Consider the following 51,329-nt stretch of genomic DNA (forward strand, 5'->3'; position numbering starts at 1 on the left):
AATTTGCTCGAATCCCAAAAATTTGACGATCCCCAGATACACGGATGGATGGAAGCGAATTCCACCTTTATAAGGACCAATTGCACTGTTAAACTGCACGCGGAAGCCTCGATTGACCTGTACATTCCCTGCATCATCCACCCAAGGTATACGGAAGGTAATGACACGCTCCGGCTCCACCAGCCGTTCCAAAAGCCCCTGTTGCATATACTTGGGATGCTTAGCCAGCACCGGAACCAGCGAATCCAGTATTTCCTTGACGGCCTGATGGAATTCATTTTCATGAGGATTACGCGCAATTACCTTCTCAAAAACGGACTGCACATATTTGGCTGCTGCCTCTTGACTCTGCTCTGAACGGATAATGGTCACTTTTTAAATACACCCCTTTATATATTAGCCCCTCTGTTAGATGATGGAACGACTTGATCCTGCACCCGCGAGAGTGGATCTTTATGTATTCATAAAATTTAGTTAACTATACATGATTTTTTATATAAATACATCTGATTTGCTTATAAAAAATTTTTGTCTCCTTCATTAAATAACTCTATGAACCTGTCATTGCCTGTTATATTCCTACAGCGTAATCCCTTGATTTACGGGCTTTTTTCACGATTTCCAAGAGCTTCACATCTCACTCAACATGGGATAATTATGTGAACAAATTGAAACTAAATCTCAAATAAAAGCTAAGAAGCCATGCCATTTATCATTTCCACTAATCTTATTTACACACACCATATCTGGAAAATATGGAAATAACAAAAAGAGGCTGGCGCTCAGGGCGTAGCCTCTTTTCTCGTCCTGTAAAGGTGTAACTCACTCACCATTACCGAAATATTCTGTTACACATAAAAGGCTTCAAGCTCACGCACAATTTCTGCCTCGTCGTGCTCTACCACCTGTTGGTGCTGCGGCTTGGAGAACAATTGTTCAATTTGTGCCGGGAACTCCTGCTTGATGTCCACCAGACGGATCGCTTCATCGAATTTGGCCGGATGCGCTGTCGCAAAGGTCACACATACTTCGTCCGCGCCATTATACGCCTCATACGCGGCAATACCGCAAGCCGTATGCGGGTCCAGCAAATAATCGTATTCGGCTTTATACTTTTTGATCAGTTCCAGACACTGCTCATTTGAAGCACCGAGCGCTTCAAAATCCTGCTGGACCCGTTTCAAATCCTCTGCACTGATCACAATCCGTCCCTCGGTTTTGAGACTATTCATGTATTCAGATACCTTCGTCGCATCCTCTCCGAGGAAGTAGTACAGGTATCTTTCGAAGTTGCTCGCCACCTGAATGTCCATGGAAGGACTATACGTGCTTTTGAAGTCGCCTGGCTTGTATTCACCTGTTTTCACAAAGCGCTCCAAAATATTATTTTCATTGGTTGCAATGATCAGCTTATGGATCGGCAGACCCATTTTCTTCGCAAGAAAGCCGGAAAAGATATTGCCAAAGTTGCCGGATGGCACGCTGACATTGATCTTTTTCGCACCCGCAGACTCCTGCGCCCGGAAATAAGCATAGAAGTAATATACCGTCTGCGCCAAAATACGCACAAAGTTAATCGAGTTAATCGCCCGCAGATGATGTTTGGCTTTGAAGTCCAAATCTGCAAACAGGTCCTTAATGACTTTTTGACAATCGTCAAAGTTCCCTTTTACGGAAAGATTCAGTACATTTTTATCATCAACGGTCGTCATTTGCAGCTCTTGTACCTTACTCACTTTTTGATGCGGATGCAAAATACAAATTTTAATGCCTTCCTTGCCGCGCACGCCCTGAATAGCTGCCGCCCCGGTATCGCCCGAGGTTGCACCCAAAATGTGAATGATCTCATTCTGCTTTTTGGATACATAGGAATAAAATTCACCCATAAATTGCAGCGCCACATCCTTGAACGCGAACGTAGGCCCGTGGAACAGCTCCAAAATAGACAGGGAATCATTGATTTTCTTCACTGGCGTAACTTCCGGGTGACGGAAGCTCGCGTAACTGCGCTCCACCAGTTGCTCCAAATCTTCGCGAGGAATCTCATCATTGATATACAGCGCAAAAACTTCCAGCAGCAGTTCTCTGTAGCTCAATGTAGCCCATTGCTCCAGCGTAGCTACCGACACGGTCGGAATCTGCTCAGGTACCATCAGACCTCCATCGTCAGCTAACCCCATGAGCACGGTATCAATAAATCCCTTGGCTTCTACTCGACCTCTAGTGCTTATATATCTCATATACATCCCCCAATAAAAATTCAATTCGAACCTTTTTTCGAATATATTATTGTCTATAATACCCTGTCGCGGTGCTGTAACCAAGCCTTTTTTTCATATTTCAAAGACTTTCTCCTACTTTACCATACCTCGATGCATCAGGCATCTGTCATCGCTAAGCAATTAAAACGTCAGGAACAGCCCGTGAGTCTGAAAAAAGAAGGCCGCTCCAGTCATTAGGAACCTGAAATCGAGAGTGCAGCCAGCTTAAGCGAAGGCGATGTGCAGCTTCCTGTAAAACGCAAATCGTTGCCAACTTCCTCTACCTGCTGCAACACATCAAAGAAGTTGCCCGATACGGTGATCTGATTGACTGCTCTGACCACTTGCCCCTGCTCAATCCAGTATCCCAGACAAGCCAGCGAAAAGTTACCGGACGCCGTATTCGTACCCGCATGCAGCCCTTGCAACTCGACGATCATCAACCCGCGATCCGTCTTGCGAATCATGTCCTCCAACGTAGACGTGCCTGGTTCCACATACAGATTATGATACGACACACCAATTTTACCGTTATAGCTGCCCTTGGAAGCATTAGAGGTACTTTCCACCCCAGCCTTGCGGGCTGTCTTGCGGTTATGGAAATACGTCCGTAGTTCTCCGTCCTTGATGATCTCATTACGATGCGTTGCGCTGCCTTCGGCATCAAACGTACTGCCTGCGGGAACGTTCTCCATCAGCGGATCATCAATCAGCGTAATATGCTCACTTGCCACCTTTTGCCCCAGTTTCCCAGCCAATCGCGAAAAGCCTTTATCCACCGACTCCGCTGAAAATACCGACGTATACGCAGCTAGCAATTGCGCTGCTGCATCATGACGGAAAATGACCGGATAGTTATCCGATTGGATCGTGTGCGCACCCAGCTTGGAAACAGCCTCTTTTACCGCCTTATGCGCCACATCCGCAATATCGATTTCTTCCACACTTCGCAGGGAATAATCATGCCAGCCCCCGGTAACGGTCTCGTCATGGTCTACTGCAATCACATACACATAAGCGGTCGCCAGACTTTTGCGACGATGGCAGTGCAGCCCTTTGGTATTCACAATCAGGACTTCATTTTCACGAATGCTGACCGAGCAATGCCGAGCCATCACAATCCTTGAATCTGCGGCAAGCGCTGTACGTTCCATTTCTAGCGCCGCCTCGATCAGAATCTCAGGAGCCGTGTCAGCCAACGCTGCGGCATAGGCAGGCTGCTCAGGGTAACTCTCAGAGCCTGCGAACAGCTCATCCTGCTCCTCGCTTTCCAATATGTCCGCGTTGCTGCGTGCCTCTTCCAATAAAAAGTCGATCACGTCGGGTTCCAGCTTCTCTGTAGAGGCATAGCCCATTTTCCCGTTAATGACACCTCGGAAGGAAAGTCCACCGTTCTCCACGATGGTATATTGGTCAATTTCTCCCTTCAGTACCTTTACCGAGGTAGAACGTCCATTTACATAGTAGATTTCCATATCCGCGTAGCCAATTTCCCGACCTTTTGTGAACAACGCTTCCTGAAATTGCTGAATATTCATCGCCTATTCCCCCTTCCGTCCGCCGACAGTCATCTCGGACACGCGAATTGTCGGCTGTCCGCAGTTGACCGGAAGACTTCCGCTGACTGAGCCGCACATCCCCTGACCATGATCCAGATTGTTGCCGACCATATCAATATTTTGTAGGGTTTCAATCCCTTTGCCTATTAGCGTTGCGCCTTTGACCGGCTCGGCAATTTTGCCGTTGCGAATCATGTACGCCTCTTCAACCGCAAAATTAAACTCGCTGGTCGAGGTGTTCACCGAACCGCCACCTAGCGATTTGGCATAGATCCCGTACTCCGTATTGGCAATGATCTCTTCACGCGTAGAATCCCCGTTCGCAATAAACGTATTGTTCATACGGGATGCAGGCGCGAATTTATAGGATTGTCTTCGTCCCGACCCTGTCGCAGATACACCCATCTGGCGCGAGCCCATGCGGTCGATCAGATATCCTTTTAGAATACCGTTCTCGATCAGTACGTTGCGCTGTGTCGGCGCCCCTTCATCATCGATATTGAGCGAGCCCCACGCGTTCTGAATCGTTCCATCATCTATAGCCGTGACAAGCGGTGAAGCCACCTGCTGCCCGATCTTATTGGTAAACACTGAGGTTCCATGAGCCACCGCCGTAGATTCCAACCCGTGTCCACATGCTTCGTGAAAAAGAACGCCGCCGAAGCCATTCTCAATCACGACAGGCAGTCTGCCGCTAGGCGCATATCCCGCTTTGACCATCGTGGTGGCAATACGAGCGGCGTGTCTGGCATTTTCTTCGATATTCAGATTCTCTAGGAATTCAGTCCCTGCATACGCTCCCGGCCCACGGAACCCGGATTGTCTATGCTCTCCATCAGTCGCAATCGCGCTTATTCTCATGCGTGTATACGTACGGGTATCCTCCACCAGCAGCCCGTTGCTATTGGCGATCATCACGTTTTGGATTGAGTTACTAATCCCAATGGAAGTCTGCGTGATGGAAGGATCATATTGGCTTGCTGCCTCATGCGCTCGTCTCATCATGTCGATCTTGGCGCGTTTCTGTGAAGCGTCAGGAATGATCGCAATCGGATGTTGGTTAGGGATAGCATGGGGATGGAGTGTAATGGTGTGTGTACCTGGCGCTCCACCTCCGCGAATGGCCTTGGCGGCCGATTTGGCCAGTCGGATCAGGCTCTGGTCGCTCATATCACTGGTGTAGGCATACACCGAAAAGTGCTCCTTCATGATTCGAATACCAATCCCAAAATCCCGGCCTGACAGCGCCGTATCCACGACTCCCCCGGTCATGCCCAGTTGTCCATTGGTACGGTCCTCGACGAACACCTCTGCAAAATCCCCGCCCGTCTCCAGCGCGGCTTGCAGCATATCCTGAATCTGTGTTGGATGTATCATCACGTTCCTCCTCGTTTTTGCCATGTTTCGTATTGTACGTTTAAGCGATCAAGATAATATGCGGGTTCATGTTGATTTCCCATAACTTTACTATACATGATGTTGGGAGTGGGTGTAACTATTTGGGTGGCGAGTGATTTGGAAGGGAGTGAAGAGTTATGCACAGGGATGGAGGGATTGAAATGAGAAAACCCGATCAGACCGTGATGGGTCATATCGGGTTTGGCTTTTTAAAAAGGTTGTACGTGCAACTAAGGACGCTACGTGGACGGATCATTCTTCCGATCGCTGTTGCCCCCAGATTTTTTTGATTATATTTTAACAGTAAAAATCCGGGTTCAAAGGCGAACGCTCCGCTTCTTCAGAACGATTCTGTCCCCTTCGCTGCTATGCTTGGGTTTGCTTCATTTTGTTTGCCAAAATACTTTTTTTCAAACGGACCTTAAACAGTTCTCTTCGTAAATCTAGTTCCATGATATGAAGATGGTCTGCTGCTTCTTTGACCGTCTCCATGTGCAGTACGCTTGCCTTTTGAGAAATAATAGCTAGCGCATCCCAAATGAGCTTTGTGCATGTTTTAAGTCTCTCTATGTGTTCATCTTCTTGCTGTACCAAACTTTCGTATTCTTCAGCTGTATTTTTAGACGGGTTTGTAAGCTCCTCTCCCTTTTGTTGTTTCGGTTGAGTATCCAAAGTGATCATCTCCTTTTTACTCAAAGTGTAGCAAAGGATGATAACGGATGTGGTACGTGGATACGTAGCACTGAAATGATCACACTTGGGTCAGTATCTTTGACTTATTTCTTCTGGGTTTTCAGCTGGTTTAGTCCCCCAATTTCACGTTAAAATTCCTGCCCCAGACTTCACAATCACTAATGTCAGTGAAGAAATCAGCGGAAGGCGATCCTACTTCAAGAAAAAACTAGGCAGAAGCCTTGTATCACAAGAATTTTTAGAGTTTTCATTCATGATTGTACATTACTCATAAAACGTCTTAAGCTCTAATTAGAGATTTTATATCCTAGATTTATAAGATGCTTAAGATATAAATGAGGTAATACAAACTTGGCATTGACTTGTATCCAATTATCTAAACTACCTGTATAACTTTGAGGTATTCTTTTAACTAACGCAAGAGCCACTGTCCTAGTAATTCCTTTTGAAATGAGCTCTAATCCTCTAGGGTTATCCGTCCCCATTTCTATCATATTACATAGATTGAGGATATATTTATGTGTTTCTATATCCTCTTCACTCATAAAATGTTTTAGAATATCTGACCACAGCTTAAAGTACTTTACCATCAGGAATCTAACATTTTTGTTAATACTCTTAGTTACTCTCCTTACAGCTGAATCCACTCTATTTACCACATCTTCTTCAGTAACTCCTTCAAGTTCTCTTTCAATCAATACTTTATACGATGAACCCCTGATCCAAGGAACTGTATCTCTAACTATTTGCCTAATAGTATAAGTCGAGTAATTGCTATTATTATTAGCTTCAGAAACTATATCAAAAATATTATTCAATGCTTCAGCGACATGTTCAAATTGTCCATAAAAGTTTCTTTCTTCAAAAGCCACTTCTCTTTGTTCTTGTGCACTTGTGATATCCTTTGTATTAAAAGGTAAGGCAGTAATTAACCATTTATTTAATCCATTTTGTGCAATATCTCTAAAAAACTTATCTTGTAAAAGAGGGTCAACTAAGGGATTTAGAGCAAGTAATTCTTTAGGTATAATTATTGATGCTTCATTTTGTTTCAGTTGTGAAATGATAACCTTTGAATCAGCTTCATCTACTTTCCTGGTAGTTAAGTATTCTTGTAGTTCATTTTTATCTTGAATAAGTTTGTGTCGAAGTATGCTAATGGTGTATGCGATTCCTTCATTAGCTTTTATATATTTGGGATCCATCATTAATGCAATTTTTAAGTCATCTAAATTTTCAGTCAAAGCTTTACCAGTTGCTGAAATTATTTCTTTAGAAAAATCATTAGTAAGTTTTTCTTTGGCCCATGGTTCTTCATCTAATTCAATACAATAAATTGAACCATATAAATGCTCGGACATTCTTCCTGCTCTACCTATTAGATTACCAAAATCAAAATCACTTAGGTCACTATTCGCTGTCTTTGGTTTAATAAGGAATATCTTTTTTGCAGGTAAATTAACTCCTTCTAGTAAAGTAGATGTACATACCAAATTTAGTATATCACTACTATTTGAATAAATATCCTCTATCTCAGTCCTAGCTATGTCAGGAAGACCAGAGTGATGGAAAGCGACACCATTCTTAAGACACCTAATCAACGAATATTTTTCATGCACTTCCTCTGAAAGATAAGCTATTAATTCATTAATACGTTCATCTAATATTTCCTTAACGACATTTTTTCCGTTTTCCGAAATTTTTATCGCCCAATTTTCGGCAGTATCTGTACGATGTGAGTAAATTATATTCTTGCTGTCATTTCCGAATATGTTAACTATGTGTGCTAGTGCTTCACCTGGGTTATTTTTAATCTTAGAGAATAAACTAGACATAGTTTTAACATTCAAGTCAATTATTCGTCCAGAAGGACTTACTATACTTGCTTTCAATGCCTTTTTATTTTGTTTAGATGCACTGATAACTGTCTTAAGCTGGAATACAGGTGACAAAGTGGTCATCTGTGGAGTAACACTTTCTACTTTTAGTTCTAATAATAAGTTTTCAGATCGTTCCAAATAAGGGCCTGCGGTTACTAGCTTTGCATTTGGCCATCGAGTGTATAATTCTTTTAGGATATATTCAAGTAAAATCCCTCTTGAGCCTTTTTCAACATTTTGGATTTCATCAATAAAAATCACATCAATTTCTGTACTTGATGCAGAATTTGAACTTAGCTCAAGTAGTTTTAAACATCTCTCTGGTGTAACTACTATTATTTCTTTTTTTGAAATCTCGTTATCATCATTCCCAAATCCAGTTCTAACAACTATTCCTTCATCCTTAAGATTTCTTTTGAAACTTGCGCTAACTTGATATATTAGAGCTCTAGAAGGTACTATATATACTGCTCTAAATGATTTTGATATGTGGCTTTTATTAATTATATAATTTTGAATAATATAAGATTTCCCTGAAGAAGTTGGTGCAGATATTGAAATGTTATTTTTTTCATTATGCAGGGCCTCCCACAATCTTTTTTGGAATCTCGTAGTAACAAATCCATGGTCAGCGATGTTTATTATTGAATTGTATCTTTGCAATCCCACCTCAAAATCTAAAAGTGTACTAAATGAATTCGAGAAGTTATCTTCATCAAATAATCCTGCCAAATGCTTGCCTAAAGGTATATTACCTGTTCTTGATTGTGTCAAATAGCAATTTCGTAGAAAGAGATCATCATTATTTTGCAGATAACAAAGTGTTGAGAAATTAAGAGCTTTTTGTTGATGTGATTCTTCAGAACTTAAAGAAAGTATTGAACACAACCAATTGGCTTTTCTAAGCTTTTCTTGGGGAATCTCAATTAGTGACTCCGGAATATTATTATCCAAAAAAAATTGATTTTGAATAAGAATATCAAGAGTTTCGTCCAAAGTAAGATGATTAAAAGCAGAATTAAAGGTATTACTGTTCATCCTTAATCCCTCCCACTTTTTTCTTTAGTCTTTGCAGTTGGGTTTTGAGGGATATAGGCAACTCCGTGAATAGCCTGGTACATAGTATGTCTAAGTTGCTTGACACTTGTTGTAGGTAAGAAGAAAAATTCAAGAAATACTGTCTTTACTTTTGAATGATTCAGAATTTTCGATTGGATATTCCGCATTAATTCTGGAATTCTTTTTCTCATTCTGTCACTTAAGCGAGACTCCCCATCTAAATTACCAGAGCAAGCAACTTCAATATCACCGATATAGCTATCTTCATAAATAATAAGTATGGGATGGACTAAGTTATTGTTTTTATACGTTTCTGTTTTTGGAGTAAAGCTATCGTATAAATAATCCAGTTGTTCTGGTGTTAAGTCCTGTCTAAGTATCTGGCTTGCAATAATCAATTCGTGTTGGAATTGAGAAGTGGTTTCTAAATTGGAATGAAATCTTTCAATTGAACCAAGTGCGTGTGTTATTGCAGTTGTAGCTTCAATTTCAATCTTTGATTCACCAATAAAAAGAGAATTAATACCGTTGTATTCCCCAAAAAATATCCCATCACCACCTTTTACTTGATCACGTGTGTTTGTTAATAGAGTCATTTTATGCGCAACCATGGGAGCTTGTAAAACCGATTCAGTCAACATATATAGCAATAACTCTCCATACTTTCCGTCATTTTCAGGATTCGTATCACCAAAATAACTCATTGCACGTCTATAGACATCTATTCCATCAGTCTCAAAGCGTCTGATCTCTTCAGGCGGAAATACAAATTGTTTAATATGATCAATAATACCATCAATAAAGCCCATAATTTGGTATTGAGTTCCGCTAAATTTCAAGCTATAACTTCTCACATTAATTTTTGCATCTGTGTGTAGCTCATGACTGTTAAGATATGATTTAATCCAATTATCAGAGATTCTGGTACACTCAGCCCAATTTAGGTTCATCAAATCACCTCTAGTTTTTGTTATAAATTCGACCAGTAATACATTGTGTTCCCAATAGGACTGAAATTTTTAATAGTCTGAAAACTTCTCCTATAGTCACAGAGACAAGTAAGATACCGAAAAAATATTTCCAGTGCAAACCTATATATTAAAGCAAATAGCAAGGCCACCTATAATAAATAGCCTCTCAATACATAAGCAACTTGTCTGCTTTTCTGCATAATATTTTCTTGCCAACTGTTTTTACCTCAATGGAATGCTTCAACTTATATAAAAGGACTATATACCCAAGCCCAAGGAAATGCCTCAGCCCATTATTCTACTAAATCCTGTATAAATCTTCTTTATTTCTTACACTATAGCATATTCATGGGGATATATGGAACCAAAAAAAGCCCTTGAATAATACCAAGGACCTAATTTGAAGCATATGGAATTCTTTTGAAATTTTAATTTAATCCCGACTAATGAGGCTTACTTAAAAAGTTCTATACCACCACCGTAGACGCCATTCGTAAATGGACGGGTCGTGAGGGATGTTCCTCCAGCTTTCTGTCTAGAAGAGTGTGGACGATCCAGGTAAGCTGGTTAGCATCGCGAAGTCTCTATACTTCGCAGCTCTCACGAGTATTCATGCCCGAAGAGGCTCCATATCAATCGCTCTTACAACCTAAATAAAAACATCTTTAACCACGCAGTATAGTGAAGAGCTGTAATTCTTTGAGTCAAGATAATTTCCTTCTCTCAATAAGCAAAAGAGCAATATACACGACTAATACGCCAGCGAAAAGATAATCATAGTACATTTTGTATGTATTTAAGTCGAATTTATAGTATCCAGAGATAAGGCTCCCCGTAGTATAGCCCATAAATAATAAAGAAAATGCATAATTTAAGGGTCTACTAATAATGTGCTTCCACCGTTCATCTTTTCCTTCTCTAAGCAAAAAAATAAAATTTATTAGTACCCCTACCAAAATAATAACACTTATTAAAATACTCATTGTATTATTCCTCCTCGTTTTCTTCATAGGCTGCAAAATGAAATACTTCAGTAATTTCTTTTTTAAATACATATGCTATAGCAAATGCAAGCTCAAGCGAAGGAACAAACTTATTGTTCTCAATTGCGGCAATCGTTTGTCTAGTTACACCTAGTTCTTTGGCTAGGTCTGTTTGGGTCCACCTCCGTTCAGCACGAAGTAAATAAACTTGGTTGCTGATATCGCCAAATGCAAACATGAATTCTCCCCCTTTCAATATTTATAGTATTATATGAATAACAAATTGTAAAGTATACATAACATTTAGAACAGTTAATAAAACAAATTGTAATTAAAATCATACAAAAAACCTCCTATCAAAGGAGGTTCCAAAATTTATCTTCATTATTAATCGGAAGAAGCATTCTCCCTATAGTTCAATTCCTCCAACTTCTTGTATGTCTTATGTATTTAATCCCGCATTCAATCCTAATGCTATTTTTAGAATGTAGGAACATATTCAAATTACCCTCAATCCCTCGTGCATTACTGCCTTCTTATCTCGATATATTACTACCACGCACTCCACGTGTGTCGAGATGATGGAAAGAATATAGTTAGATCGGAAAATAGCATGTCTATCCAAAAGAATAGAATCATTGATTAATCGGGGCTGTTCTCTAAACATATGCGGTCGATGACTACAATCCGAGGCAATCAGATAACGTGAGTCTCTGACAAGCGAGCATAAATCCTTTAGCTGCCCTTCTGTAGCGAAATCATCATGTTCACCAGCAAAGTTGAATACCAACTTCTACAAGAAAGGTTATTTTCATTTACACATAGTTCTTGATGCTACCGTCTAAACTTATTGAGAAGGAAATTCCTAATCAAAACTATTATAACTTCTGGTAGAAACACAATAAACATAAATAGGGGTATGATGAGTGGTAAATTTGCAATGAAAACTTCTGCCCCCTGCCCCCCCTCAATCCAAAACCAAATTGGTACTGATATAATCCATAACAATGCATTAGAAATGATTAAATATCGAAGGTTTTTCCAAAGAAAACAAAACAATACTGCAATGACTGATGGTATCCCCCATGAAACTATCTTAGCACCATTACTTAATACCACAAATGCCGTAATAGGATAGAGTATTACTATTAATATCTGAACCAATCTATTATTATAAAAATTCAATTTTTCATCTCCCTCCTCTTATTTCAACAAACTCTCTTTTAGGATAATCATACATTATTTTTCCATTTACTTCCAGCATTATTTGTGTATAATTAAGTATTGTATTTAAATTTATGGTAAATGGCGGTGTATTATGAAAAAATTAAAGATTTTTTACCTGCTCTACTAATACTTCTCTTCTTTACTTCTTTTCTTGGTGTAACTTCTGTAAGTGCCTCTGAAGTTAATCCTTCTGTAAGTGCTTCTGAGGCCACATATGGCTTTGCGCCATCAGCGTTAGATCCAGATTCAACCTATCCAGGAACCAATATTAGAGTCAGGGTAGGAGATGTGCTTTATTCATCAAAAGCATTAGGCGGAAGTGCAATGCTTGTCGGACATGTTGGAATTATTGGACCTGATTATATGGTTTATCATGTAAATGCCGTAAATGATGATCAAGGAGAAGGTGGAAAAAGGGATACCATTTCTTATTACCAAACGAGGCATAAGGCTGGTGAATCAATCGCTGTCTATAGAGCGACTCATGGCCGTAACGCAGCTTATTGCCCACAAAACAATTACTCTTCGGTAACAAGTTACCATATACCTTGGGCAAATTGGGATAACTATCAACTTAAAACTATGAACTCTAATTACTGCTCTAAATTTATTTGGCAAGCATTCTATTTTGGAAACTATAACACAGACTTTATTATGGGTTATTATGAACCAAATAAAGAAGCTATTGTAACTCCAGGTCAAGTGATTAATAGTAATGATCTTACGTATGTGGGTTCGTTCAATAGTCGTAACTAAAACATAAATATGCATATTCAAAGCAAACGAAAAAACGTATTTAGTCGAGTAAACTAAATACGTTTTTTTGTTTACACAGCTATTCGACCAGGTAAGTAATGAAAGTATTGATAATAACAGCCACTGTACACAACTTAACCCCCTCTCATTTCTCCTACTTCCAAAAATACACATAGTAAATACACCAACCAATGGGTCATTCTGTAAACTAAATCTCACTTTTAACCGATAAATACATATGCTGGGCTGTTATTTAAATATCACATCTCGTAACTTTATACCCAACAAACTCAGTGATACATATGGGTCTTGACTCAAAGTTGTATTCATCCATTTCTTCTATTAATCAGACTCGAATTAAAAATGCTGCACTTTACTTTTGTAATCAGCCATCAAATCTAGAAAGGAGTCATGAACTCACTTGAGCATATTATCAGATGGGATCGGGTATGAAAGCCTACGCTTTTATGGCCCCTTTCAGCCGCAACACATCGATCAACTTCAAATAACACGTACCATTAATGATCATACTTTTTTACATATCAGTGGTATGCTCTCCGAAGAACAGGGAGCTGCATGCATCGGACAAAATATGGAGCAAGAGCCGATTGTGATTCGTCAGCTGGATGATCAGGGACAAACGCTGAGAAGGCTGTTCCATGGAGTTGTAACGAGTATGTCCATACAATGTGTGCGAGGCGTATATACATTTGAACTTAAGGCGGCTTCCCATTCATACCAGATGGATATCAAGGTAAAAAGACGCTCCTATCAAGATATTCACCGTACCTATGATGATCTGGTCACTGCGCTGGTTCGAAAATATCAGTACGGAGATGCCATTGATACGGTAAGCAACCATGCCAAACTGGAGACATTTGTTTTACAATATGAGGAGACCGATTGGGCGTTTTTAAAACGTCTCGCCTCCCGCTTTGGTTCCGTACTCGTGCCAGAGGTAACCGCAGCCTCGCCCAAGGTTTTCTTTGGAATGCCAGAAGGCAAGCAGCATAAGGTGGAGCGGGAAGTATTTTATCGAGTACGTAAAACGTTTCATGAGCTGGATGCGGAAAAACCAGGCGAACGTGCTGGCTCGTATATCACCTATATGATCGAAAGTCTGCAATTTTATGCGCTGGGCGACCTCATCACGTTACCCATTGGACAAGGCAAAGAACTGGTCGTGGTTCGAGCAGTGACTACGCTAGCGGATGGCCTACTACGCACCCGTTATGATCTCCAAGCCGAACAGGATATCCGCTATGCCCGTTATGAAAACGATCAGGCTACTGGAATTTCGCTGACAGGAACGGTGCTGAAGGTACAACAGGATTTTGTACAGCTTCAACTAGACATTGACCCGAAGCAAGATCCTGCTAAAGCGTGCTGGTTTCCGGTGTCCACCCGTTATGTCGCCGAAGAACATAGTGGCTGGTACGATATGCCCGAGATCGGGGAACAGGTGGAATTGTATCTGCCTACCCACCGCGAACAAGATGCCTATGTCACGGATTCACTGCGACAACACCGCCACTCAAATGGTCAGCCGAATGTGAAGGTATGGCAACATGTGCAAGGTAGCGGCGTAGAAATGTCTGAGCATGAGCTGACCCTATCCACCTCCGGTGAATTTTCCATTACACTGCATGAAGGTAACGGCATTACGATCGACAGTCCGGGGAATGTGCAGATTCAGGGTGGTCACGTCAAGCTCGATGCTGGGCAGGAGCTTTCGCTCGATGCTGGAACGGCGCTATACTTAAAAGGTGGAGCCAGCAGCATGGTGCTGGATGGTGAGACGGATACCAAAGCTCCAGTGATTTATCAGGAAGGAACGGTAAAAGCACCTGTTTTCGTGGCTGATCTCCCTCCGGTGCCTGAGCCGCCACTCATGAGCATAAAAGCATATGAAGCAGCTCAATCAGCAGCCAGGGATTCATCTAGCAGCCAAGCCTCTACCCCTAAAGCAAAAGTCACCAGTCCAGCAAAGCTTCAACAGGCGAATGCCTTGATGGGTACGGTGTCCAAACTATTAGGCTCCATTCCAGTGATGGGAAAAGTGGCTGGCGTTGTTGCAGGAGCGCTAAGTGGACCTGCAGGAGGTGTGATTCTGAGAGCAACCGCAGCGATCCCTGTTCGGAGCAAAGGAACCCCTACCGTTGGAGGCAGTAGCAAGGGGAGCGAAGTTCACCCAATAAAATACTTGGCTGGTTTGGCCATGCAAGGGTTGATTAGTATACACGAGCATGAGAAAGCTAAACAAGCCTATTATAACAAGTGGATTCTAGGGAAAGTGTATACGAGTGCACGTCATATAGCTCATTCCGGCGGCACATTGGAACTAGTACAGAACCTGCTTAAAGAATCGAATGCCATGGTTCATGCGTATCAGCAGGTTCCGGAAGAAGTAAGAAAACGCTGGAAAGCCAACTACGACAGCCGCATGGCACAACAGCAGCCTAAACAACAAGTTGAGAAGCCTAAGTCTTGGTGGGATCGTTACCTGGGTTATACGGGTAGCAGCTTGATGATAAAAAGTCAAATAGCCATGGAGCAGGCACATGCATCTGAAAAAGCAGCAAACAGCCTAGTTGAATTATACAAAGGCATAGAGCAGGCTAATAACGTAAGGTATCAAAATGCAGGAAACTCCATTGGTGAATTTTTAGATTATTGGTCATTTGGTATACCTAAAGGATTGTATCAAGCCTACATGGAGCGCGCACGTAATCAAGGTAACTCTGGTAGTGACGCTATCAATTTTGCTACATTTGGAATAACAGAGGCTATACGTGGAGCTGTGACACCTGAAGATCCTTTGTCACCAGACCATTTGTCCAATATCATTAGTGTAGCAGGGTTCCTTGAGGGAGTCGGTTCATTTCTCAAGCCGAAAACTATACTAAATTCACCAGGCAAAGAACCTGTTCATCCAGGTCCTAAAATCATAAATGAAAAAACAAAGTCACCCCACCCTTCAAATTCAAAACCTAATAAAGCTGAGAAGCCAGGCGAGGCTGCTCAGGGAACGGTAAACAGATTTCCAACCAGTCGAATCGATTCTGTAATGGATCAACATGTTATTGATGAGGTTGCGAAGGCCAGAGGTCGATTGTCCAACAAATACAAAGAAACAGGTAATTTCGCTTATGCAGAAGTGAAGGTATCAGGAGTTGAGAAGCAAGACTTTTATGCCCATAGTAAAATTCATAGCTCTGCTAAAAAGATACCTGGAACTGAAGAGTTCTCTTTCAAACCCGACAATCCAAAATTCAAGGCAACCGAAGCTCCAGATGCAGAAGGAAATATATATATGAGAGATGGGGATACAGAATATAAAATTTTAAATGATGTAGCAGATCAATTAGGTGATAATCACAATGCATCAGGAAATATCAAACTCTTCACTGAAAAAGATACATGTGGAAGCTGTAACGAAATCATCCAACAATTTGACAAAGAATATCCTAACGTTAGAATTGAGGTTATCCATAATGGTGGTGTGACTATTAACCCTAAATAATTGAATAAGGTGGTTAAAAAATGGCTTGGAGTTATGATGAGTTAATTGATAGTATCCTTGAGAATTACCAAGATTATAAAAATGAAGAAATGATGAGTAGTAAAGAAGCAATTGCAAGAACATTCTATGATTTTGAAGGATTGATGAATAGAAGTGAAACAGACAAAGCTTTAATTAATGTCGTTTACGGGGAAATATTATTAACTCTTCCAAGAGTTTTGTATACCGTTAAAAACAATTTAAGCAAAAGATTGTCTGAACTAGATTTTAATTTAATTGAGCAAGAACAAAAATTAACCTCCGAGCAATACAGAGACTTATTTAATCGTAAGAATTTTGTATTACAAGAGTTGGAAAATAAGATATTAGACTATTATCCAAGAGTATGTTGGTATTACGATGAATTGACAAATGAAGTTAATGTTTTCTTTAAACAAGTTAACGAAGAAAATGTCTTGGCGGATGAAGTTATTTCTAGTGTATTTCAGCGATTTGAACGTGATTGTAAAAATACATTAAGTGAAAAAATAATCGTGTACACAACACTAGCTGAAAACTTATTAAACCAAGGATTATCAAAGATTGATGGGCTACAACTAATTAAACAAGAATTACAGCAGTTTAACATAACAGATATTTTTGAAGAACAATTGTTAGAAAAAGAAAAATTGGAACTAGATAAGCGAATTAAAAACGTATTAAGCCAAGTTTCCTCATAGTAGTAATAGAAGGTTTAAAACTTCATTGATAAGTTACTACTACAATTTCCCCATAACTAAACGAAAATTTCCCAAAGCTTATTCCAACTTGAATCTTTGAGTAGGGATGAGCTTTTTTTACACAAAAACAATGACTTGTTATCTCTCCTCATCAGAGTTTAACATAAACACACTAAACTACGGTGGGCAAATATGTTATGTCAAATTGGCCAGATTGGTTTAAGGAAGCACTACGCCAGCGAACACCAGAATTCATGTTCATCAAAAGATGAGCGTCTATTCACCAAAATGAATCAATTCAAACCTATTGATCGTATTAGCCTAAGATTGTTTAGGTTTACATTTTAAAAGCAAGATCGTTGAAGGAACGAATGATATAATTCTCGATCTCTGTACAATCTTCGAAGATGAAGTTGCTGAACCGTCAGCTAATGATTATCTTATTGAAACTATATTTTATATTGCAAAACGTAATGATTTAGAAGAGGGTTTATACAAATTGGCTTTGGGTACTCCCAAGATGTTGCTCCATGTAGAATTTTAGGCAAAGGAAGGCTGTTAGAAAACGGCGGCGACGGCTATGTATTACTTAAAGCAAAAATCGGTTTATTGGGATATTATATCGATCATTACAGCATGGAAGTAGTAAGCAGCAAATAAGAACTGCTGGTCATCCCACCTGTTGAAGCCAAAAGAATGGCTGAGTTATACTATAGATAACCCTGTAATTCGTACTCTCAACGATGGGATCATGGCTGTTCCGATCTCGAACGAACAACGTTCGAATGCAGCTGCAGAAGGATGTTATTCAAAAAGATGAACGGCTTCGTTTTGAAGACGTCCATCTTGAATTTCATATAGAGATTTCTTCAAAATAAGTTGGGTCATGTATTATAATTTTTTTACCTGAAACGGTAATAATATGATCTTTCTTTAACTGGTTTAACACACCGCTAACCGTTTCGCGAGACGTTCCGGATATTTTAGAAATTCCGATTGTTGTCAGTGGACACGAAATGACAATCTCCTCACCGTTTTGTTCCCCTAAATCCTGCCTTAAATAATTAAGTGACTGAATTACCCGATCTTGTGCATTGGGGATTGTAATATATTGTATACGATGCTCATGAAGTTTTAAGATTAAAGAAAACTGCTGAACAACAGATAATAATTGTTTGGGATTGGCTTTCAACATATCTTCAAAAATCACTGTAGGAATATAATACACATCTACATCTGTCAGTGCTTCTGCCGAGTAATGGTATCTTTGATCTGTAAACATACCGCCATAAGGGAAAATTGAATATTGTTTTACATAGTCCTCATATAGTAAATTTCCACTTTGATTGACCCGCTCTAACTTTACAAAGCCATCTAACATAAGGTAAATTCGCTCCCTTAAGTCCCCTTCTAAAAATAAAAATTGACCCTTCTTATAAGTTCGCCAATAGACAAACTCTCTTAAGGTTTTTAATTTTTTTTCTGATAAATCAGCAAATAAGTTAAACTGCTTCAAATTTTCCATCACATTCCTTTTATCCATAAATACACCTCTCTTGTTTCATAATAGAATATAATAGAAATTTTATCATTTATCCTATGTACTGAGCAATTTAGCTCTCCATAAACTATAAATGATCAATGAAACAAGCAGGCCGAATTCGGGAGCAAAAGTCAGCCCAAACTCGACCATATTGTTTAAAGAGCAGTATTTTTTAATGTTATTTATACATGCACAGATCCCTCTTGTTTAGAAATAACCGTCCCTGTTTTTCCTTCTAATGCTTCATATACCTTCTCTAAAGAAGTAATAATGGCTTTTCGTTCTGAATTTGTATTAACAAAATGAATCGCAGCTTCAATTTTGGGCAGCATACTTCCCGCTGCAAAATGTTGTTCCTTTATATATCCTTCTAATTCATCACTGGTTACAAGCTCTAACCTTTTTTGATTGGGCTTATTAAAATTCACATACACAAAATCAACTGCAGTTAAAATGACAAGCGTATCGGCACCTACTAATTCAGCTAATTTCTGAGCGGCGAAGTCTTTATCAATAACCGCTTCAGTCCCTGTCAATCCTTCATGAGAATGAATGATCGGAATTCCGCCACCTCCAACAGCAATGACGATATTTCCATCATTCACCAAAGAATCAATCACTTTATATTCAAGAATGCTTACAGGTGTTGGTGACGGTACAACTCGTCTCCACCCTCTTCCTGCATCTTCTTTAAATACCACTTTTGTTTCCTTCATGACCTTTCTTGCTTCGTCCTCTGTATAAAAAGGCCCGATTGGTTTGGTGGGATTATTAAATGCCTCATCTTTTTCATCGACGACCACTCTTGTTACGATTGTTACCACATCTTTATTTATATCCCGTTTTCTCAGTACTTTTGCAATCGCATTTCCCATCCAATAGCCAATCATTCCTTGACTCATCGCACCACAAGTATCCAACGGCATGGCGGGGGTTTTTTCTGATTCCGCCGCTTTTTGCTGTAATAAAATATTTCCTACTTGCGGACCATTCCCATGGACAATTACGATATCCACATCATTTTCTATTATTTTTACAAGTTGTTCCACTGTTTTTTCTAATGCTTCTTGTTGTGCCTGTGCTGTAGCGTCCATGGATTGTATCGCGTTTCCGCCTAGTGCCACTACAATTTTTCTGCGTGCCATACTTCAACCCTCCAATTGTTTTTATTCCCAAAAAACTTAAATCGCAAAATTCCCCGTAACTAATTCATAGATTGTGAATACTGCCAAAGCAGCAATAACAACAGATAATATCAGTTCCACCTGAGTAAATACTTGCTTTGGATTATTTTGCTTTTGCAGCTTATAATAGATAAAAATGCCCGGTGCATATAAGGTCATTGCTAATAACAAGTAATTTAACCCAGCCGCATAAACTAACCAAATCCCATAAATACTTGCAACGGTCCCAATGACTATATTGATAGTTCGGCCTTTTTCGTTTGATCGCAAGCTATACTTCAATTGATAAAATGCTGAAAACACATAAGGAACTAAAATAGCGGAGGATGCTAGAGAAAACGCAAAATTATACGCTTTATCCGAAATAATGAAGGTTAATAAAAAAAGTTGAATTAAACCATTTGTAATCCATAATGAATTTACAGGAGCTTTATTTTTATTCTCTTTCGCAAACCACTTTGGAAATGTACCATCTTTACCGGCTAAATATGGAATTTCAGATGCAAGTAAAGTCCACCCGAGCCAAGCGCCTGAGGCGGAAACAACCAAACCCAGGTTAATAAATGCAGCTCCCCATTTTCCAACAACACTTTCAAATAAATAGGCCATAGCTGGATTTTTTAAATTAGCAATATCCGCTTGCTGCATAAGCCCGAGAGATAATAATGTAATCAATACGTAAACAATAAGTGTTCCTATCAATCCAATGACTGTCGCTTTCCCGACATCACTTTTATTTTTTGCACGGCCAGATAGAACAACAGCCCCTTCAACACCAGTAAACACCCAGACAGTTACAAGCATTGTGCTTTTAACTTGACTGCCTACCGCCCCCCAATTAAAAGTACCGCCTTGTCCCCAAAATCCGTCTACGAATACATTGATTTGAAAAGCAAAGATTCCCACAATAATAAATACAAACACTGGTACTAATTTTGCGATTGTAGTTACTAGATTTATAAGCGCTGCCGATTGTACGCCTCGTAAAATTAGCAGATGAACACACCAGAGCAAGATGCTCGCACCAATAATGGATGCTATATTTTGCCCCCCATCAAAAATTGAAAAAAAATAGCCTAATGAACTAAACAGTAAAGTTGCGTAAGCTACATTCCCAAGCCATGCGGCTACCCAATATCCCCACGCGCTATTAAACCCCATAAAATTTCCAAATCCAGCTTTCGCGTAACTAAAAATACCACCATCCAAATCCGGCCTTTTTTTAGTTAAATTCTGAAAGGATAATCCAAGTGCAATCATTCCGATTCCTGTGATAATCCACCCAATAATAATAGCTCCGGCGCCAGCTTCTTTGGACATATCACTTGCCAAGTTAAACGCTCCACCGCCTATCATCGAACCGACAACAAGAGCTGTTAAAGTAAATAATCCTAATTTCTTTTCTTCACCCACTACATTCACCTCTCTCTATTTGATAGAGTTAAGGAAAAGAGAGAGAAAGAAGGAAGATTAATTCCTTCTTTACTCCATATTTCCTAAAGTAGCTGCTAAAATCGCTTTAATTGTATGCATTCTATTTTCAGCTTGATCGAATACTTTTGAATGCTTGCTGCGGAATACCTCATCGGTTACTTCCATTTCTCTCAATCCATATTTATCGTAAATTTCTTTTCCGTACGTTGTTTCTAGATCATGAAATGCAGGTAAACAATGTAAAAAAATAACATCATTATTCCCCGTTTCTTTAATCATTTGCATATTTACTTGATAAGGTGAAAGCAGTTCAATACGTTCAGCAAATTTATCTTCTTCCCCCATAGATACCCAAACATCTGTGTAGATTACATCTGCGCCCGCAACAGCTTCTTCAATGCTACTGGTTACCATTACCTGGTCACTAAATTTTTTGGCCAAATAAATGACTTCTTGTGCTGGCCATAAGGATTGTGGCGCACAAATCCGAACATCCATGCCAGCGATTGAGCCACCCACTAATAAGCTATTAGCAACATTGTTTCGGCCATCGCCAACATAAACGAGCTTCACATTTCGCAAGTGTCCTATATGTTCCTGGATGGTTAATAAATCAGCAAGCGTTTGGGTTGGATGCCACATATCCGTTAGACCGTTCCACACCGGTACACCCGAATGCTCAGCTAAAGATTCCACTGTTTTATGAGCAAAGCCGCGGAACTCAATTCCGTCAAACATGCGGCCCAACACTTTCGCAGTGTCTTCTACGGATTCTTTTTTACCGAGCTGAATATCACCTTTACCCAAATACTCGGGGTGCGCGCCTAAATCTGTACAAGCTACTGTAAATGCGCACCGTGTACGAGTAGAAGTTTTTTCAAATAAAAGAGCTATATTTTTTCCTTCCAAATAACGATGGGGAATGCCGTTTTTCTTTTTCTCTTTTAAATCTGCTGCTAAATTGAGGAAATATAACAATTCCTCTTCTGTAAAATCGATCTCCGCAAGAAAACTTCTGCCTTTTAAGCTTGAATTAGTTTTTCCCATATTTATCCCTGCTTTCTCCGTAATTTAAATATCTTTTCGAACGATTGGCATACTCATACAACGTGGACCCCCACGGCCACGGGATAATTCCGAGCTCAATATTTCAATGACCTCGATACCGTGTTCACGCAATAAAGCATTTGATACATAGTTACGGTCATACGTAACAACGACTCCTGGCGCAATGGCTAATGTATTGGATCCGTCATTCCATTGTTCACGAGCAGAGGCTATTGCATCTCCTCCGCCACAAGGAATAAGAACCAAATCCTTTAAGCCCAAAATCTCTTTTAGAGATTCCATTAAAGAGGTGTGATGGGTAATATTAAGCGTTTCTTCATCCGGGCCTTTCTCTAAAACATAAATATTCATATTTCCTTGCGGTCCTTGGATCGCTGGATGAATTGTAAATTTATCATAATCAACCATCGTAAATACGGTATCTAAATGCATAAATGCCCGGCATTTTGGAATCTCAATGGCTAGTACTCGCTTGAACTTTTCTTGACGGCTAAATAGATTTAGGGCTAAACGTTCAATAGCTTTAGCTGAAGTACGGGCAGATACACCAATGGCAATGGTTTCTTCATTTAAAATGAGCTCATCACCACCTTCGATTGGAAATTCATAATTGCGATCCAGCCAAACCGGTACATTATGACTGGTAAATCTTGGGTGATGTTTGATAACGTACTCCATAAACAAGGATTCACGTCTTCGTGCAGTTTCTCTCATTTTATTAATCGTTAACCCATCACCAATAACAGCTGCAGGATCGCGGGTAAAATATAAATTTGGCATTGGAACCAAATAAAATGGAGAATGATCTTGCATAAATTCATATAATTGCATACTCTTACCCGTTTCAATTTCGTTTTTTCGTACACCACTCATTATTTTTTGAACTAAATCTTCATTTGAGAAGGAAAGTAAATATTCTTTTAAAATTTGACGTGAAACATTTCCTTCAGCCCTTCCTTCTGCTAACATTTGGTCAACAAATTCTTCTCTCAGTTTTTTATCCACTAATGCCTCGGCCGCGAGTTTTTCTAAATAAAGAACTTCAATTCCCCGATTGCGTAATGTTTGGGCAAAATAATCATGTTCTTTTTGAATCACCGGCAAAAAGGGAATATCGTCAAATAATAACGGCTGTAAATAATCCGGCGTTAAGTTTTCCAATTCTTGTCCCGGACGTTTTAATAAAACCGTTTGTAATTCCCCAATTTCCGAAGCCACATGCAATGGATGCTTCATTTGTCGTACCTCCTTTTTAATCTTTGATGTTTACAAGTTCATCATAAATAGTCCATGCTTTCCGTCTTGTGCAAACGCCAACATTTTTGTTGAGAAATATTTCACGTTTTTATTTTTAAAATAATAAAAAAAATGTATTTTTATAATAGATTTTGTCAGTTTTATCTACGGAACCTATTTCATATTACGCATATATGATGAATATCTGGGCTTTAACTGCTGATCTAAAAAAAACATTATCAACTTGCAGCCTATGTAGAATGCGAGCCGTATCAACAAGAAAAAGAGCGAAGGAACGCCCGCAAGGTAGCTGTGATGCTTGAGCCAACAAGATACATCACATCTACGGCATGCTCAGATTCGGGCACCCTACGCTCTTTAATTACTAAATTCAAGTAACCTTGTATTCTCTCTTGACAATCTACTAGCTATTTTTATCTAAAAATTAAATTAAGTCTTTCTTCTAAAATCTTTCGATCCGATAGGGTTTGGGAAATGACAAGGCAGGTATCATTCCCGCATACACACCCTACCATTTCTTTCCATTTTGAACTATCTAATAAAACACCGATAACATTTGCATTGCCAGGTAACGTTTTTATAATCGTTAATTGATCGATATAATCAATCTTTACAACAACTTCTTTTAACTTCTTCTTTAACTTCAAATCAGTTTGCAAAGGCATTTCTGAGGAAACATTATATATCATAAATCCTTTCGGAGAAGCTATTTTTATTAATTTCAGCTCACGGATATCCCGTGAAATCGTAGCTTGCGTCACTATTACATCTTGTTCTGCCAACAATTCTACTAACTTCTCTTGTGTTTCTATTTCATATTCGCTCACCAATTGCTTAATTAACCGATGTCTTTTTTCTTTTTTCATAGAAAGGCACTCCTTTTTATATTATAGCTTTATCACATTTTGCTCTAATTTTCTATTATTTGCTATAAAGAGGAATACAGACTGTATACTCTATCTTTTAGAATACCGTTTACAGTCGTGTTATTGATGAATGCAAGAGTCATTTATTGAGAGATGCGCAGAATTTATTTTCATTGATAACGCTGAAACGAACGAAGAGGAACTTCTCATTGCTGGAAGCTCCTCTTCTTGTATGAAAAGTTTAATGGTAGATTTTGAAAAAATGTTGTCGTGATCATTATCACGGTCTAACCTGTAAATTTAAGTTAAAATACAAACAATTTAAATTATGTTTTACCTAAAACCAAAAATACCGTGATGGATCACAAAGAAAAAAACAGGGAAGTGTACAAAGATGAAAAGAACTGATTTACCTCTTGTCTATTCATGTTCTGGATGTTCCTCCGCAGCACAAACCGCTAACATGATCGCTATAACAATGGATCGAGAAAAAGTCGCTGAAATGTCCTGCATTGCTGGTGTTGGTGGTGATGTCAAACCACTTGTCAGAACAGCAAAATCAGGACGTGATATCATTGCAATTGACGGCTGTCCCTTGTCCTGTTGCAAGAGTTGCCTAGCAAGACATGAAGTTCAACCCAAACACCATTTCCTGCTGTCTGACTTTGACGTACCCAAAATAATAGGAGAAGATCCTAACCCCGATCATTATAGGAATGCTTACACACAAATCTTGGAGCTAATTGGACAATAATTCTTAATCAAAATAAAGGTGTGAATTGAACTGGCTCTCATTATGTAACAATATTGTAAATTAGTTTTTACTGGTGGCTCCTAACACATTTTTAAGGGCCACCAGTGTTATTTTTATAGACAAACACTTCAAGGAGGGACTTTATGGAACATTCCTTTTCATCCATATTGACGTATAGCATACAAACAATTGCGATTTTACTAATTATCTTCAAATTGTTGAAGAAAAACGAAAAAAAGATAGGTTGGGGAACACTTTCATTGGTTTTAGCCCTTCTTGGTATGGCTGTTTCTTTTGAATTTGGTAATTACATATTTGGGGACCAGTTGCTTTCCTTGTTAGGATTACCCGCATGGTCTAATGTTAACAATACTGGGTTTCACTACACTCTTTTTCTATCCAGTATTTTTTTTACTCCCAGTTTAATCATTGGATATAAAAATCCTAGTGAATTTGGAGCTCTTATTGGAAAACGGGTTTCTAGTATATATCTATTTTTGATGATAATTTCGCTTTTATTTTTTATTACAAGCTAATTTCTCGAAGTGAAAAATAGCCCATTCGCAAGCCTCTTCAGTACATTTTCTTTATAATTGTTATATGGAGGTAGCTCGTTTATGGGGCGGCAAGTATGTTGCTCTTTTGCGGTTTCAGTAAGACTCCAATCATATAAGTCTGGTGAGTAATCCATAATATTCTTACTATTTAAAGCCTTATCATTTGATCACCACATTATTTTGAAATTTTTGATTTCGCTTTACTGAAAAGTATTTACCAAGGATGATTTTACTACGCCCCTTCCTCTCCTACCACTTTTATCTATCACCGTATAAAACTATTATTCAAAACTACTAATTGACAATGATTAGGAGAAAATTAATATGAAAAAATACCCTTACTTTACTTGTTCCATAACAATAGAATCTGAGGAAGATATCTTTGGTGTTGCAAAGATTGAGGAGCTAACACCAAAAAAGTTATTGCATTTATTCTCCACTAAAGCTTTTGGCCCATTCAGCAACCCTACGACTACTTTCTTCTTCTGACAAATCCTCGATCCTGGTCATAATAGACCACCTTACTCCACAAGGATCCAATATACTTCCGAATCGATCACCTGAAACAAAGTTTGCAATCGGTTCCCTTACTTTTGCTCCTCTTGCTACCGCATTTTCAAATACCTGATCAACATTCATTACGTAAATTCCTAAAGAATAACACGCATTGCCTTCATCTGGCGGCAAGACCAATTGATATGTCGGATTCGCTGCTCCTAGCTGCAAAAAACCATTTCCAAAATCTAATTCCGCATGAACAATTATTTTATTGCCATTCTCATCAGGATATTCAGTAATATCCTTAACCCTTGCATTGAAAACACTTTTATAGAACTCTATTGCTTCAGAAGGATTCTTCACTGTAATAAAAGGGGTAATAGATGTAAAGCCGTTGGGCATTCCCTTCTTTGTATATTTACCTGACACTCCCATATATTCTCTGCTTTCAGTCATTTTTACTCCTCCTTTAAATGATCGTAAAAGTTCAATCTTATGCTCATACCTTCATTGGATTGAATTCATCAACTCATAGAAATATTTGGATTCACGAGTCTTGTGAAGACTATACCAGGCTTCTAATGTTTTAGAAGAAAACACACCCAGAGCTTTCAAGACGTGTACGGAAAATTCCAACGGAGCTACTCCAGATGCAGTGATCAGTTTTCCATCCGTTACAGCAGACTCCACTTTGTAATACTTTTCGCCCGTGTAGGTGGGACAGATCATTTTAAGGTATTCCAGATCATTGCTTGTATGCCAACGTGAATTCAGCAATCCTTCCTGGGCAAGTCCCATGGTAGCACCACAAATCGCTGCAACCCATATACCTTCCTCTAAGCACCTCTCAGCGATTTTTAAGATGGGTTGGTGAATTGTTTCTGTCCATGTATCTCCACCGGGTAAAATCAATGCATCTGTGCTTTCAATGCTGCACTCATCCAGTGTGATGTCAGGCAGGATTTTCAATCCGCCCATGGTAGTTACAGGGGTCTTTTCCATTCCCACGGTAACTATTTTTGATGGGGACAGCCCCTTTTTATAATATCTCCCCGAGTTTAGCTCGGCAGTTAAGTAACCGATCTCCCAGTCTGCCATGGTGTCAAACACATAAAGATATACTGTACTATTCATTTGCAAGTTCTCCTTATTTTATAATTTATCAAGTGATACCAACCCTCGGTAATCCATGATTATCATCATTATAAAAAAGCTTCACTGACATCTGCTGTCAGTGAAGCTTTTAACGTTGATAATATTCCATTAACTCCGACGCAACAGCAACAAGTTTTTTCTTTAAGCTCTGTGGTTCGATTACTCGAATGGATTTTCCATAGGGTAGGATTAAATAAGGGACATAGGTTTGAAATGATTTTTCCTCAAGCAAAAAGATGGCTTGATTGGATGTCCGCTCTTTCAGATGATGCCCCAAAAACCAATGCAGGCATAAGTCATCCAGTGCCTCTGATCTGCCTTCAATGATTAAAGAAATTAACCCGTCCTTATCCACTAAATGAGGTAACAGATTTTGCAAAAAAAATTCACGAGCCGAAAAATCCTCGGGACGCTTAAATAGGATTGAAGTACGCTTGATCTGTAAAATCCGATCTGCCCTAAAGCTACGGATCTCATTTCTTAGGTGACAAAATGCAACAGTATACCATTTATTGTTCCAGTAGACCATTCCATAGGGGTCTATCACCCTATTCTTGGGTTGTTCTTCATGGCTTGTGCGATAATCCATTTCTACAGAGAATTCGTTGGCTACAGCCTGCTCCAATTCCGCCAATATCGGCTGAAGAGAAGGGTCTCCCATGCGATTAATAACTTCAAATCCGGCTAAATGACGGCTAAGTATACTTTCCTGCTCTTGATTCGAATACATTTTCAATTTTGATGTCGCATTGTCTAATGCCTCACTCAAAGGGTATCCAGCCTCTTTTGCAAAAATAGCAGCATGAAGGAGTGCCTTTTTTTCCTCAATATCAAATAGTAAAGGCGCTCTGATAAAATTATTCAGCAAGCTATACCCGCCATTATGACCTGTGTCGGATATTATAGGCACTCCACTGGCACATAGTGCATCAATATAACGATAAACTGTCCTTATATTTATTTCTAACTTTTCGGATATTTGTTTTGCAGTCATTTTTACGCCCGAATTCAGCATCCATAGAATGGCCAGCATATTATCGTTTTTTGGCATAACATGAACCCTCATCTTTCATTAAACCTCAATATTTTATAAATACCTTTTTAACTTCTAAAGGATCGCACTAAATTATTAGCTTTGCAAATCCCTTTATTCATCAATCTTTCAGCCTTTCATTCCTCACGCAACATTCAACGTGTGTCAAGGTGATGGAAGGAATATACTTCAAATCCATTTAAATGAATATCATTCAATTACCTTTTATTTTTTTCAGATAAGCTAATATACTCTCTTTTTAGCAAAGAATAATGATATTGATCGCATATCGAACCATCACTAAACCAATAATGCTCTCGATAAGTCCCCTCCAGCTTAAATTGGAATTTTTCTAATAATTTTATGGATGCTTGATTACATGCTGCAACCGTTGCATAAATTTTATTCAACTCCAGATCCTTACGTTCAAAAATGGTGCTTATAAATAACTCAAGTAATACATTTGCATGTCCTTGTTTTCTATGTTTTAAAGGCAAGTAGTATCCGATCTCGGCGCTTTTATTTCGAGAATTATAGTCAAAAAGCTGGATCTTGCCTATCCGTTTATTATTGTTACTTTTATCAACCAAGATATATATTAATAGCCCATTCGCAAGCCTTTTCAGTACGTTCTCCTTATAATTGTCATATAGAGATACTTCGTTTATAGATTGGCAAGTATGTTGCTCTTTTTCGGTTTCAGTAAGACTCCAATCATACAAGTCTGGTAAGTAATCTTCAATATTCCCACTATTTAAAAGTACAAGTCCCCTAATCATTCTATCACTCCATTATTTTTAAATTAAATCGTTTGGATAGGTTATCATTTTGGTTTTAGGTATCTGATTTGGCAACACGAATAGCATCAAAATGGCAAACCATGTGGCATATCACCATATTTCCATATTAACTCATATTACACATCACATAACATCTCCTTTTCCATAAATACACATTGAGAATCCCCCAACGAATGGGTCATTCTGTAAACTAAATCTCTCTTTTAACCGACGTACCATTAATGATCATGCCTTTTTACATATCAGTGGGTTGCTCACCGAAGAACAGGGAGCAGCCTGCATTGGGCAGAGTATGGAGCAAGAGCCGATTGTGACTCATCAGTTGGATGATCAGGGCAATCGCTGAGAAGGCTGTTCCATGGGATTGTTACACCGATACCGTAAGCAATTATGCCAAATTGGAATCTTTTGTTTTACAATATGAGGAGACGGATTGGGCGTTTTTAAAGCGCCTCGCTTCTCGCTTTGGCTCCGTACTCGTGCCAGAGGTAACCGCAGCCTCGCCCAAGGTTTTCTTTGGGGTCCCAGAATGCAAGCAGCATAAAGTAGAACGGGATGTTTTTTATCGAGTACGTAAAACGTTTCATGAGTTGGATGCGAAAAAGCCAGGCGAACGTGCTGGCTCGTATGTCACCTATATGATCGAAAGCCTACAATACTATGCGCTGAGCGACCTCATCACGTTACCCATCGGGCAAGGCAAAGAACTGGTCGTAAAGCTAGATCAAAATATGACCATCGTGGACACTTAGTTTCGCATTAAAAAATGCACCCCCTTGGCATTCATCGGACAAACCAAGGGGTTTAATCCAATGCCTTCTCCAAGAGGTGCACTTCAAATTCGGCAAGGGAAATTTGTATCCCGATAGCCTTTTAACTTTACCATTTACCCTCTACTCTTTAACTCTTTACCCCTTAACCGACCCGGCTGCGATCCCTTCCACAATCCGGTCACTCATAATGAGGAACACAAGCAGAATGGGCAAAATGCTGATCATCAACGTAGCTCCGATTGCTCCCCAGTCGGTCGTATATTGTCCAATAAAGTTCTGAACGCCAACGGTCAGTGTTTTGTTTTCGTCCGAGCTGATGAATGTATTGACGAAAATAAATTCATTCCAGTTATAGATCATGTTAATAATGGATGTCGTTGCCATCACCGGGGTCGTCATGGGCAGCACAATCCGGAAAAACATCCGGTTGACGGAGCAGCCGTCCATAACAGCCGCTTCTTCCACTTCACGGGGCAAGGCGTAATAGAAGCCCAGCAAGATCATCATCGTTGTCGGCAGATTAAAAGCAACATACGACAGGATGATGGACACCGACGTGTCTGTCAGATGCAGCTTGAGAAACATACTGAACAACGGAATCAAGGTGGAATGGACCGGAATCATCAGTCCGACCATAAAGAGTCCGAGGACCAGCTGGCTTCCTTTCCACCGCATACGCGTAATGGCAAACGTTACAAAGCTGGCCAGCAGCACCGTCAGCGCCACGGATATGACCGTAATCCACACACTATTGAAGAAATACCGCCCGATATTACCGCTGGTCCACACATTCATATAGTTCTCCCAATGCGGCTGGGACGGGAGTGCAAACGGCGGAAGGTTAAACACTTCCTGATTATTTTTAAGTGAGAACAGCATCAGCCACACCAGCGGTAAAAGCTGCGTCACCGCCAAGATGATTAAAATGATATACAAAGCGGCATAACCGACCCGAGTTAACATTTTGCCGCGGGTAGCGACTCCAAGCGGATAGTTGGCGGCTGCCTGGGTTTTCATGTCTGTTCCTCCCTATTATGAATACTGGATCGTGTCACTAGTAGCGGTAGCCTTGCGAATCAGCCACGTAGCAATCAGACAGATGAGCAGCAGGGCAAAGGCTGTAGCGCTGCCATATCCAAAATCAAAGCTGCGGAACGCCTGATGGTACATGTAAGAGGCCATCACTTCACTGGCTCCATTCGGCCCACCGTCCGTCATGACGTAGATGAGGTCAAAATATTTGAGCGAACCGACAATAGACAATATGATCGTAACGTTAATCACCTCGCGCAGCAGGGGCAATTTGATACGAGTGGCAATCTGCCAGGCACTGGCCCCGTCGATCCGGGCAGCCTCCATCAGCGTTTCGGGTATGTTTTTCAGCCCGGCATAATAGATCAGAATATAAAAGCCTGCATATTGCCAAATAATCGGGATGAATAGGGCAGGCAACACCAGAGACGGATTAGCCAACCACTCGGGTGGGTTTTGAACTCCGACTGACTCCAGTAAGGAATTCAGCACTCCGTTCGTCGGATGATACATTTTGAGCCATAATTGCGCGATCGCTACAGAAGACAGCAGCATTGGGATCAGATAAATTTTCCTCAGCAGATTGGCTCCCTTGATTTTCCCTGACAAAATCATCGCAATGACCAGATAACCGATCAAACTGACGCCTGAAAACAAGGCCAGCAGCAGCGAATGCCAAGCACTTTGCCAGAACGCCGTGTCTGTGAACAAATGTTGATAGTTATCCAGCCCTACGAAAGTCATAGGGCCGATTCCATTCCACTGATTCAGGCCGTAATAGCCGGTCAGCACAATAGGCACATAAATCACAGCGAGTAACAGCAGCAGGGAAGGCAACACATACAGAGCAATGACAAGCTTATTGGACATGACCTTTTCCACGGCCGAACCTCCTTATGTGAGCAATTTCAATTTCCTTTCTCGATGGCAGCCTTATGCTGCTCGGCAAATTGTTGTGGTGTCACCGCTTTGCCAAACAACGCCTGAATCATATTCAAATGTACCTGCGCCGCATTCGGCTTCATCTGGACATCGGCGAACAATGTAATGCTGCTGGCTTGATTCAGCCCATTTAGTAAATCGACGTACAGCTTGGGCAAATTCCCTTTGGAGGTGTCCACTTTTGTAGCCGGAATAACTCCCGCCTGCGTTACCGATTGCTCACCCCATTTGACTACGAAATACTCAACGAACGCTTTGGCCTCTTCCTTCACCTTGGAATTCTCCGAAACGAATAAGCCTACTCCCGGACCTCCTACCCAACTGTTCACGTTGCCCTTGCCGCCTGCAACCATCGGAAATTTAAAGAAGCCAATTTGATCTTTAAATGTTTGCGGGATTGCGGGATTGGTCGTAAAATTCGGCAATTCCCAAGTCCCCATCAAATACATGGCAGCCTTGCTGTTCATAAATTCGGATTTTCCTTCATCATTGGACAAGCCGTTAAATCCTTTGTTAAAGGCATTCATATCCACGAGCGTCTGGATTTCGGAGGCCGCCTGAATTAAACCAGGGTCATCGAACGAGCCTGAACCGTCAATCGCTTTTTTCAGCGTTTCGTTACCTGCTATACGGTCCGCCAGATACATGTACCAGAGGGAGCCGGTCCAGCGGTCTTTATTGCCCAGTGCAATCGGTGCAACTCCATGATCTGCAAGTGTTTTCACAACTTGCTTCAATTCGTCAAATGTCGCAGGCACTTTCAGGTTATATTTTTGGAATATGGCTTTGTTGTAGTAAATGGGTGAAATGTTCAATTCGATGGGAAGCGCATACGTTTTTCCATTCAGCGCATAAGCTTCGGTCGTTCCCGGTACGAATTTGCCCTTGAGGTTGGAACCATTCAACAGGTCATCCATCGGCGTAAATAATCCACCCTTAACATAAGGCTCCATGAAGCCAGCTGCCCAGGTGATGCCGATATCCGGCAATTCATTGGAAGCCGACAGCACTTTGAGTTTGTTTTTATATTGTTCATTTTCCAGCACTTCCTGCTGAATGAGGACATTCGGATGATCCTTTTGGTATTGATCTATAATCTGGGTAACCAGCTTGCTCTGCTGTGCCGAGCTTCCCTCTGGCCACAGGTGCATCATTTTGAGCGTAATTTTTCCGCCTCCTCCATCGGAACCTTCTTTACCAGCGCTGCAACCAGATAGCACTAGCATCAATGACAGTAGCAGGGTCAACCCAGCAACCCATTTTCGGTGTGAGCGCTTACGTAAACAATACTCGTTGGACATCGTTAGACCTCCGTTGTTGTATTTTTATTTTTTGTAACCGTTATCATTTGTAAGTTTAGCACTCCACTCTTGCTTCCAACAGGGTACGCTGATTGGGTATAATTCCACTTTTATTGGGTTGTGGGCTGCCTGTGATGTCAGTCAATATTCTCAGGCCCTTTACTCATCTGCTGCCTGTAGCGGCTGGGACTTACCCCCTCGGTCGCTTTGAACACTTTAATAAAATATTTATCTGTCCGGTAGCCTGAGCGCTCTCCGATTTGCGCAATCGTCAACTGGGTATGCAGAAGCAACTCCTTGGCCCGTTGGATACGCAGCCGATGCAGATATTCGCTGAAGGACAGACCACTTTGCTCCTTGAACAAAACACTAAAATAGCTCGCATTCAGGTGTGAATGTGCAGCAGTCTGCGCCATCGTTATGGATTCGTTAAGATGCTCGGCCATATAGATGAAAGCACGCCGTATTGGATCACTAAGAGCAGCCGTTTGGAGGTCAAGCTCTAGCAGAACAGGATCAGCTATCTTTCCCAGCTTCTCGTATCGCTGACGTTCCTCCTCTTGCCGGAGCGCTTCATCTACCGCATTCAGCAGTTCCTGCTTATCAATCGGCTTGAGCAAATAATTGACGGCTCCCAGACGAAGAGCCTGCTGGACATAATCAAACTCCGCATATCCCGAGATGACGATGATTGCCGGCCGACGTGAACTCCGTTCCAGGGAACGGATTAAATCCAGTCCACTGAATTCCGGCAACCGGACATCCGTAATCAGCAAATGAACTGTCTCCGTCCGCAGCATTTGTAATGCTTGCAATCCATTTGCCGATGTCACAATCCGGTATTTCCCGGCGGCCCATTGCTCCAGTGTCTGATGTATCCCCTGACGTGTTCTCTGTTCATCGTCTACAATTAGAATTGTTTTGGATGAAACACTCATTTCTACCGCCCTCCGTATTCATCAGGAATTTCAAAAACGACCACAGTTCCTTCCTGTACAGCACTATGTATCAGCAAACCGTCCGTTGGATCAGATATACTGCCATAATAGAGAGCAAGCCTGCGCTGCACATTAACCAGTCCCATGCCGGTCCCCTTGCTCTGGCAGGCCGATCCTTCCGTCAGCGCTGCACGTACACCCGCAAGTTCCTCCGGTGTCATGCCAGGCCCGTCATCGATGACCGCGATCTTAGTCCAACCCGGTTTTGCCGAAGGAGTGACACGGATTTCAACGCGGCCGTTGCCGATGCGATTTTCGACGCCATGCAAAATGGCATTTTCTAGAATAGGCTGAATTAGCAGCTTAGGAAGCGGAATCCTGGCCGCCTCCAGAGGCATATGAATTTGCCAGCTCAAACGTTCACCTAGGCGCATCTCCATCAGTTCCAGATAACGGCGGACTTGTGCTATTTCTTCCCCGAGTGTCACCCAAGCGTCATGGTGAGCCGGTTCAATAATATAACGAAACAGCCGCGACATGGACACCATCAGCTTGGCAAGCTCCTCCTCTCCCTTTTCCTGTAGCGACCAGTTGAAAGCATCCAGCGTATTAAAAAGGAAATGCGGGTTGATCTGCGCCTGCAGCGCTTTAAGCTCGGTTTGACTTTGTAAAACCTCCTTTTCCCAAATGACACGGATCAATTCATTGATATCGACAATCATCGCGTTGTACTCTGCGTTCAATTCCCGCAGTTCGACCGCTGCTGCCGGCTCTGGATTCAGGGCCAAAGCTCCTTGCCTTGAACGGCGCATCGCCTGAATCAAATGACCTATCGGTCTTGTAATCAACGTAGACAACATAAAGGACATAAACAGAAATAACACGGCACCAAGAGACGCGGAGATGATAAGTGTAGTCCGTAAAACCGTAATTCCGTCTGTGACGACGCTAACCGGAATCAGGATCAGCAGCGACCAGCCGGTCCGCTCCGATTGCTGAACCGCCTTCACATATTCCCGCTCCCCAATATGAACCGTCTGTGTCTTGCTATGTAGTACACCTGACAAATCCGTCTGGTTCATAGGTTCACCCGACAGCAGTTGGCCTTGACGATCTACAAGCAGCATGGTTTCATCCGCTTCTTCATTGCTCACTGATGCATCGTTCAGCCCGAAATAACTTCGCTCCATGCGGGTAATCAGATATCCTCCGCGTGAAAACCAGCGGTCCACCAGGCTCACCTGCCGAATCGCCAGCAGTGACCGGGGGTCTTCAGGATCAATGCCGATCCAGACCAGTCTGCCTTTCATCTGATTCGCTTCCCGGATATCCGCCTTTCCAATACGTTCCTCCAGACTACCCTCTCTAATCGGAAACAACATCTTCCCTTCGGCGGTATACAGCTCCAGCGAGCCGACACTCGGCATATAAGCCTGATAGCTATGCATCACTTGCAGTAGTGATTGACGCTGTCGAAAAGACACCTTGCCCCCGTTGCGCTCCTCCAGCAAAATATGCTGAACTGACGGATGATTGGCCACCTGCTCCGTCAGGCTGTCCATCTGGCCGATTAATGCATCCAACCTGCCGCTTGCTTGTATCGCGGTCTGACCAATATGCCGCTCGGCACTGTTTTTCAACAGGCCAGATACATTGAGGTAAATGAACGCCCCCGCCACACTCATCATAATGAGCATCACCAATATAAACCCGATAAAAATCTGATTACGCAACGTATTTAATGGTTGGAACCTAGAACGCATGTGTCTTCTCCCCCTAGATCATCACAGCAAAATGAGTAATGATAACGCTTTCTATTCTATCGCATCGTTCCCCTTTGTTGGCATATTTTCAGTGAAAATTAAAAAAGATGACTCCTGACGAATGCAGGAGCCATCTACTGGCTAGTTAAACCGAAGCTTCTTTCAAAGCCCTCCCACCAAGATACAGTTCAGGCTCAAAGCTTGTATATTTTCAGTCTGTATCCTATTGGAGTGCAGCCAAAATGCGGTCGCACAGCTCCATCGTTTTCACGTTATCCCGTCCACTTGAATAAGGTGTACGTCCTTCTTGGCAGCAGTTCATAAAATGAGCGATTTCACCAACAAAACCGCGCAAATACAAATCACGGTACCCGCCCGACATCGCCGAGGCTGAAGGTGTCAGAACCGTATCGTTTTCCGCAAGGAATTTCCAAGGGAGTTCCGTGTGACTCTCCGACTTGTGAATGATCAGTGTGTTCACTTCATCCACGTTCGCAAAACCGTGATCAAAGGTTACAGTGATCCCTTCGCTCTCGCGTGTCCATGCTGGCATACCTGCGAAGTATACGCTGCCCACCACACCATTTTCAAATTTCAGCGAAATCGCATGGGAAATAAACTCGCCGTTATCGTTCGCAAATCCGCTAACCTGCACCACTTCCCCGAACAAATAACGTACCAGATCGACCATATGAACCGCCGCCAGCTTCATGAAATCTTCGCCAGTTTTACAAAACAGGGTGCTGTCCACGAGAAATTTCGCCTGAAATGAACGTGCGGATCCAAGCGAGCCACCCTCAATCAGTTCCTTCAATTTTATGTATACAGGCGCGTAGCGCTTCATGAAACCGACCATCAGCACGATGCCCGCTGCTTCCGCCGCATCTGCAATTTGCGCCGCTTCCTCAGCATTCCAGCCCAGTGGCTTGTCTACAAAAACATGTTTTCCGGCCCTAATACAGTCCAGTACGAGCGACGGGTGATCTGCCGCTTGTGCAATTACAACAACTCCATCACAGTCTTCCTGCTCCAGCATAGTCTTGTAATTGTCATAAGGCGTACCGCTGCTCCCAAACCGCTGAAGCGCTGCCTCCGATCTGCTTATATCTCTGGTCGCAATCGCTTGAATTTCAGCACCTGCTTGAATGACAGCAGGATATATATTGGTTGAAGCGTGAAAACCAGCCCCGATAAAACACAGCCTCGCCTTGCTCATGTTGGTCCCTCCAATGTGTCACTAAAATATTCCGATACTATCGTACCATATGGACAAAGTATATACACAGTGGCAGAAAGATCAAGGACATCATTTTTAAGGGAACAAAATAAAAAAGACCTTAACAAAGATAATCCCTTATCCTTGTTAAGGCTTCGTCTGCATCACCAGTAACAATCCTTAAAAATACATTCTATTTCAGGGTTAAGACATTATCTTGTGGATAACGAGGCCCATTTTTGCTCCAGCCACTGATCAAACTCAGCACCCTTGTCACCTTCATAGACGTCATAAATATCGACTCTCATCTTGTGCAGCTTCTCGCGAAAATCGTTATAGGTATGGTCGGCTGGCAGACTTTTTTTAATCCGCACCAGAATCTTCGTCAGGCCCTTAACAAGCTCACCCTCTTTGCGCACAGGCGGCTGTACATTCTCGCCCCATTCCTGAAGCTTGCGGTAAGCGGCTTCCTGAACGGCATATACCGTATCATTATTCAAACGGTGTGTCAGCAAGTCAATCGTCTGCTGGTTCTTCCATGCACCCAGATCATTTACCGCAGCTAGACGCGCTTTCCAATCGGAGGTTCGGTTTGCAGCTACTTTAAGCTGCTCATATACTTCTGCAAATTCCTGCTGAGTTTCGTTGTTTTCCAAAATCATCTCATCCTTTTCTATAACTGAGTCAATCTATATTCGATCCTGTAGCGGTTCCACCATCAGAACGCTTTGCACACTTGTTCTTCGGTCCTGTGGCTTTACTAAAAAAATCACTACATTACTGTTCATCACGATTGCCGTTTGTTAAATATAACATACTTGCAGGTCTTCTTCATATCTCGAACCATTCAACCGAATCAAATTCATCATTCGTTGATGTGGCGTGTGATTTTCATTTAGTATGCTGTATTTGCTGAGGTCAGCCTCGAGACGAATCTTTTACAAGAGGAACTTTCGCACTTAGCTTGACAAACCGTTGTTACAAATCTATTGAATCCGAACGAAATCTTAGAAATATACGAATTTTATGAACTTGTTTAATGGAATATTTGAACATAAAATGAAATTGTAATCGGTTACAACTACATTTAAATAAAGGAGGAAGCAAGAAACATGAAAAGAAAAAGCATGAAGAAATCATTTCTCGTCATTGCCTCCCTCGTCATGGGCTTCACACTGTATGGCTACACTCCCGCTTCGGCAGATGCAGCCAGTGTGAAAGGATATTACCATACTGAAGGAAACAAGATTGTGGACGAATCCGGGAAAGAGGCGGCGTTTAACGGTTTGAACTGGTTCGGTTTGGAAACTCCTAATTACACCTTGCATGGACTGTGGAGCCGCTCGATGGACGACATGCTGGACCAGGTGAAAAAGGAAGGCTACAATCTGATCCGCCTGCCTTATAGCAATCAGTTGTTCGATGCTAGTTCCCGTCCAGACAGTATTGATTATCACAAAAATCCTGATCTGGTCGGATTGACTCCGATTCAAATTATGGACAAGCTGGTCGAAAAAGCTGGACAACGCGGTATTCAGATTATCCTTGACCGTCACCGTCCGGGCTCAGGTGGACAATCCGAGCTGTGGTACACCTCCCAGTACCCTGAGTCTCGCTGGATTAGTGACTGGAAGATGTTGGCTGAACGTTATAAAAATAACCCTACCGTCATCGGTGCGGATTTGCACAACGAGCCACACGGTCAGGCAAGCTGGGGTACAGGCAATCTCTCCACAGACTGGCGTCTGGCTGCACAGCGCGCGGGGAATGCGATTCTGTCCGTGAATCCGAATTGGCTAATCCTCGTAGAAGGTGTGGACCACAATGTACAAGGCAACAATAGCCAATACTGGTGGGGTGGCAACCTGACAGGTGTAGCCAACTACCCTGTCGTTCTCGATGTACCGAACCGTGTCGTATATTCTCCACATGATTACGGCCCTGGTGTGTCCTCGCAGCCATGGTTCAACGACCCAACCTTCCCGTCCAACCTGCCAGCGATCTGGGATCAAACCTGGGGCTACATCAGCAAGCAAAACATAGCTCCGGTGTTGGTCGGTGAATTCGGCGGTCGCAATGTTGATTTGTCTTCTACTGAGGGTAAATGGCAAAATGCACTCGTAGACTATATTGGTGCCAACAACCTGTACTTTACGTACTGGTCCCTGAATCCGAATAGCGGCGACACAGGCGGTCTGCTGCTGGATGACTGGGTTACCTGGAATCGTCCAAAGCAGGATATGCTGAGCCGGATTATGAAGCCTGTAAATTTCGCAGCAGAGCAAGTCAAAGCAGCAGCCGAATAGGCACAGGACTTCACTTCACTTATTGAAAAAGCCGCTTTTCCTCCTTTAAGCCAGATTATGCTGGGCTATGAAGATGTGGAGAAACGGCTTTTTTATGGTGCCTGCAGACGTCCAGGGTTACACTCCACGTATATCCATGCTTTCCTCCCCTTATAACGCCTTCTTTCCAGTTTTACACATTGTAAATCTCCCATTGGATAGGTCATTCTGTAAACTAAATCTCTCTTTTAACCGATAAATACATATGTTGGATTTGAATTATGAGAGTAATGAGTCCATCTATCATTTCAACGAAGAGGCTCACCATGCAATCCAGTTCCTCCCATTGTGGTCTTTTTCCTTTTGTCAGGTCGATTATGATCAGATACCACCATGGTCTACCTGTGATAAAGCTTTTCTCACAAGCTGGTCAGCTTGTCGAGTTGTCTCAGGTAAGCGATATTGTGGACAAAGCTTTAATATCCAGTTGCAGGCAGTTTCTAATGAAATACGATGACCTACGGATACAAAAAGAGGTTTAATGTTGTCCTGGGTTCTTAACACTCCGCCGATGATCTCCTCATGAGCCACTAATAACGAACATGCCCCTCGTTCTTGAGAGGGTTCTTTGACCTCATTTCTAAACAATTAGAATATAACTAAATAATTAAAACTTGCGAAAATAAAGATGCTCGCATGAAAAGTAAATATTTCTCAACTTCCTAGCTCATGCTTCGCCCCAACTGCTCCACCTTGCCTAGCCAATCGTTGCGCTGTCGCTCCGTCTTCTTATTCATCAAATCAATGGTGGTAGAACGCACGGGCTTGACACCACATAAATGTAGCGTGGAATCCTTCATCATGCGATGCCCCGGCTGCCCTTGAAAAAAACGGTAATACCAATGCGGTCCGTCCATCGTTGTGATGAGGTGGGCCGTTCTGCCTTTTAAGAGCTTATCAGGCAAGGGTTTTCCTTTTTGATACTTAAACGCAAACCCTGGCATAAAGGTACGGTCAATAAATCCCTTCAATAATGCAGGCAAGCTGCCCCACCAGATCGGAAAAACAAAAACGAGATGTTCTGCCCATTTAATCGACTCCTGTGCTTGGATCAAGTCAGGCTCCAATGGCAATTTATTACGATATCCCCCTAATAGATTTGGATTAAAATCCAACGCGGATAGCTGCAACAAACGCACCTCAGCTCCTGCAGCCTCTGCTCCTTTTACATAGGATTGAGCCAGCGCTTCCCCATAACTGCCAACGACCGGATTTCCCTGAATAACCAATATTTTTTTAGACATATAAATCACTTCCTACCCTCATATTATGTTTTTAGTTAGAAAACACTAACCTTTTATTTAAAAGAAAAGGCCACTACTGACCTTTACTTTAATAAAGCGGTTAAACGTTGCTTGACCTCTGTTGCAAATGGAATAAGTTCCTGCGGAAGTTCACCTTCCAGGCTGGACACGGATAAGCGTGTAATAGCTCCAATGATAAGCACACCGGATAACTGGGCATCCTGCTTGGGCAATTCTCCACGTTGAATCCCCTGCTCGATGAATTCCGTTAACGCCTCCAGCGGCTGACGCACATTCTGACTATGGCTTGCCTCAACGTACAGCTCATGATGCTGTGACAGCAGAAGCAGGCCACACTGATCTTCATCATGCATTCCCAGTACTTCATCCACCAGTTGATGGAAACGACTGACGAAGCTCCCATTCTGCTTGCGGTAGAAGTCAATTAATGTGGTATAGCTATTGCAATATTGCCCGAATACTTCCAAAGCCATGGCTTCTTTACTCTTAAAATGCTTGTATATCGCGGCATCCGTTACGCCGGCGGCCTCTCCAATTTGTTTGACGGAAATTCCGTCAATCCCCTTGGTTGCAAACAAGCGCATCGCCGCCTGCAAAATATCCTTCTTTTTGCTATCTACATGTGTTTTCTTGTTCATAAGCATATAGTAAGTGATAACTAACCAAAATGCAAGCCATATGTAAACATGCGCTGCACCAAACAGACCTATGCACTGACCCTTGAGGAAATTCGTAATCTTGTGCTTGCCTTCAAGGAGGCTGCTGGGCGGGCTGCGCAATCCACTCTAGTCCAGACTGGCAGCCGAACAGCTTGGCGTTCGCATAGAAAGGCCGGCGCCGTGTAACCACTTTTGTTTTTAAAATAACCATCAGAAAATACGGTATTGCATCGTAAAGGTGTCACGCACTGGATCGTACACTAAATTGAACAATTTCGACAATAATAGGTGTGCCGGGGGAAATTATATCCCCTTCGTTGAGGTGAATCGTCAGCGATGCAGGTGTCAGGCTGTACAATGTGCTTTCTTGGATCATGCCGTTAATATACAAATTGGTATAGCTGTTGCTCCCGACATAAAACCGCTGAATATCCACCTGCATACCATCTACAGAAAATTGATCCACCATAATCGTGACCGAAGATTCAATAGAATCAGGAGCAAAATAAAAATACCGCTGAGCCGTGGGGATAATATCAATATTTGAAATGTCAGGTGCCGGGCCGGTTGGACCTGTTATGCCTTGGGCTCCTGTTGGGCCAGTTATGCCCTGTGCTCCAGCAGGACCTTGTAAGCCCGTTGCTCCTGGTATACCTGGCACACCAGCTGGACCCGGCAAGCCCTGCGCTCCCTGTAATCCTGCTGGACCCGGTATTCCCTGAACTCCCGGCGGTCCCGCTGGACCTGGTACGCCCTGCACTCCTGCTACACCTGAAACCCCCAATGCACCTGCCAGTCCGGCTTGACCTTGCTGTCCTGTCAAACCGGGAATGCCTTGTTCTCCCTTTGAACCAGCAGTCCTGTCCTTTCCATCCAGTTCTTTTATATCTCGCGTATCTACCAAGTTCCTTTTCTTCCGATGCCTTCCATGAATATTGTAATACCGTCGTTGTATGTTTAGCTTTGGATGCTTTTGGGCATGGAGTCCTCTTTTTCTTCTGCCTTTAAGTGGATGACTTGTTTTACATTTTTTTCGATTGATGATCTTACTTCGACTGATGATCTTACAATGTACGGTTCGCTTTCGATGTCTCCTTAGTGCTGAATCGCGTATCCCCATACCAACCATCTACACCTCCTTTTCTCATCCTCATGTATTATATGCACATATCCCTTTGGGGTTTTAGGCATTTGAGTAGCCGAATACCAAGTGGTCGTTACCAGGCTACACTCGCAAAAAAAGGGCCTCCTCTATCCACCCTATTATTAATAGCAACGTTAATGTGCCGTTCCGAATAGGTTAAAAAATCATTTATTGATTAAGAGCCAGTGATTGGCTCATACCGACAAAGAAAGGAGGTAAGATCAATGCCAATCATAAAACCTGTATATACAGCAGTAGCTACTGCTCCCGTAGCAACTGGTGGTGCTGTAACCACGACTGTAACACCAGCCGTGACTCGTTTTTTTGCAACAATTACAGCCGGGATGATCGGAGCAACAACAACAACTGTTCCTGCCGCAAGCTTTGTTGATGACGCAGATGCTCCAGTTGTTGCTCTGCCGACATTAGCGGCTACGGATTCTGCTAATTATTATATTAATGGAGTGATTCAGCAGAGTTCCTTATTCACCCTAACTACAGCAAGTCTGGTCATTAGCTCCGTAGATATTACACCAGGGGTCCCAGTTGTCATAGAAATATCTGATTTTAGCGGCACAACCTCCACCATCACAACTCAGCCTACCATCTCTGCTCCTACGGTTACTATTATCACTTAAGACCTTTCACTATTTGATTGAAGATGGACTGAACATACACTCACGCTGTACACTACCCCGTATAAGCTAGAAAAGACCGATTCAGATGTCGATATCTGAATCGGTCTTTTAAGCTCAAGATGATTATATAATTGTATTCCAATAATCCGGTATCAGATGATTAAGGCAAGATAGCAAAAGAACGCACCGGAAATCCGGGGGAATCCTGAATGCTCGGAACGATATTATAAATGATCGCCCCCGTCGCCGGCAGCTTGTCCAAATTCGTCAGCACCTCGACCTGATAACGATCCTGCTCCAATATGTAATATTCCCCTACCAACTTGCCCGCTTTGCGATAGGCTACAGAGGAATCGGTATCCAGTGTCTCATGTCCAATGGCAGCTACATTTCGTTCTTCTACCAAAAAGCGCAGTGCCTCCAGCGACCAGCCCGGGCAGTGTGCGTCTCCGACGTTGTCCTTGTTCGAGAAGGCATCTGAATCAGGCCAACGCTTGCTCCAGTCACTGCGAAAGGCGACAAAGGATTGATCGGCTATGCGTCCATGCTCCTTTTCAAAATCCAGAATATCCGCAACCGTAAGCTCATAGTCGGGATTGGCTGCAACAGCAGCCGAACGGTCAATGACAACCAGCGGCAAAACCAGCTCCTTCAACGAAAGCTCATGCAAGTAACGTTTACCCTTCACAAAATGAACGGGTGCATCTATATGAGTGCCGTACTGACCCGGAAAGCAGTATTGTTTTACAAAAAAGCCATCATCGTGGGTAAATAGGGTATCCACCTGAACATGATCGAATACTGGAAAATGAGGGATTTCAGGATAAAAGGTGTGGGACAAATCCACCCACTCTTTTTGCTTCAACAACTTCAAAATATCTGCTAAATGCTCTGCCATGATGCCCATTCCTCCTCAGCTATATTACAAGCATTGTACCTGACGATTTGGTAAATATCTACAAACCCACTACTAATTCAGAAAAATAGAAATTGAGATTGAGATTGAAATCGTTAACATTTTTAGAGAATCTATTTTTACCTCCTCTAGTCTAGTATAAAACCCATTAAGAGTATTGTATTCGAGCAAAAAACACAAAAACAATTCCATATATTCATATATACAATTCCCATTTCATGTGATTGTTAACGTTTTCATTATTTTGTATGCTTTTTTATTGGAAAAAAGTAGGGGTCTATGGCATTATATAAAAAATTCGACAAAAATTTTAGTATGTAACTTTTATTATATTAACAAATACTGGAATGAGAAGTATGATAGAAAATGTAGAAACCATAGGAGCACCCGGGACTCCTTCGTTCGTCTACCCATTCATCTCATATACGGAGGTAATTTATGAAAAAGAGATTTTCAATCGGAATCGCAGCAGCCTTGCTGTTCACTACCCTGACTCCTCTTGGTACACCTGCTCATGCAGCCACCGATCTTGGTAAAGAAACGCTCGGCAGCAAAAACGGTTGGGCAGCCTTTTCTACAGGCACAACAGGCGGAGCCGCGGCTTCTTCTTCCAATATTTTCACCGTAACGAATCGCAAGCAATTAGTCGACGCTTTGGGCAAAAGCAGCAATAGTACGCCTAAAATCATCTATGTCAAAGGCACAATCAACGCCAACGTCGATGACAATAACAAGCCATTGGGATTAAACGATTACAAGGACCCTAAATATGATTTTGACGCCTACCTCAAAGCGTACGATCCGTCCACATGGGGTAAAAAGCTTCCATCCGGTACATTGGAAGATGCACGTGAGGCTTCACAAAAAAATCAGGCCAGTCGTGTCGTCATTGATATTCCGTCCAATACAACAATTATTGGTCTAGGTAGCAATGCCGTCATTAACGGCGCTAACCTCCAACTGAAAAAAGGGACAGACAACGTCATTATCCGTAATATTGAGTTCCAGGATGCCTACGATTATTTTCCTCAGTGGGACCCAACTGACGGTAGTACAGGCAACTGGAATTCGGAATATGACAGCATTACAATTAGCGGTGCCACACATGTATGGGTAGACCATAATTCCTTTAATGATGGGGCTCATCCCGATAGCCAAAACGGTACATTTTACGGTCAGGAATACCAGCATCATGATGGACTTCTCGATGTGATTAACCAGGGCGATCTGGTTACGGCTTCTTACAATCACTTTTACGATCATGATAAATCGTCGATTATTGGCAACAGCGACAGCAAAAAAGCAGATGAAGGGGCCTTACGTGTAACCCTACATCACAATTATTATGAAAACACCGTACAACGCACACCACGCGTACGGTATGGACAAGTCCATGTGTATAACAATTACTATGCAGGTGATGTAAAACGCTCCGAATATCCTTCACTGTATATATGGGGCGCAGGTAAATCCTCCAAAATATTCGCCGAAAACAATGTCATCGACGTTGCGGGCTTATCTGCAGACAAAATTGTGTCTGTCTTTGGTGGAACTGCCCTGTCAGACACGGGCACACTCTTGAATGGACAAGCTGTTAACGCAGGCTCCAGCGCGGGTCTTAGCTCTTCTGTAGGCTGGAAACCAACGCTGAACGATAAAATTTCCCCATCGGCTAGCGTAAAAGCAGAAGTCACTTCTCAGGCTGGTTCCGGCAAACTGTAAAACTGCTTTGCTGACACAAACAATCACAGCTCTAACAACCTGTTTTTACACCAAAAAGGACTGTTCTCCCCGTAGATGATTCCACGGAGAGAGCAGCCCTTTTTTATTTTCGAGTTGTTTAAAACAAATTACATCGTTTATTAAACGCTGTATTGTTCTACCAACACCGGCTTTTCAAATGCATTATCCAGCTTGCGGAGCTTGGCCTTTACCGCTTCTGGTGGCTCAACCGCAGGCGCATCTGGATGCAGCAACCATGATTTCACAAAGTGTGTATCGGATAATTGAAAGAGTGGAGGCTCTTTCTCAAAGTCAATCTTCATGGCATAACTACTGCGGGCTGCAAAGGCATCCCCTACAGGTGGGTGCAGCAGATCCGGAGGTGTTCCTGGAATGGCTGCCAACTTCTGACCATGACTGTCCAAACTTGGCATGGAAGCGAGAAGCCCCCAAGTATATGGATGTTTCGGATTATAGAAAATTTCATTAACCGTACCTGTTTCCACGATTTGCCCAGCATACATAACAGCAACACGATCCGCCATCTTCGCTACAACGCCGAGGTCATGAGTAATAAAGATGATGGAAGTGTCGATCTTCTTTTGAAGATCCTTCATCAATTCCAAAATTTGAGCTTGAATCGTTACGTCCAGTGCAGTCGTCGGTTCATCGGCAATCAGTAGCTTGGGATTAGCAGCCAGTGCCATCGCAATCACGACACGTTGACGCATACCGCCACTGAATTCATGCGGATACTGGTTAAAGCGCTGCTCTGGATGCGGAATCCCTACCAGGTTAAGCAACTCAATGCCCCGCATGTGAGCAGCATCCTTGGATATCTTTTCATGCTTGAAAAGCACTTCCGTGATCTGCTTGCCGACCTTCATTGTCGGATTAAGCGAAGTCATGGGGTCCTGAGAAATCAGACCGATTTCCTTACCACGAATTTTTTGCATCTGCTTTTCCGTTTTATGAATCAGCTCTTCCCCGTCAAATAAAATTTGCCCCTTTTGATAAATGCCGGGAGGGGTCGGAATCAGCTTCATAACAGCCTGTGAGGTTACACTTTTGCCTGAGCCGGATTCACCGACAATGGCCAGCGTCTCTCCTTTATTGACATGAAAGTTTACGCCACGAATGGCCTGCACTAGTCCCTGACGGGTCTTGAAAGATATCGTTAAGTCCTTCACTTCCAAAAGGCGGTTCATCTCATCACTCTTTCATATTTATTCATCACTATTATTGACCACTATCTAAAAAAACGACGTTCATGAGTCAAGGTATATACGAACAATTTTACTCAGTTTAGTACCTGCCAGTCAAGCAATATCTAAAATAAGATCAAAAATCTATCATTACATGTCATGTGTATGGTATATTCAGTTTGAAAAACGATCAGTTTTAACCATTTTTGTACTCATTTATAACATACGTTGTATATAGCTAAACCGTGCCCCGCCCAATGGTGAACGTGTACAGATCAATTCACCGCCCAGCCGGGAAGCAATTTGACGGCAAATGGCCAATCCCAGACCCGTGACACCGTTCGAGCCTGTATAAAATCTTCCGAACACCTCCGCTGCCTCTTGTTCAGTCAGCCCTTCTCCGTCATCATCCACATGCATAACCCATACAACCTCTGGTGTTGTCCCCGCCTCCAAGTGAATAATAACCTCCGTAGAGGTGTGTCGAACCGCATTTTGCAACAAATTCAATATCATACGGAACAATTGCTCGGCCGGAACAGCCACATGCAGACCCTCCCCCTCTACACGAAGCGAGATCGAGCGTTCAGCAGCCACCGGCATTAACAAATGAACAGCGTCCTCTGCCATGCTTTTAAGATCAATCAGAGAGACAGGCCATTCTTCATTCAACCCCTCCAGCCTCGATAGCTGAAGCAGCTTTTCCACCATATCAATTAATCGCTGGGACTGCACTTTAATAATGTTTAGCCCCTCGTCCTGGGATACGACCTGATCCTGAATGGCATATACGTAGCCTTGAATGGACATTAACGGTGTCCTTAGCTCGTGAGATACATTTTGCAAAAATTCAATTTGACTGTTGTGATGCTGCTGAATACGGGTGGACATGGAATGAAAGGTGCCGATCAGTTCTCCAATTTCGCTTTTATCTGCCTGCGGAAAATCACTATCCTGCGGTTGATTTGGCTCAAAGTTGCCTACAGCCTCCTTCAATCGCTTGAGCGGGCGTACCAGTCGTGAAACGACCATCAGCCCAATGACGAGAATCACCAGAAAACTCGCCACGATGGACAATATGGTGGTTCTCATGAGCGGGACATACAGCGCTCTTAATGAAGACAACGGGGAGTATACAAAAATACGAAAAGGTTGGCCGGGCAATTCTTCATTGGTAAACAGTATCTTTTTGCCTTGCAGCACAGCAACTCCTTCATGTACGGTGGACAGATCACGAGCAGACGGATGAATGGATGCAAAAAATCCCTGACGGATCAATAGCAAACTCTCTACCTTTTTGCCCTCCATTCCAGAGACGCTGGAGTCGATAATGCGGTTATCTGTGCTTAAAATAAAATAATCGGCAGACAAAAGCATGCCTTTGATAACATAGTTAAGCTCAGCGTTATCCAGTCGGTCAAAGCCTCCGTCGCTCATAATATGGACGGCTTTGCGTGCTTGCTCATGAAGCTTGGATTTAGCCTGATTTACAAGAAGGTCGTCGATAAGCCTGATGAACAAAACCACCGTAATACAGACGGTAATGAGCATTGCGATAGATAGAGACAGCAGTATTTTAGCTCTCATCGTACGCATGGCTACTGCTCCTGAACCGTTGCTTTATATCCAAATCCCCACACAGTATTAATGAGGAGCGTAGAGTGATATTCCGCCAGCTTTTTACGAATTCGCTTGACCAGATCGTCCACGACCCTTACATCACCTATAAAATCATAGCTCCATACCTGCTGAATCAGATGCTCCCTGCCAAAAGGTCTTTCCAAATGATTCGAAAGAAACAGCAGCAGGTCAAATTCCCGCGAGGTCAAATTCAACTCTTGTCCGTCCACTGTAACCTTACGAAAATCTGCAAATATACACAGATTGCCTGCATGACATACTTCTGCGCTTCCTGTTGCACCCTTTTCATCCGATGCAGAATTCCCTGCCTTGCTCAGTCGCAGCATCGCTTTGACTCTTCCAACCAACTCCCGTGGATTAAAAGGCTTGGTTAAAAAATCACTGCATCCCAGCTCCAGCCCGTGAATACGATCACTTTCTTCACCGCGTGCGGAAATCATAATAATTGGCATTTCCGTGAACTCACGAAGCTGAGTCAGCAGGGAAAGCCCATCAATTCCGGGCATCATAATATCAAGAACGAGGCAATCCGGACGGTCCGTACGGATATGCTCAACCAGGGTTTTGCCACTGGAAAAGGAAGTCACCTCGTAGGATTCTTTTTTCAAATACTCAGATATTAATTGCAAAATAAACACGTCGTCATCCACCACTACTATTTTTGTCATGATCATAACCCCTTGCCGTTGTTCTGGATGGTTCCATCCTCTCTATAAGCTTAACAGAAGCCCGGTAGAATAGACAAAAGACGGGTATACCGTTCCCGGTCCCGTCTTTTCTATCATAAATCGCTGCTGTATATGCCAGGCGAACTGAAAACTGACTGCGCTTCAACCTTATTTTTTGGTTGTTGTTACTACTTTAGCAGCTGCTTTTGGAGCTGTTTTCACTGCTGTTTTTGGAGCTGTTTTTGCAGATACGACATTTTTAGCCGGAGCTTTGTGGACTACTTTGTGAGCTGCTTTTTTAGCTACAGCATGATGTGCACGAGTTTTGTGTGCTGTTGCTTTATGTCTAACGGCTTTATGTTTAACGGCATGATGTTTAACTGTACGGTGTTTCGCTTTTACTGCTTTTACTTTGTGGCTCGCCACTTTTTTGGCAACTGCTTTTTTGGCAGGAGCTTTTTTCGCTTTTGTTGTTGCTTTATGAGCTACTACAGCTTTTTTAACGGGTGCTTTCACCACAGGTGTTTTTATCACAGGTGCTTTCGCCGGGTTTTTGGTAGCTGGTGCTGTTACAGCAGGAGCTTTGGCAGCTGGTGCTGCTTTGGCTGGAGTCGTTGTTGCTGTAGCGGCGAATGCGCTGCTTGCTCCTCCCAGTACGCTTACTACGGTCAATACGGCTGCTGCATTTTTAGTCCATTTTTTCATGATTGAATCACCTCTCCTTTAAAGTATCTTTAGCTTATCAGGAGAATTCGGGATAATTGTGGAGTAAATGTGTGAAAAGTATATGAAAAAAGCGTGCAGCTCTGTATCCGGAAAACACACGAGCTGCACGCTATAAATGTTACACAATCATCGCCTTCACTAACCGATGGCAATCCAGGAAACAATGCCGTAGTTATGCGAGGTTTCGTTCCACTTGGTTACGACGATCACCGCACCACTGGGCGTCTGTGATTTTAGTGTCGCATGAAAAAGAGGATGGTTAGTCATGGCTACAAGCGTATAGTCCGGGTTCACAAAAGGCTCCTCGAACACAATCGTAACCTCCGTCTCTCCTTCACTACCTTTTAGAAGAAACGGCGCTCTGCCAAACTGCTGCAATGCGGGCTGATTTGCGCAAGTACGAACAGGAGTGATACTCAGATGCTCCGGCTTCACTGCATTCAGCTCCAGCTCACGCGAGCCTATGGAGCCTTCCACCAGATGATGCCCTCCGATGCTCTGCTCTGCCAGGTGATGGCTTTGTACTGCAGCGACCTGCAGATGCTCCGATCCTACAGCTTCCGGGCTCAGCACCTCACTGTCGACGGCCTGAGCTTTCAGATGGCTGCGAGATACGCTGTCTGCCTGGAGCCTGTCGCCGCTAATGCCTTCCTCCGGCAAAAGCCCCGAGAGGTGAATATCTGTGGATAGCTGAGCCAGTGTCACCGCCCCTGGCTTCAGGTGATGCGTATCAATGACTTCTTCCCCAATGTGTTGGCCTTCAATGGACTTCTCAGCCACATGCCAGGAATGTATCGCCCCACTCGGGATCTTGCTGGACGTAACCGATCCTTCCTGCAAGGCATCCTCCGACACCACCTGCCAGCCTACATGCTGTTGCTGGATAGCCCCTGCTTGCAGATGCTCCGACTGGACCGAATCCAATGCGATATGTCTGGACTGCACCGCGCCCTCTGCCAGCGCAGATTCCTGTACCGCCCCATCGGCCAGATGTTGCGGGTGTACAGCATGCTCCGTCAGATGTACGGAGCCTACACTAGCTTCCGCCAGATGCGAAGCACGCACCGCCCGGAGTGCAAGCTTCTCAGCGTTCACGCTTCCTGTCTGGAGCGCGTGAACCGATACACTCCCCGGCGAAATATGCCGGGTCAACACAGATGAAGGCTGCAAATGGGCAGAGGTGACGGATTCCGGGGCCAAATGGCTCGACTGGATGGCCTCTTCTGCCACATGATTTCCTTGCACAGCTTCGTCGAT

Annotated in this window: 45 protein-coding genes and 2 pseudogenes (1 of these 47 only partly in view); 11 read left to right on the forward strand and 36 right to left on the reverse strand. The window is 42.4% G+C overall.

Annotation, left to right across the window (positions count from 1 at the left end; translation table 11 throughout):
- The 4 genes from gdhA to LCF57_RS18550 all read right to left on the reverse strand — a co-directional run.
- Window positions 1-372, reverse strand: the 5' end (the start) of a protein-coding gene (gene gdhA, locus LCF57_RS18535; protein ID WP_226002018.1) for an NADP-specific glutamate dehydrogenase. The gene continues 1,005 nt to the left of window position 1, outside the view; only the first 372 of its 1,377 coding nucleotides appear in the window; its start codon is at window positions 370-372; its stop codon lies beyond the left edge, outside the window.
- A gap of 476 nt (window positions 373-848) precedes the next feature.
- Complete coding sequence (gene thrC, locus LCF57_RS18540) at window positions 849-2,240, reverse strand: threonine synthase (protein ID WP_226002019.1); 1,392 nt, start codon at window positions 2,238-2,240, stop codon at window positions 849-851.
- Window positions 2,241-2,455: 215 nt separating this feature from the next.
- The gene (locus LCF57_RS18545; protein ID WP_226002020.1) at window positions 2,456-3,799 is read right to left on the reverse strand and encodes a TldD/PmbA family protein; all 1,344 of its coding nucleotides are present in this window, start codon (window positions 3,797-3,799) and stop codon (window positions 2,456-2,458) included.
- A gap of 3 nt (window positions 3,800-3,802) precedes the next feature.
- Window positions 3,803-5,197, reverse strand: coding sequence for a TldD/PmbA family protein (locus LCF57_RS18550; RefSeq protein ID WP_226002021.1), 1,395 nt, complete (start codon window positions 5,195-5,197; stop codon window positions 3,803-3,805).
- Window positions 5,198-5,379: 182 nt separating this feature from the next.
- Here LCF57_RS18550 and LCF57_RS27665 point away from each other — a divergent pair, with 182 nt between their 5' ends.
- Complete coding sequence (locus tag LCF57_RS27665; protein WP_264083700.1) at window positions 5,380-5,508, forward strand: hypothetical protein; 129 nt, start codon at window positions 5,380-5,382, stop codon at window positions 5,506-5,508.
- A 76-nt stretch (window positions 5,509-5,584) separates the two neighbouring features.
- Here LCF57_RS27665 and LCF57_RS18555 read toward each other — a convergent pair whose 3' ends face one another.
- The 5 genes from LCF57_RS18555 to LCF57_RS18575 form a co-directional block, all read right to left on the reverse strand.
- The gene (locus tag LCF57_RS18555; RefSeq protein ID WP_226002022.1) at window positions 5,585-5,890 is read right to left on the reverse strand and encodes a hypothetical protein; all 306 of its coding nucleotides are present in this window, start codon (window positions 5,888-5,890) and stop codon (window positions 5,585-5,587) included.
- 308 nt (window positions 5,891-6,198) lie between these two features.
- Window positions 6,199-8,829, reverse strand: coding sequence for a DEAD/DEAH box helicase (locus LCF57_RS18560; protein WP_226002023.1), 2,631 nt, complete (start codon window positions 8,827-8,829; stop codon window positions 6,199-6,201).
- Between the two features lie 2 nt (window positions 8,830-8,831).
- A complete protein-coding gene (locus LCF57_RS18565) occupies window positions 8,832-9,800 on the reverse strand; it encodes a DUF1837 domain-containing protein (protein ID WP_226002024.1) in 969 nt (322 codons plus the stop codon).
- A 725-nt stretch (window positions 9,801-10,525) separates the two neighbouring features.
- Window positions 10,526-10,804 carry a hypothetical protein gene (locus tag LCF57_RS18570; protein WP_220030008.1) on the reverse strand — a complete coding sequence of 93 codons (279 nt, stop codon included), beginning with the start codon at window positions 10,802-10,804 and terminating at the stop codon, window positions 10,526-10,528.
- Between the two features lie 4 nt (window positions 10,805-10,808).
- The gene (locus LCF57_RS18575; RefSeq protein ID WP_152380531.1) at window positions 10,809-11,042 is read right to left on the reverse strand and encodes a helix-turn-helix transcriptional regulator; all 234 of its coding nucleotides are present in this window, start codon (window positions 11,040-11,042) and stop codon (window positions 10,809-10,811) included.
- A 684-nt stretch (window positions 11,043-11,726) separates the two neighbouring features.
- On the opposite strand from LCF57_RS18575, the gene LCF57_RS18580 reads away from it, so the two are divergent.
- The 4 genes from LCF57_RS18580 to LCF57_RS18595 all read left to right on the forward strand — a co-directional run bounded on the left by LCF57_RS18580 (window position 11,727) and on the right by LCF57_RS18595 (window position 17,029).
- A complete protein-coding gene (locus tag LCF57_RS18580; protein ID WP_226002025.1) occupies window positions 11,727-11,942 on the forward strand; it encodes a hypothetical protein in 216 nt (71 codons plus the stop codon).
- 167 nt (window positions 11,943-12,109) lie between these two features.
- Window positions 12,110-12,787, forward strand: a complete 678-nt coding sequence (locus tag LCF57_RS18585) for a hypothetical protein (protein WP_226002026.1) — start codon at window positions 12,110-12,112, stop codon at window positions 12,785-12,787.
- Window positions 12,788-13,208: 421 nt separating this feature from the next.
- Entirely contained in the window at window positions 13,209-16,310 is a 3,102-nt protein-coding gene (locus LCF57_RS18590) for a deaminase domain-containing protein (protein WP_226002027.1), read from the forward strand.
- 20 nt (window positions 16,311-16,330) lie between these two features.
- Window positions 16,331-17,029 carry an Imm3 family immunity protein gene (locus LCF57_RS18595; protein WP_226002028.1) on the forward strand — a complete coding sequence of 233 codons (699 nt, stop codon included), beginning with the start codon at window positions 16,331-16,333 and terminating at the stop codon, window positions 17,027-17,029.
- Between the two features lie 853 nt (window positions 17,030-17,882).
- Here LCF57_RS18595 and LCF57_RS18600 read toward each other — a convergent pair.
- From LCF57_RS18600 to argR, 6 genes are all read right to left on the reverse strand, one after another.
- Window positions 17,883-18,572, reverse strand: coding sequence for a Crp/Fnr family transcriptional regulator (locus tag LCF57_RS18600; RefSeq protein ID WP_226002029.1), 690 nt, complete (start codon window positions 18,570-18,572; stop codon window positions 17,883-17,885).
- Between the two features lie 182 nt (window positions 18,573-18,754).
- Window positions 18,755-19,717, reverse strand: coding sequence for a carbamate kinase (gene arcC, locus LCF57_RS18605; protein WP_226002030.1), 963 nt, complete (start codon window positions 19,715-19,717; stop codon window positions 18,755-18,757).
- Window positions 19,718-19,753: 36 nt separating this feature from the next.
- The gene (gene arcD / locus LCF57_RS18610; protein ID WP_226002031.1) at window positions 19,754-21,169 is read right to left on the reverse strand and encodes an arginine-ornithine antiporter; all 1,416 of its coding nucleotides are present in this window, start codon (window positions 21,167-21,169) and stop codon (window positions 19,754-19,756) included.
- A gap of 69 nt (window positions 21,170-21,238) precedes the next feature.
- Window positions 21,239-22,237, reverse strand: a complete 999-nt coding sequence (argF, locus tag LCF57_RS18615) for an ornithine carbamoyltransferase (RefSeq protein WP_226002032.1) — start codon at window positions 22,235-22,237, stop codon at window positions 21,239-21,241.
- A gap of 24 nt (window positions 22,238-22,261) precedes the next feature.
- On the reverse strand, window positions 22,262-23,494 hold the full coding sequence (gene arcA, locus LCF57_RS18620) for an arginine deiminase (protein ID WP_226002033.1): 1,233 nt from the start codon (window positions 23,492-23,494) through the stop codon (window positions 22,262-22,264).
- A 434-nt stretch (window positions 23,495-23,928) separates the two neighbouring features.
- Window positions 23,929-24,381, reverse strand: coding sequence for an arginine repressor (gene argR / locus LCF57_RS18625; protein WP_226002034.1), 453 nt, complete (start codon window positions 24,379-24,381; stop codon window positions 23,929-23,931).
- Window positions 24,382-24,775: 394 nt separating this feature from the next.
- On the opposite strand from argR, the gene LCF57_RS18630 reads away from it, so the two are divergent.
- The gene (locus tag LCF57_RS18630; RefSeq protein WP_226002035.1) at window positions 24,776-25,135 is read left to right on the forward strand and encodes a putative zinc-binding protein; all 360 of its coding nucleotides are present in this window, start codon (window positions 24,776-24,778) and stop codon (window positions 25,133-25,135) included.
- A 143-nt stretch (window positions 25,136-25,278) separates the two neighbouring features.
- On the forward strand, window positions 25,279-25,671 hold the full coding sequence (locus LCF57_RS18635) for a hypothetical protein (RefSeq protein ID WP_226002036.1): 393 nt from the start codon (window positions 25,279-25,281) through the stop codon (window positions 25,669-25,671).
- A gap of 450 nt (window positions 25,672-26,121) precedes the next feature.
- On the opposite strand, the gene LCF57_RS18640 is transcribed toward LCF57_RS18635, so the two are convergent.
- The 4 genes from LCF57_RS18640 to LCF57_RS18655 form a co-directional block, all read right to left on the reverse strand.
- Complete coding sequence (locus tag LCF57_RS18640) at window positions 26,122-26,646, reverse strand: VOC family protein (RefSeq protein WP_226002037.1); 525 nt, start codon at window positions 26,644-26,646, stop codon at window positions 26,122-26,124.
- Between the two features lie 51 nt (window positions 26,647-26,697).
- Window positions 26,698-27,324 carry a type 1 glutamine amidotransferase family protein gene (locus tag LCF57_RS18645; RefSeq protein WP_226002038.1) on the reverse strand — a complete coding sequence of 209 codons (627 nt, stop codon included), beginning with the start codon at window positions 27,322-27,324 and terminating at the stop codon, window positions 26,698-26,700.
- A 109-nt stretch (window positions 27,325-27,433) separates the two neighbouring features.
- Entirely contained in the window at window positions 27,434-28,396 is a 963-nt protein-coding gene (locus LCF57_RS18650; protein WP_226002039.1) for a helix-turn-helix transcriptional regulator, read from the reverse strand.
- Between the two features lie 200 nt (window positions 28,397-28,596).
- On the reverse strand, window positions 28,597-29,157 hold the full coding sequence (locus LCF57_RS18655; protein ID WP_226002040.1) for a GNAT family N-acetyltransferase: 561 nt from the start codon (window positions 29,155-29,157) through the stop codon (window positions 28,597-28,599).
- Between the two features lie 313 nt (window positions 29,158-29,470).
- Here LCF57_RS18655 and LCF57_RS18660 point away from each other — a divergent pair.
- Window positions 29,471-29,894, forward strand: a pseudogene (locus LCF57_RS18660) (hypothetical protein); the annotation flags it as partial.
- A 192-nt stretch (window positions 29,895-30,086) separates the two neighbouring features.
- On the opposite strand, the gene LCF57_RS18665 reads toward LCF57_RS18660, so the two are convergent.
- The 7 genes from LCF57_RS18665 to LCF57_RS18695 form a co-directional block, all read right to left on the reverse strand.
- Window positions 30,087-30,968 (reverse strand): carbohydrate ABC transporter permease, encoded by an 882-nt coding sequence (locus LCF57_RS18665; RefSeq protein WP_226002041.1) that lies wholly within the window; start codon window positions 30,966-30,968, stop codon window positions 30,087-30,089.
- Between the two features lie 15 nt (window positions 30,969-30,983).
- Window positions 30,984-31,865 carry a carbohydrate ABC transporter permease gene (locus LCF57_RS18670; RefSeq protein WP_226002042.1) on the reverse strand — a complete coding sequence of 294 codons (882 nt, stop codon included), beginning with the start codon at window positions 31,863-31,865 and terminating at the stop codon, window positions 30,984-30,986.
- A gap of 26 nt (window positions 31,866-31,891) precedes the next feature.
- Window positions 31,892-33,226, reverse strand: a complete 1,335-nt coding sequence (locus LCF57_RS18675) for an extracellular solute-binding protein (protein ID WP_226002043.1) — start codon at window positions 33,224-33,226, stop codon at window positions 31,892-31,894.
- A gap of 137 nt (window positions 33,227-33,363) precedes the next feature.
- Window positions 33,364-34,164 (reverse strand): response regulator transcription factor, encoded by an 801-nt coding sequence (locus LCF57_RS18680; protein WP_226002044.1) that lies wholly within the window; start codon window positions 34,162-34,164, stop codon window positions 33,364-33,366.
- 2 nt (window positions 34,165-34,166) lie between these two features.
- On the reverse strand, window positions 34,167-35,927 hold the full coding sequence (locus LCF57_RS18685; RefSeq protein ID WP_226002045.1) for a sensor histidine kinase: 1,761 nt from the start codon (window positions 35,925-35,927) through the stop codon (window positions 34,167-34,169).
- A 223-nt stretch (window positions 35,928-36,150) separates the two neighbouring features.
- Window positions 36,151-37,143, reverse strand: coding sequence for a Gfo/Idh/MocA family protein (locus LCF57_RS18690; protein WP_226002046.1), 993 nt, complete (start codon window positions 37,141-37,143; stop codon window positions 36,151-36,153).
- Window positions 37,144-37,355: 212 nt separating this feature from the next.
- Window positions 37,356-37,799: a HEAT repeat domain-containing protein gene (locus LCF57_RS18695; protein WP_152379040.1), complete on the reverse strand. Its 444-nt coding sequence runs from the start codon at window positions 37,797-37,799 to the stop codon at window positions 37,356-37,358.
- A 456-nt stretch (window positions 37,800-38,255) separates the two neighbouring features.
- Between LCF57_RS18695 and LCF57_RS18700 the strand changes: the two genes are divergently transcribed.
- On the forward strand, window positions 38,256-39,449 hold the full coding sequence (locus tag LCF57_RS18700) for a glycoside hydrolase family 5 protein (RefSeq protein WP_226002047.1): 1,194 nt from the start codon (window positions 38,256-38,258) through the stop codon (window positions 39,447-39,449).
- Window positions 39,450-39,809: 360 nt separating this feature from the next.
- Here LCF57_RS18700 and LCF57_RS18705 read toward each other — a convergent pair.
- From LCF57_RS18705 to LCF57_RS27670, 4 genes and pseudogenes are all read right to left on the reverse strand, one after another.
- Window positions 39,810-40,064 (reverse strand): annotated as a pseudogene (locus LCF57_RS18705) (endonuclease V); the annotation flags it as partial.
- An 86-nt stretch (window positions 40,065-40,150) separates the two neighbouring features.
- The gene (locus tag LCF57_RS18710; protein ID WP_226002048.1) at window positions 40,151-40,732 is read right to left on the reverse strand and encodes an NAD(P)H-dependent oxidoreductase; all 582 of its coding nucleotides are present in this window, start codon (window positions 40,730-40,732) and stop codon (window positions 40,151-40,153) included.
- 83 nt (window positions 40,733-40,815) lie between these two features.
- Window positions 40,816-41,391 carry a TetR/AcrR family transcriptional regulator gene (locus LCF57_RS18715; RefSeq protein WP_226002049.1) on the reverse strand — a complete coding sequence of 192 codons (576 nt, stop codon included), beginning with the start codon at window positions 41,389-41,391 and terminating at the stop codon, window positions 40,816-40,818.
- A gap of 262 nt (window positions 41,392-41,653) precedes the next feature.
- The gene (locus LCF57_RS27670; protein WP_264083701.1) at window positions 41,654-42,316 is read right to left on the reverse strand and encodes a DUF4183 domain-containing protein; all 663 of its coding nucleotides are present in this window, start codon (window positions 42,314-42,316) and stop codon (window positions 41,654-41,656) included.
- A 464-nt stretch (window positions 42,317-42,780) separates the two neighbouring features.
- Here LCF57_RS27670 and LCF57_RS18725 point away from each other — a divergent pair, with 464 nt between their 5' ends.
- Complete coding sequence (locus LCF57_RS18725; protein ID WP_226002051.1) at window positions 42,781-43,194, forward strand: DUF4183 domain-containing protein; 414 nt, start codon at window positions 42,781-42,783, stop codon at window positions 43,192-43,194.
- Between the two features lie 160 nt (window positions 43,195-43,354).
- Here the strand turns inward: LCF57_RS18725 and LCF57_RS18730 are convergent, their stop codons facing one another.
- Window positions 43,355-44,092, reverse strand: coding sequence for a cyclase family protein (locus LCF57_RS18730; RefSeq protein ID WP_226002052.1), 738 nt, complete (start codon window positions 44,090-44,092; stop codon window positions 43,355-43,357).
- Between the two features lie 456 nt (window positions 44,093-44,548).
- Here LCF57_RS18730 and LCF57_RS18735 point away from each other — a divergent pair, with 456 nt between their 5' ends.
- Window positions 44,549-45,832, forward strand: coding sequence for a polysaccharide lyase family 1 protein (locus LCF57_RS18735; protein ID WP_226002053.1), 1,284 nt, complete (start codon window positions 44,549-44,551; stop codon window positions 45,830-45,832).
- 140 nt (window positions 45,833-45,972) lie between these two features.
- On the opposite strand, the gene LCF57_RS18740 is transcribed toward LCF57_RS18735, so the two are convergent.
- The 5 genes from LCF57_RS18740 to LCF57_RS18760 all read right to left on the reverse strand — a co-directional run.
- On the reverse strand, window positions 45,973-47,040 hold the full coding sequence (locus LCF57_RS18740; protein WP_226002054.1) for an ABC transporter ATP-binding protein: 1,068 nt from the start codon (window positions 47,038-47,040) through the stop codon (window positions 45,973-45,975).
- Between the two features lie 213 nt (window positions 47,041-47,253).
- A complete protein-coding gene (locus LCF57_RS18745) occupies window positions 47,254-48,633 on the reverse strand; it encodes a sensor histidine kinase (protein ID WP_226002055.1) in 1,380 nt (459 codons plus the stop codon).
- A gap of 2 nt (window positions 48,634-48,635) precedes the next feature.
- The gene (locus LCF57_RS18750; protein WP_226002056.1) at window positions 48,636-49,346 is read right to left on the reverse strand and encodes a response regulator transcription factor; all 711 of its coding nucleotides are present in this window, start codon (window positions 49,344-49,346) and stop codon (window positions 48,636-48,638) included.
- A 168-nt stretch (window positions 49,347-49,514) separates the two neighbouring features.
- Window positions 49,515-50,051: a hypothetical protein gene (locus LCF57_RS18755; RefSeq protein ID WP_226002057.1), complete on the reverse strand. Its 537-nt coding sequence runs from the start codon at window positions 50,049-50,051 to the stop codon at window positions 49,515-49,517.
- A 159-nt stretch (window positions 50,052-50,210) separates the two neighbouring features.
- The coding region (locus tag LCF57_RS18760) for a WIAG-tail domain (RefSeq protein WP_226002058.1) at window positions 50,211-51,329 on the reverse strand (1,119 nt) is incomplete at its 5' end.

This window comes from Paenibacillus sp. BJ-4, assembly GCF_020404765.1.
In the GTDB taxonomy this organism is placed as follows: Bacteria; Bacillota; Bacilli; order Paenibacillales; family Paenibacillaceae; genus Paenibacillus.

What these genes read in the sequence shown, in the direction of transcription:
- LCF57_RS18550 (WP_226002021.1), bottom strand. Translation starts at nt 5,197, where the DNA reads ATGATACATCCAACACAGATTCAGGATATGCTGCAAGCCGCGCTGGAG.
- LCF57_RS18725 (WP_226002051.1), top strand. Translation starts at nt 42,781, where the DNA reads ATGCCAATCATAAAACCTGTATATACAGCAGTAGCTACTGCTCCCGTA.
- LCF57_RS18735 (WP_226002053.1), top strand. Translation starts at nt 44,549, where the DNA reads ATGAAAAAGAGATTTTCAATCGGAATCGCAGCAGCCTTGCTGTTCACT.
- LCF57_RS18585 (WP_226002026.1), top strand. Translation starts at nt 12,110, where the DNA reads ATGGCGGTGTATTATGAAAAAATTAAAGATTTTTTACCTGCTCTACTA.
- LCF57_RS18675 (WP_226002043.1), bottom strand. Translation starts at nt 33,226, where the DNA reads ATGTCCAACGAGTATTGTTTACGTAAGCGCTCACACCGAAAATGGGTT.
- LCF57_RS18560 (WP_226002023.1), bottom strand. Translation starts at nt 8,829, where the DNA reads ATGAACAGTAATACCTTTAATTCTGCTTTTAATCATCTTACTTTGGAC.
- thrC (WP_226002019.1), bottom strand. Translation starts at nt 2,240, where the DNA reads ATGAGATATATAAGCACTAGAGGTCGAGTAGAAGCCAAGGGATTTATT.
- arcA (WP_226002033.1), bottom strand. Translation starts at nt 23,494, where the DNA reads ATGAAGCATCCATTGCATGTGGCTTCGGAAATTGGGGAATTACAAACG.
- LCF57_RS18600 (WP_226002029.1), bottom strand. Translation starts at nt 18,572, where the DNA reads ATGGATAAAAGGAATGTGATGGAAAATTTGAAGCAGTTTAACTTATTT.
- arcC (WP_226002030.1), bottom strand. Translation starts at nt 19,717, where the DNA reads ATGGCACGCAGAAAAATTGTAGTGGCACTAGGCGGAAACGCGATACAA.
- argR (WP_226002034.1), bottom strand. Translation starts at nt 24,381, where the DNA reads ATGAAAAAAGAAAAAAGACATCGGTTAATTAAGCAATTGGTGAGCGAA.
- LCF57_RS18570 (WP_220030008.1), bottom strand. Translation starts at nt 10,804, where the DNA reads ATGAGTATTTTAATAAGTGTTATTATTTTGGTAGGGGTACTAATAAAT.
- LCF57_RS18545 (WP_226002020.1), bottom strand. Translation starts at nt 3,799, where the DNA reads ATGAATATTCAGCAATTTCAGGAAGCGTTGTTCACAAAAGGTCGGGAA.
- LCF57_RS18710 (WP_226002048.1), bottom strand. Translation starts at nt 40,732, where the DNA reads ATGTCTAAAAAAATATTGGTTATTCAGGGAAATCCGGTCGTTGGCAGT.
- LCF57_RS18580 (WP_226002025.1), top strand. Translation starts at nt 11,727, where the DNA reads ATGAGTGGTAAATTTGCAATGAAAACTTCTGCCCCCTGCCCCCCCTCA.
- LCF57_RS18635 (WP_226002036.1), top strand. Translation starts at nt 25,279, where the DNA reads ATGGAACATTCCTTTTCATCCATATTGACGTATAGCATACAAACAATT.
- LCF57_RS18685 (WP_226002045.1), bottom strand. Translation starts at nt 35,927, where the DNA reads ATGCGTTCTAGGTTCCAACCATTAAATACGTTGCGTAATCAGATTTTT.
- LCF57_RS18755 (WP_226002057.1), bottom strand. Translation starts at nt 50,051, where the DNA reads ATGAAAAAATGGACTAAAAATGCAGCAGCCGTATTGACCGTAGTAAGC.
- LCF57_RS18745 (WP_226002055.1), bottom strand. Translation starts at nt 48,633, where the DNA reads ATGCGTACGATGAGAGCTAAAATACTGCTGTCTCTATCTATCGCAATG.
- LCF57_RS18630 (WP_226002035.1), top strand. Translation starts at nt 24,776, where the DNA reads ATGAAAAGAACTGATTTACCTCTTGTCTATTCATGTTCTGGATGTTCC.
- LCF57_RS18750 (WP_226002056.1), bottom strand. Translation starts at nt 49,346, where the DNA reads ATGACAAAAATAGTAGTGGTGGATGACGACGTGTTTATTTTGCAATTA.
- LCF57_RS18665 (WP_226002041.1), bottom strand. Translation starts at nt 30,968, where the DNA reads ATGAAAACCCAGGCAGCCGCCAACTATCCGCTTGGAGTCGCTACCCGC.
- LCF57_RS18650 (WP_226002039.1), bottom strand. Translation starts at nt 28,396, where the DNA reads ATGCCAAAAAACGATAATATGCTGGCCATTCTATGGATGCTGAATTCG.
- LCF57_RS18655 (WP_226002040.1), bottom strand. Translation starts at nt 29,157, where the DNA reads ATGATTAGGGGACTTGTACTTTTAAATAGTGGGAATATTGAAGATTAC.
- LCF57_RS18730 (WP_226002052.1), bottom strand. Translation starts at nt 44,092, where the DNA reads ATGGCAGAGCATTTAGCAGATATTTTGAAGTTGTTGAAGCAAAAAGAG.
- LCF57_RS27665 (WP_264083700.1), top strand. Translation starts at nt 5,380, where the DNA reads ATGAGAAAACCCGATCAGACCGTGATGGGTCATATCGGGTTTGGCTTT.
- LCF57_RS18700 (WP_226002047.1), top strand. Translation starts at nt 38,256, where the DNA reads ATGAAAAGAAAAAGCATGAAGAAATCATTTCTCGTCATTGCCTCCCTC.
- LCF57_RS18715 (WP_226002049.1), bottom strand. Translation starts at nt 41,391, where the DNA reads ATGAACAAGAAAACACATGTAGATAGCAAAAAGAAGGATATTTTGCAG.
- LCF57_RS18565 (WP_226002024.1), bottom strand. Translation starts at nt 9,800, where the DNA reads ATGAACCTAAATTGGGCTGAGTGTACCAGAATCTCTGATAATTGGATT.
- argF (WP_226002032.1), bottom strand. Translation starts at nt 22,237, where the DNA reads ATGGGAAAAACTAATTCAAGCTTAAAAGGCAGAAGTTTTCTTGCGGAG.
- LCF57_RS18640 (WP_226002037.1), bottom strand. Translation starts at nt 26,646, where the DNA reads ATGACTGAAAGCAGAGAATATATGGGAGTGTCAGGTAAATATACAAAG.
- LCF57_RS18595 (WP_226002028.1), top strand. Translation starts at nt 16,331, where the DNA reads ATGGCTTGGAGTTATGATGAGTTAATTGATAGTATCCTTGAGAATTAC.
- LCF57_RS18740 (WP_226002054.1), bottom strand. Translation starts at nt 47,040, where the DNA reads ATGAACCGCCTTTTGGAAGTGAAGGACTTAACGATATCTTTCAAGACC.
- LCF57_RS18575 (WP_152380531.1), bottom strand. Translation starts at nt 11,042, where the DNA reads ATGTTTGCATTTGGCGATATCAGCAACCAAGTTTATTTACTTCGTGCT.
- LCF57_RS18680 (WP_226002044.1), bottom strand. Translation starts at nt 34,164, where the DNA reads ATGAGTGTTTCATCCAAAACAATTCTAATTGTAGACGATGAACAGAGA.
- LCF57_RS18645 (WP_226002038.1), bottom strand. Translation starts at nt 27,324, where the DNA reads ATGAATAGTACAGTATATCTTTATGTGTTTGACACCATGGCAGACTGG.
- LCF57_RS18690 (WP_226002046.1), bottom strand. Translation starts at nt 37,143, where the DNA reads ATGAGCAAGGCGAGGCTGTGTTTTATCGGGGCTGGTTTTCACGCTTCA.